The organism is Actinocrinis puniceicyclus (genome assembly GCF_018283645.1).
GTDB lineage: Bacteria > Actinomycetota > Actinomycetes > Streptomycetales > Catenulisporaceae > Actinocrinis > Actinocrinis puniceicyclus.
In genome coordinates this window covers 1-57,671 of record NZ_JAGSXH010000018.1, presented here as the reverse complement: position 1 = coordinate 57,671, position 57,671 = coordinate 1, and the positions used below count along the sequence as shown (strand labels likewise).

The 57,671-nt window shown below is 71.2% G+C and carries 29 protein-coding genes (1 of these 29 running past the window's edge); 14 read left to right on the top strand and 15 right to left on the bottom strand.

Annotated features, from left to right (window positions below; translation table 11 throughout):
- A protein-coding gene (locus KGA66_RS07960; protein WP_211466227.1) for an AAA family ATPase crosses the window boundary here: on the top strand, nt 1-1,274 show its 3' portion. 241 nt of this gene lie to the left of the window's left edge; only the last 1,274 of its 1,515 coding nucleotides appear in the window; its start codon lies off the left edge, out of view; it ends in the stop codon at nt 1,272-1,274.
- A 148-nt stretch (nt 1,275-1,422) separates the two neighbouring features.
- Here KGA66_RS07960 and mce read toward each other — a convergent pair whose 3' ends face one another.
- Nucleotides 1,423-1,902 (bottom strand): methylmalonyl-CoA epimerase, encoded by a 480-nt coding sequence (gene mce / locus KGA66_RS07955; RefSeq protein ID WP_211466225.1) that lies wholly within the window; start codon nt 1,900-1,902, stop codon nt 1,423-1,425.
- 622 nt (nt 1,903-2,524) lie between these two features.
- Between mce and KGA66_RS07950 the strand changes: the two genes are divergently transcribed.
- The 9 genes from KGA66_RS07950 to KGA66_RS07910 all read left to right on the top strand — a co-directional run bounded on the left by KGA66_RS07950 (nt 2,525) and on the right by KGA66_RS07910 (nt 37,434).
- Nucleotides 2,525-4,657 carry an AMP-binding protein gene (locus KGA66_RS07950; protein ID WP_211466222.1) on the top strand — a complete coding sequence of 711 codons (2,133 nt, stop codon included), beginning with the start codon at nt 2,525-2,527 and terminating at the stop codon, nt 4,655-4,657.
- Nucleotides 4,654-11,286 carry a type I polyketide synthase gene (locus KGA66_RS31480; protein WP_211466220.1) on the top strand — a complete coding sequence of 2,211 codons (6,633 nt, stop codon included), beginning with the start codon at nt 4,654-4,656 and terminating at the stop codon, nt 11,284-11,286. Before KGA66_RS07950 ends, KGA66_RS31480 begins: the two co-directional genes overlap by 4 nt.
- Nucleotides 11,283-16,232: a type I polyketide synthase gene (locus KGA66_RS07940; RefSeq protein ID WP_211466218.1), complete on the top strand. Its 4,950-nt coding sequence runs from the start codon at nt 11,283-11,285 to the stop codon at nt 16,230-16,232. Before KGA66_RS31480 ends, KGA66_RS07940 begins: the two co-directional genes overlap by 4 nt.
- A gap of 1 nt (nt 16,233) precedes the next feature.
- Nucleotides 16,234-19,563 carry a non-ribosomal peptide synthetase gene (locus KGA66_RS07935; protein ID WP_211466216.1) on the top strand — a complete coding sequence of 1,110 codons (3,330 nt, stop codon included), beginning with the start codon at nt 16,234-16,236 and terminating at the stop codon, nt 19,561-19,563.
- Nucleotides 19,560-25,343, top strand: coding sequence for a type I polyketide synthase (locus tag KGA66_RS31475; RefSeq protein ID WP_211466214.1), 5,784 nt, complete (start codon nt 19,560-19,562; stop codon nt 25,341-25,343). Before KGA66_RS07935 ends, KGA66_RS31475 begins: the two co-directional genes overlap by 4 nt.
- Entirely contained in the window at nt 25,340-33,112 is a 7,773-nt protein-coding gene (locus KGA66_RS07925; RefSeq protein WP_211466212.1) for a non-ribosomal peptide synthetase, read from the top strand. Before KGA66_RS31475 ends, KGA66_RS07925 begins: the two co-directional genes overlap by 4 nt.
- A gap of 63 nt (nt 33,113-33,175) precedes the next feature.
- Nucleotides 33,176-33,946, top strand: a complete 771-nt coding sequence (locus KGA66_RS07920; protein ID WP_211466210.1) for a thioesterase II family protein — start codon at nt 33,176-33,178, stop codon at nt 33,944-33,946.
- Complete coding sequence (locus KGA66_RS07915) at nt 33,943-36,261, top strand: MMPL family transporter (protein WP_211466208.1); 2,319 nt, start codon at nt 33,943-33,945, stop codon at nt 36,259-36,261. The genes KGA66_RS07920 and KGA66_RS07915 overlap by 4 nt, the downstream gene beginning before the upstream one ends.
- Before the next feature lie 195 nt (nt 36,262-36,456).
- A complete protein-coding gene (locus KGA66_RS07910) occupies nt 36,457-37,434 on the top strand; it encodes a helix-turn-helix domain-containing protein (RefSeq protein WP_211466206.1) in 978 nt (325 codons plus the stop codon).
- Between the two features lie 19 nt (nt 37,435-37,453).
- On the opposite strand, the gene KGA66_RS07905 is transcribed toward KGA66_RS07910, so the two are convergent.
- On the bottom strand, nt 37,454-37,612 hold the full coding sequence (locus KGA66_RS07905) for a hypothetical protein (RefSeq protein ID WP_211466204.1): 159 nt from the start codon (nt 37,610-37,612) through the stop codon (nt 37,454-37,456).
- A 156-nt stretch (nt 37,613-37,768) separates the two neighbouring features.
- Here KGA66_RS07905 and KGA66_RS07900 point away from each other — a divergent pair, with 156 nt between their 5' ends.
- The 3 genes from KGA66_RS07900 to KGA66_RS07890 all read left to right on the top strand — a co-directional run bounded on the left by KGA66_RS07900 (nt 37,769) and on the right by KGA66_RS07890 (nt 40,436).
- The gene (locus tag KGA66_RS07900; RefSeq protein ID WP_211466202.1) at nt 37,769-38,608 is read left to right on the top strand and encodes an aminoglycoside phosphotransferase family protein; all 840 of its coding nucleotides are present in this window, start codon (nt 37,769-37,771) and stop codon (nt 38,606-38,608) included.
- 461 nt (nt 38,609-39,069) lie between these two features.
- The gene (locus KGA66_RS07895; protein ID WP_211466200.1) at nt 39,070-39,921 is read left to right on the top strand and encodes a hypothetical protein; all 852 of its coding nucleotides are present in this window, start codon (nt 39,070-39,072) and stop codon (nt 39,919-39,921) included.
- A 44-nt stretch (nt 39,922-39,965) separates the two neighbouring features.
- Nucleotides 39,966-40,436, top strand: a complete 471-nt coding sequence (locus KGA66_RS07890; protein ID WP_211466198.1) for a peptidase inhibitor family I36 protein — start codon at nt 39,966-39,968, stop codon at nt 40,434-40,436.
- 277 nt (nt 40,437-40,713) lie between these two features.
- Here KGA66_RS07890 and KGA66_RS07885 read toward each other — a convergent pair whose 3' ends face one another.
- Genes KGA66_RS07885 through KGA66_RS07875 form a run of 3 tightly spaced genes read right to left on the bottom strand, consistent with a single transcriptional unit; the run spans nt 40,714 to nt 43,940 of the window.
- On the bottom strand, nt 40,714-41,610 hold the full coding sequence (locus tag KGA66_RS07885; protein WP_211466196.1) for a carbohydrate ABC transporter permease: 897 nt from the start codon (nt 41,608-41,610) through the stop codon (nt 40,714-40,716).
- A complete protein-coding gene (locus tag KGA66_RS07880; RefSeq protein ID WP_211466194.1) occupies nt 41,610-42,632 on the bottom strand; it encodes a carbohydrate ABC transporter permease in 1,023 nt (340 codons plus the stop codon). Before KGA66_RS07880 ends, KGA66_RS07885 begins: the two co-directional genes overlap by 1 nt.
- 12 nt (nt 42,633-42,644) lie before the next feature.
- Nucleotides 42,645-43,940 (bottom strand): extracellular solute-binding protein, encoded by a 1,296-nt coding sequence (locus KGA66_RS07875; protein WP_211466192.1) that lies wholly within the window; start codon nt 43,938-43,940, stop codon nt 42,645-42,647.
- Between the two features lie 341 nt (nt 43,941-44,281).
- Between KGA66_RS07875 and KGA66_RS07870 the strand changes: the two genes are divergently transcribed.
- A complete protein-coding gene (locus tag KGA66_RS07870) occupies nt 44,282-44,800 on the top strand; it encodes a hypothetical protein (protein ID WP_211466190.1) in 519 nt (172 codons plus the stop codon).
- A gap of 42 nt (nt 44,801-44,842) precedes the next feature.
- On the opposite strand, the gene KGA66_RS07865 is transcribed toward KGA66_RS07870, so the two are convergent.
- The 10 genes from KGA66_RS07865 to KGA66_RS07820 form a co-directional block, all read right to left on the bottom strand.
- Nucleotides 44,843-46,162: an MFS transporter gene (locus KGA66_RS07865; protein ID WP_211466188.1), complete on the bottom strand. Its 1,320-nt coding sequence runs from the start codon at nt 46,160-46,162 to the stop codon at nt 44,843-44,845.
- Nucleotides 46,163-46,389: 227 nt separating this feature from the next.
- A complete protein-coding gene (locus KGA66_RS07860; RefSeq protein WP_211466186.1) occupies nt 46,390-47,706 on the bottom strand; it encodes a glutathionylspermidine synthase family protein in 1,317 nt (438 codons plus the stop codon).
- 338 nt (nt 47,707-48,044) lie between these two features.
- Nucleotides 48,045-48,206: a hypothetical protein gene (locus KGA66_RS07855; RefSeq protein WP_211466184.1), complete on the bottom strand. Its 162-nt coding sequence runs from the start codon at nt 48,204-48,206 to the stop codon at nt 48,045-48,047.
- 60 nt (nt 48,207-48,266) lie between these two features.
- Nucleotides 48,267-50,102, bottom strand: coding sequence for a carbamoyltransferase family protein (locus tag KGA66_RS07850; RefSeq protein WP_211466182.1), 1,836 nt, complete (start codon nt 50,100-50,102; stop codon nt 48,267-48,269).
- Between the two features lie 174 nt (nt 50,103-50,276).
- A complete protein-coding gene (locus tag KGA66_RS31470) occupies nt 50,277-52,427 on the bottom strand; it encodes an iron-containing redox enzyme family protein (protein WP_211466180.1) in 2,151 nt (716 codons plus the stop codon).
- 202 nt (nt 52,428-52,629) lie between these two features.
- A complete protein-coding gene (locus KGA66_RS07840; RefSeq protein WP_211466178.1) occupies nt 52,630-53,673 on the bottom strand; it encodes a GDSL-type esterase/lipase family protein in 1,044 nt (347 codons plus the stop codon).
- On the bottom strand, nt 53,670-54,899 hold the full coding sequence (locus KGA66_RS07835; RefSeq protein ID WP_211466176.1) for an ATP-grasp domain-containing protein: 1,230 nt from the start codon (nt 54,897-54,899) through the stop codon (nt 53,670-53,672). The genes KGA66_RS07840 and KGA66_RS07835 overlap by 4 nt, the downstream gene beginning before the upstream one ends.
- On the bottom strand, nt 54,896-55,186 hold the full coding sequence (locus tag KGA66_RS07830) for a hypothetical protein (protein ID WP_211466174.1): 291 nt from the start codon (nt 55,184-55,186) through the stop codon (nt 54,896-54,898). Before KGA66_RS07830 ends, KGA66_RS07835 begins: the two co-directional genes overlap by 4 nt.
- A gap of 9 nt (nt 55,187-55,195) precedes the next feature.
- Nucleotides 55,196-56,452: an ATP-grasp domain-containing protein gene (locus KGA66_RS07825; protein ID WP_211466172.1), complete on the bottom strand. Its 1,257-nt coding sequence runs from the start codon at nt 56,450-56,452 to the stop codon at nt 55,196-55,198.
- Nucleotides 56,453-56,513: 61 nt separating this feature from the next.
- On the bottom strand, nt 56,514-57,479 hold the full coding sequence (locus KGA66_RS07820) for a TauD/TfdA family dioxygenase (protein ID WP_211466170.1): 966 nt from the start codon (nt 57,477-57,479) through the stop codon (nt 56,514-56,516).
- Nucleotides 57,480-57,671 lie beyond the last annotated feature (192 nt).

The window sequence follows — 57,671 nt, the reverse complement described above, 5'->3', positions numbered from 1 at the left end:
GCGTGTCGGCCGGCGCGTTCGGCTTCGACGGGTGGGAGTCGGCGCTGGGCACGGCGGCGGAACTCATGGCCGCGCGCGCCGTGAATGCGTCGGCGGATGTCGCGCCACCCCTGCTGGTGATCGACGAGTTCCCGTATCTCGCGCACGAGAGCCCCGGGCTGGCATCGATCGTCCAGGGCCTCTACGACCGGATCGGTCCGGGGGCGGGCGGCGCGGCGCCTCTCCGACTCGTCCTGTGCGGCTCCGCGATCTCGGTGATGTCGGGGCTGCTCTCGGGAACGAAGGCGCTGCGCGGCCGGGGCGCGCTCGAGCTGCGGATCAATCCGTTCGGATACCGGGATGCCCGTGCCTACTGGGGAATCAATGACCTGTGGGCGGCCTTCCGGCACAACGCGCTCATCGGCGGCACACCGGGGTACCGGGAGTTGACGCCCGACCCCCGCTTTCCCGAAACCCCGGAGGATGCCGGGGCGTGGCTTGCGCGCAACGTGCTGCGCCCGAGTGTGCCTTTGTTCAGCGAGGCCGAACGGGTGGTGCATGAGGATCCGCGCATTCGTGACTCGGCCGCGTACGGCTCGATCTTGGCGGCGGTGGCGGCCGGGGAAAGTTCGCCGGCGAAGATCGGCGGCCTGCTCGGTCGGCCGGCCACCTCGCTCAACCACCAGCTGGGCATGCTCGAAGCGGCCGGGTTCATCGAGCGGCGTCAGGATCTGCTGCTCGAGCGGCGGCCGGTGATCACCATCACGGATCCGATCGTGCGTCTGCACCATCTGGTCATCGAGCCGTACCTCGGCGACCTGGAAGCCGGGCGGGCCCAGCGCGTATGGGCCGAGGTCAGGCACACGCTCGAGTCGAAGATCCTCGGTCCGCACTTCGAGGCGCTCTCGACCGAGTGGACGGCCCGCCACGCTCAGGACGAGGCGGGACTCGAGCTGGGGGCGGTCGGACAATCCGTCATCGCCTGCCGTGAGCACAGGACAAGCCACGAGATCGACGTGCTGGCCCTCGCACGCGGGGCCAGACCCCGCACCGCCGGTTCGCCGATCACCTTCATCGCCGAGGCCAAGTCCCGGGACCGCCGCCCCGGGTTGGCCGAGCTTCGCCGTCTCGAACACCTGCGCGACCTGCTGACCGCCGCGGGCCACGACGCGACCGGCGCGACGCTCGGACTGTTCAGCGTCAGCGGCTTCTCGCCGGAGCTCGTCGCCGAGGCCGCCCGGCCCGGGAGCCGGGTCATGCTTGCCGGGCTCGGGGAGATCTACGCGCGCGCGTAGATCGGCGGCGAGACGCTAAGGCGCAATGCAGCCGCTCCACCGGGTGCAGCCGCTCGACCCCCGACCAAGCCGCCGCAATTCGGCACGAAGTCCGGTACTGACAGCACTGACTCACGAACACGCCATGGCAAGGTCGGCGACGGCACCGTCAGTGCACTGCGAAGTCCGCCGAGGGTTGCTCGACCAGTTCCACGAGCACCCCGCCGGCGTCCTGGGGGAAGATGAAGTTGATCCTGGAACCGGCGGTGCCGCGCCGCGGTGTCTTGTGGATCAGCCGCACCCCGCGCGAACGCAACTTCTCGCAGGCGACGTCGAGATCCGCGACCCGGTACGCGATCTGCTGCAGCCCGGGGCCCTGACGGTCCAGGAAACGGGCGATCGTCGAGTGCGGGGACAGCGGCGCCAGCAGTTGCAGCCGGCCGGCCACCGGGTCGGGTCCGACCGACATCGTGGCCTCGCGCACACCCTCGTCCGCGTTCTCCTCGATCCGGATGCAGCGCATCCCGAACACTCGCTGATAAAAGTCGACGGCCTGGTCGAGGTCCGCGACCGCGACGCCGACGTGATCGATCCCGCGCAGGCCGATGTCCTCCAGATGCGCGGCGGGTGGGACGGGGTGCTCAGACATCCTCGCGGCTTCGCTCCCTGATCAGGGTTCGGCAACAGTTGTCCGGTGCGACGGCGGTTCGCCCGGGCACGGCTCGGGTGACGTCTCGGTCGCGGGATCCCGATTCTGCGCGCGAGGGCCCCAGGCCTTCGATAGCGGCTTGCCGCCGGCTCGTCCCCGCGGCGCGCCCGCAAGCATCAAACCTGAGATTTACGCTACCCGTTCATCCCTCGTTCTCAAACACATAACGTATACGTATTCTGATGAATTATTGGAACGCTCGAAAGGTTAACGACCGCGCCGCGCCCGGTCAAGAGCGGCTTCGAGCTGGCTGTTTGTCCGGTCGCAAGGCTCGCGCCGCGACGCGGTCGCGTTCCGCAGGGCAACGATTGCGCCAGGAGAGACGTAGACAGGCCCCTGACGCCGGTGATACAAGTCTTTCGGACGTCCTCGATCGATCGCTCTACCGCCGCACGGCCACATGGCTGCACGACCAGGCACGATCCGCAATCCACTCCCACGAATTCACGGCGAGCCGGTGCTCCGGCCGCCTCGTCCTGGGCGAAATCCGATCGACGCAACCGCCGAGCGGGTCGACGTGCCCTGACGCACCGATAGGCCCGACCTGCCGGAAGGAATCCGCGTGAGCGCTCCCCCACCGCAACTTCACAGAACCCTGGACGTCGCGCCGAGCGGAGCCGGTGTGGCCGGCGGCGCCACACGACGGGCGGACTGCGGCGGGCGGCACGACACACTCGTGGACCGCTTCCGTGAGGTCCTGCTGCAGCGGCCCGAGGAATGCGTCTACCGCTTTCTGCCCGACGGCGACGGACAACCGATCGCGCTGGCCAACGCGGCCCTGGACCTGCGCGCCCGCGCCATCGCCGCCGCCGCGCGCGAACGCGTCGGCGCCGGTGCACGAGTTCTGATCGTCTGCCCGCCCGGACTGGACTACGTGGCGTCCTTCTTCGCCTGCCTTTACGCAGGGCTGATCGCAGTGCCCGTGTATCCTCCGGACCCCTCGCTGCTGAAGCGCACGCTGCCACGGTTGATCGCCGTCATCGACGACGCGACACCCGCCCTGATCCTGGCGCCGCGGTCGATCGCCGCACAGGCCGCCGACTTCGCCACGCACGCCCCGACCCTCGAACGGATCACCTGGCTGGCCGTCGACGACATCGACGACGACGCCGCGGACAGCTGGCGGCAACCCGGTGTCACAGGCGAGGACATCGCCTTCCTTCAGTACACCTCGGGCTCCACCAGCGCGCCCAAGGGCGTGATGGTCAGCCACGGCAACCTCCTGCACAACCTCGCGGCGATCAACCGCCGGGCGTTCGACTTGGATCCGGCCGACCCGGGCGACGCGCACATGGTCACCTGGCTGCCGCCCTACCACGACATGGGCCTGATCGGCGGGCTGCTGGCCCCGGCCCACGACGGCTACCCGGTGACGTTCATGTCGCCCTTCTCGTTCCTCAAGCACCCGCTGCGCTGGCTGCGGGCCGTCTGCGAGCACAAGGCCACGTTCAGCGGCGGCCCGAACTTCGCCTACGAGCTGTGCGCCACGAGGATCAGCGAACGGGAGCGGGACGAACTCGACCTGAGCTCCTGGCGGGTGGCGTTCAGCGGGGCCGAACCGGTCCGCATGCACAGCATCGAGCGCTTCTCGCAGATGTTCACGGCGGCCGGATTCCGCCGCCGCGCGTTCTACCCCTGCTACGGGCTGGCCGAGGGCACCCTGGCCGTCACGCTCGGCGCCCCGGGATCCGGGCCGATCCCGCGGCGTCTCGAACCCGCGGCGCTCGGCCGGCACGTTGCCGTCGACGCGCCGGAAGGCCAGGACTCGCGCACCGTCGTGGGCTGCGGCCACGCGCTTGACGGCCAGAAGGTCCTCATCGTGGACCCCGTCACGCAAGTTGCCGCGCCCGAACGGCGGATCGGTGAGATCTGGGCGGCCGGGCCCAGCGTCGCGCAGGGGTACTGGCAGCGCCCCGAGCAGAGCGCCGAGGTCTTCGGCGCCTTCCTCGCGGACAGCGGCGCGGGACCGTTCCTGCGCACCGGCGACCTCGGTTTCCTCGACGGCGCCGAACTGTTCGTCACCGGTCGCCGCAAGGAACTGGTCATCATCGCCGGCAGCAACCACTATCCGCACGACATCGAGCAGTCGGTCGAGCGAGCCGACCCGGCGCTGCGCCCCAACTGCGGGGTGGCCGGCTCACGCGAAATCGACGGCGAGGAGCGGCTCCTCGTCGTGTACGAGGTCGGCGGCAGGCCGAGCGACCTGGCGCACATCATCGCGGCGATCCGCGCACGCATCGCGCAGGAACACGGACTGCAAGCCTACGAGGTGGCCTTGGTCAAGCGCGGCGTCGTGCCGAAGACCTCCAGCGGCAAGCTCCAGCGCGGTGCCTGCCTCGACGCGCTGCTCGACGGCAGCCTGCCCTGCCTGGCCAAGTGGAGCGCCCGCACCCCGACCGCCCAGGCGGACGACGAATCCCCGCCAGTGGTCACCGCCGCGCAGATCGAACAGCGGCTGTGCCGGGATCTGGCCGAGCGGCTGGGGCTGGCGCAGAACAAGGTCGACCCCGCCCGTCCCGTCGCCGAGTACGGGCTGGGCTCGGTGGACATGGTGGGCATCGTCGGCGACCTCGAAGAGTGGCTCGGGCGCAAGCTGCCGGCGACCCTGCTGTGGGAACAGCCGACGATCGAGGCCCTGGCCGAATACCTGGCCGCACCCTCGCCGTCTGCCGCGGCGCGGCAGACCCGGCCGTGAACCCGCCGGGCGCGGCGGCGCAGCCGGTCGCCGTCGTCGGCATCGGATGCCGCTTCCCGGGCGGCGCGCACGGCCCGCAGTCGTTCTGGAGGCTGTTGTGCGAGGGCCGCGACGCCGTGACGCAGGTGCCCGCCGACCGGTGGCGGCTCGAAGACGTCGCCGGCCTCGATGCCGCCCGCGGCCAGAGCGTCAGCCGTTGGGGCGGCTTCCTCAGCGGCGTCGACGCGTTCGACCCGCAGTTCTTCGGCATCTCACCACACGAGGCCGCGCGGATGGACCCGCAGCAGCGGGTGCTCACGGAGGTCGCGTGGGAGGCGCTTGAGGACGCCGGGCTGGTGGCGCAGCGGCTCTCCGGATCGATGACAGGGGTCTTCGTCGGTATCGCGAACAGCGATTACGCGCACCAGCAGGTCCAGGACCTCGGCCGGATCGACGCGTACACGGGCACGGGCAACGCCTTCAGCATCGCGGCCAACCGGCTGTCCTACCTGTTCGACCTGCGGGGGCCGAGCATGGCGATCGACACCGCCTGTTCCTCCTCGCTGGTCGCCGTGCATCAGGCCTGTGCGAGCCTGGCTCAGGGCGAGTGCTCGCTCGCGCTCGCCGCCGGCGTCAACCTGATCCTCTCCCCCGCGCTCGCGGTCAACTTCACCCGGGCCGGAGCGATGGCGGCCGACGGCAGGTGCAAGGCATTCGACGCGCGCGCCGACGGCTACGTACGGTCTGAAGGCGTCGGCGTGGTCGTTCTCAAGCCCCTGAGCCAGGCGTTGGAGGACCGCGACCGCATCTACGGCCTCATACTCGGCAGCGCCGTCAACCAGGACGGGCGCAGCAACGGCCTCATGGCCCCGAATCCACACGCTCAACAGGCCGTGCTGCGCGCCGCTTACTCCCGGGCTGGCGTGCGGCCGGACCAGGTGCAGTACGTCGAGGCGCACGGGACCGGCACCCTGCTCGGCGATCCCATCGAAGCCAAGGCGCTGGCCGCCGTCGTCTCGGCCGGCAAGGATGAATCAGACCCCTGTTTGATCGGCTCGGTGAAGACCAATCTCGGGCACATGGAGGCGGCGGCCGGGATCGGCGGGCTGATCAAGACCCTGCTGATGGTGCGACACCGGCAGGTGCCGCCGAGCCTGCACTACGAGCAGCCCAACCCGCACATCCCCTTCGATTCGCTCGGGCTGCGCGTGGTCGAGAGCCTGCGGCCGTGGCCCGGCGGAGCGTCGGGCGCGCTGGCCGGGGTGAGCTCTTTCGGCTTCGGCGGGACCAACGCGCACGTGGTGGTCGGGGAGGCACCGCTGCCCGCGGTGGCCGGGCAACCCGCCGGCGCGGCCGCGCACGTGTTCGCCCTGTCGGCTCGAAGCGGCGAGGCGCTGCGGGAACTGGCCGCGAAATACCTGGAGCACTTCGCCGAGCCGGACGAGAGCGCCGCGCACGCGGTCTCCTTCGCCACGACGGTGCGCCGGACGCACCACGAGCACCGCCTCGCCTGCGTCGGCTCGTCCACACGGCAGTTCGCCGAAGCGCTGCGGGCGTTCGAACAGGGCGAGCAGCACCCCGGGCTGAGCTGGGGCGAGCGGCAGGTGGGCCGGCGGCCGAAGGCCGCGTTCCTGTTCTCCGGGCAGGGCCCGAGGTGGTGGCCGCTCGGCGCGGACCTGTTCGACCGCGAGCCCGTCTTCCGCGAGGTCATCGACCACTGCGACGCGGTGCTGCGGCGGTACGACGACTGGTCGCTGATCGACGGCCTGCGCGCCGAGCCGGGCGCCTGCGCCCTGGCCGACCCGGGCGTCGGACAGCCGGCGCTGTGCGCGGTGCAGATGGCGCTGGCCGCGCTGTGGCGCTCGTGGGGCGTGGAACCGGAAACGGTCGCGGGTCACAGCGTTGGCGAGGTCGCGGCGGCGCAGGTGGCTGGGGCGTTGAGCCTGGAAAGCGCCCTGCGCGTGGCGCTGCACCGCGGCCGGGTCATCCGGGCGGCGGACGGTACGGGCCGGATGGCCGTGGTCGCGCTTTCCTTCGAGGAGGCGCGCGGCCTTCTGGAGCGAGGCAACGGCGCGCCGGTGTGGGTCGCGGCGGAAAACGGCCCGAACACCAGTGTGCTCACCGGCGAGGCGGCCGCGATCGAAGCGCTTGCCCGCGACCTGACGGCCGAGGGTGTCTTCTGCCGCGTCCTGGAATCGGTGCGGTTCGCCTCGCACAGCCCGCTGATGGAAGCGCCCGCGGACCGGTTGGGCGCCCTGCTGGCCGACCTGCGCCCGGATCCCGCGCGGCTGCCCATGCACTCGACCGTGACCGGGGCTCCCATCGCGGACACCCCACTGGACGGAAACTACTGGGCCGCGAACCTGCGCCGGCCGGTGCTCTTCGACCGAGTGGTCGCGGGCCTGGTCGAGTCAGGGCACGACGTCTTCGTGGAGATCTCCCCGCACCCGATGCTCGCCGACGCGGTCGCGGAACGGATGTCGCTGCTCTCGCCGCAGCAGGCGCAGGGCGCCGTCGTGGCCTCGCTCCACCGCGACCAGCCCGGACGGGCGTCGGTTCTCGCGCAACTCGGCCGGTTGTACAGCGCCGGCTACCCGGTGGACTGGGGCGCGGTGCGCGGCAGGACCGGCCCGATGGTGCAGCTGCCGAGCTATCCCTGGCAGCGGCGGCGTTACTGGCGCGACGACGAGTTCCCCGGCCGCCGTCGGGCAGCACACTCGGGCCACCCCATCCTCGAGACGTTCATGCAGTCCGCCACGCAGCCGAGTGCCTACCACTGGTGCGCACAGGTGGATCTCGAACAGTTCCCTTATCTGCGCGACCACGCGGTCGGCGGTACCGCGGTCCTGCCGGCGAGCCTGCTGCTGGACACGGCGCTGGCGGGCGCCCGGCAGATTCTCGGGGACAAGCAGGCGAGCGTGCACGACGTCTGCTTCACCGGCCTGACCGTGGTCCCGGAAAACGCCTCCCAAGCGACCATCCAGCTCGTGCTGCTGCCCGACGGCACCGACGGCGCCTCGTTCCGGTTCTACAATCGCCCGGCGGGACAGGGCGGCCCGGGCGGCGGCTGGAGCGAGGTGGCCCACGGAGTCATCCGTACCCTGAACCAGCCGGCAGCGCAGGACCAGGACCTCGGCGGGCTGCTGGCCAAGGCGCGGGAGCGCTGCGCGCGGCCGGCCGACAGCGCCGAGCACTACGCGGCGCTCTCCCGTGCCGGCCTGGAATACGGGCCCGCGTTCCAGGGTGTGCGCGCGCTGTGGCGCGGTGCGCACGAGGCCGTCGGGCAACTGCACGATCTGCCCGACCTGACCGCCGACACCGACGCGTACCTCGTGCACCCCGTCCTGCTGGACAGCTGCCTCCAGGTTCTCGCGGCGACGATCGATCCTGCGCAGCACGAAGCGGCCGGCTACCTGCCCGTGGATGTCGGCCGTTTCACGCTGTGGCAGGAGCGCGCCGTCCCGCGATGGGCGCACGCCGTGATCGGCGGCCCGAGTGCGGACGGCAGGCAGCTCACCGGTGGCCGGATCATCCTGTTCGACGAGGCCGGGCGGCCCGTGGGCGAGATCGACGGCATCACGGTGCGGCGCCTTGACAATGCCGGCACACGCGGCGCGGCCGAGGATTCCCTGCTCACGCTGCGCTGGCGAGAGCTGCCGCAGAGCGCGCCGGCCGCCGCACAGCAGCCGGCGGTCGGCGGCGAAGCCGGGTGGTGGCTCCTTCTGGCCGACCGGCGCGGCATGTGCAGCGATCTCAAGGGCCTGATCGAGGCGCGCGGCCAGGGCTGCGTGACCGTCGGCGCCGGAGCGGGTTACCGCAGGCTGGGCGAGGACCGGTACGAAGTCGATCCCGCTCGTCCCGAGGATTTCAAGGCTCTTATCGACCAGCTCGTGCGCGAACGCCCGTCCCGGTGTGCAGGCGTGGTGCACGCCTGGAGTGTAGACGCGTCCGTGGACGAGGACGACGCCACCGGCTCGCTACAGGAGTCGCAGGACCTCGGGCCCGTCTCCGCGCTGCATCTCGTGCAGGCGCTGGCGCACGACGCTCGGGAGGGCCTTCCACGGCTGTTCCTTGTCACCCGTGGGGCGCAGAGCCTGGCCGACGAAGCACCTGCCCCCGCCCAGTGCGCGCTGTGGGGCCTGGCGCGGGTGATCGGGCTGGAACACGCGGAGCTGCGCCCCAGGGCGGTCGACCTCGACCCCCGCAGTGCGGATCCGGCGCGCGACCTTCTCGACGAACTGCTGGCAGCCGACGAAGGTGACCAGGTCGCGCTGCGCGGCGGCGGCAGGTTCGCGCCCCGTCTCGAACCGTGGAGCACCGGGGACGGCGGGGCCGAATCGGACAGCGCGTGGCGCGAGCGGCCGTACGATCCGCGGCGCGACGCCAACCACCGCGTCCTTGCCACCCGTCCGGGCATCCTGGAGAGCCTGGCCCCGACGCCATGGCACCGCCTCGCCCCCGGCCCGGGGCAGGTCGAGATAGAAGTCGCCGCAGCCGGGCTCAACTTCAACGACGTCCTCAAGGCTCTGGGGAACTGTCCCGGAGTCCCGCCGGGATCCGTGCCGCTCGGCGGCGAGTGCGCCGGACGGGTCATCGCGGTGGGTGACGGCGTCACCCGCTTGCGGCCCGGGGATGCGGTCATGGCCGTAGCGCCCTCGAGCATGGCGGCCTACACGACGACCTCGGCGGACCTGGTCGCCCCCAGACCCGCGGGCCTGACCGACGAGCAGGCGGCGGCCGTCCCCGTCGCGTTCCTGACCGCCGTGTACGGCCTCGAATATCTGGCTCGGCTGCGCCGCGGAGAGACGTTGCTGGTGCATTCGGCGGCCGGCGGCGTCGGCCTGGCGGCGCTGCAGGTCGCCCGGCGCAACGGCGCCCGGGTCTTCGCCACGGCGGGCAGCGAGCAGAAGCGGGAACTGCTGCGCGAGATGGGTGCCGAGCACGTGATGGACTCGCGCTCGCTCGGCTTCGCCGCGGAGGTCACGCGGATCACCGGCGGGCGGGGCGTCGACGTGGTGCTCAACAGCCTCGCCGGGGAGGCGCTGACCCGCAGCCTGGCGCTGCTCGCTCCGAACGGGCGGTTCGTCGAGATCGGCAAGCAGGACGTCTACGCGGGCAACCCCGTCGGCCTCGGCCTGCTGAAGCACAACCGGTCGTTGTTCGCCGTCGACCTGGAGAGGTCGTTCGCCGAGCAGCCCGAGCTGATCGCCGAACTGTTCGAGCAGGTGCTGCGCGGTTTCGCCGGCGGCGACTTCACCCCACCGGTGGTGACGGCGTTCGACTACGGCGACGCGGAGGCCGCATTCACCCATATGGCCCAGGCCCGGCACATTGGCAAGATCGTGCTGCGGCCGCATCCTCCGCGCGCGCTGCACGTGCGGCCTGACAGCGCGCCCGTACGCAGCGACGCGACCTACCTGATCACCGGTGGTCTGGGCGCATTGGGCCTGCGGACCGCGCGCTACCTGGTCGACCAGGGCGCCCGCCATCTCGTGCTCACGGGTCGGCACGCGCCTTCGCCCGACGCGGCCGAAGCGGTGGAGAGCTTGCAGACGGAGGCGCGCGTCGTCGTCGAATGCGCCGACGTTTCGCTTCCCGACGCGGTCGAAGCCCTGCTGGCGAAGATCGAAGACTCGATGCCGCCGCTCGCCGGCGTGGTGCACGCGGCGGGCGTACTAGACGACGGCCTCCTGACCCAGCTCGACCGCGAGCGGTTCCGCACGGTGGCCGCGCCCAAGGCCGAGGGAGCCTGGAACCTGCACCGCGGCACCGTGCACCTCGATCTCGACTTCTTCGTGCTCTACTCCTCGGCGGCGGCGCTGCTCGGGTCGCCGGGTCAGGGCAATTACGCCGCTGCCAACGCATTCCTCGACGGGCTGGCGATGTACCGCCGCGCACGCGGGCTGCCGGCACTGAGCATCGCCTGGGGGCCGTGGGCGCAGGCCGGGCTCGCGGCACGCCCGGATCGCGGCGGCGCCCTTTCGGCGCGCGGCATCCTCAGCCTCGACCCGCGCGACGGAATCGCGGCGCTGGACCGGCTGCTGCGCAGCTGCGTGGCCCACGCGTGCGTGCTGCCCTTGGACCGCGCGAAACTGCGCGAGGCCGCCGACCACGCACTTGCGCCGGAACTGCTGGCGGGCCTGCTGGAACAACCGGGCAATCCAGCGGCGACGCCGGCGCAGAGCTCGCAGATCCACCGCAGCCTGCTCGCCGTCGAACCCGGCCGGCGGCGGCGCGACATCCTCACCCGGCACTGCCGGGAGCAGGCCGGTCGCGTACTCAAACTCGACCCCTCCGCGCTGGACCCGGCGGTGCCGCTGACAGAACTCGGCTTCGACTCGCTGATGTCGCTGGAGTTGCGCAAGCGGCTGGAATCCACGCTGGAGACAACGCTTCCGGCCACCGTCACCTGGCGCTTTCCGACGATCGACGCCCTGGTGCCGTTCCTGGCCGAGCGCATGCAGATCGCGCTGGAGGCCGAGGCGGAAACGGCCCCGCGACGGCCGCAGCCGCTCCCCGAACCGGACCCGCGGCCCGGGGACGCACTCGACGCCCTGCCGGACGGGGACATCGAAGCCCTGCCCGAGGGGGACATCGAGGCACTGCTGCTGGAAAAGATCACGCAGATCGACGAAGGGCGCTGGACATGACCTCGGCGGACGAGACGCACACGACCCCCACGCTGCGGCGCGCCTACCTGACGATCGATCGGATGCAGCGGCGGCTGGAGGAATACGCCCGGGCCGCGAGCGAGCCGGTCGCCGTCGTGGGTCTCGGCTGCCGCCTGCCGGGCGGCGTCGTGGACGGCGACTCGTACTGGCGGCTGCTGAGCACCGGCACGGACGCGATCACCGAGATCCCGGCCGACCGCTGGGACGCGGCAGCCCTGCACAGCCCGCAGCCCGCGCCGGGGAAGATGAGCACCCGCTGGGGTGGATTCCTCGACGGGCTGGACCGTTTCGACCACGAGTTCTTCGGCATCTCCCGGCGCGAGGCGCTGACGATGGACCCGCAGCAGCGCCTCGCGCTCGAGGTGGCCTGGGAGGCGCTGGAGAACGCCGGCTGGGCGCCGACCTCGCTGGCCGGCAGCCGCACCGGGGTGTTCATGGGTGTTTCGAGCTTCGACTACGCCACGGAGCACCTGCGCCATCCGCTCGACCTGACCGCGCACGCGAGCACCGGCTCGGCGCACAGCGTCGTGCCGGGCCGCATCTCCTACACCCTCGACCTGCACGGGCCGAGCTTGGCGATCGACACCGCGTGTTCCTCGGCGCTGGTCGCCGTGCTCCAGGCGTGCCAGAGCCTGCGGTCCGGCGAGTGCGAGGCCGCGCTCGCCGGCGGGGTCAACGTCGTGCTCTCCCCGCTGCCGAGCATCTCGTTCTCCCAGTTCGGCCGCATGGTGTCCACGGACGGGCGATGTAAGGCCTTCGACGCCTCCGCGAACGGCTACGTGCGCAGCGAGGGCTGCGGGATCGTCGCACTGAAGCTGCTGTCGCACGCGGTGCGCGACGAGGACCCGATCGTGGCCGTGGTGCGCGGCGGGGCCGTCAACCAGGACGGGCGCAGCGCCGGGGTGACCGCGCCCAACGGCAGCGCGCAGCGGGACGTGCTGCGGCGCGCTCTCAAGGCCTCCGGGCTCGAAGCGCACGACGTCGGCTACATCGAGGCACACGGCACCGGCACGCGCCTCGGCGATCCGATCGAGGTGGAGGCGCTCGCCGAGATATACGGTCGCCCGCAGGGCCCCGCGGTCTACCTCGGGTCGTCGAAGACGAACATCGGCCACCCGGAAGCGGCGGCGGGCATCGCCGGCCTGATCAAGGCTCTGCTGTGCGTGCAACGCGACGCCATCGCGCCGAACGTCCACTTCGAGCGGCTCAACCCGGACATCTCGTTCGCCGGGACGACGTTCGCCGTGCCGACGCGGCTGACGCCGTGGCCGCAGGGCGGTCGCGGCCGGGTCGCCGCGGTCAGCGCCTTCGGGTTCAGCGGCACCAATGCGCATCTGCTGGTCGAACAGGCACCCGCGCGCGAGCCCGCACCGTCGGACTCGCGCCGGCCGCGCTCGGTGCTGGCCCTTTCGGCCAAGAGCGACACCGCGCTGGCCGGGCTCGCGCGCCGCTACGCCGAGCGGATGGCCGCCGAGGACGAGGCGGATGTGGCCGACCTGTGCTTCTCGGCCAACACCGGCCGCAGCGCCTTCCGCCATCGGCTCGCCGTGGTCGGCGGCACGCGCGGCGAGTTGACGGACCGCCTCGCCCGGTTCGCCCGCGACGCGGCGGCGCCGGACGGCTCCGGCCAGGACGCGCCGGTCGACGGGCTGGTGACGGGGCAGGCGCGCGGCGGCGAGGTCGTCTTCCTGTTCACCGGTCAGGGTCCGCAGCGCCCTGGCATGGCACGCGCCCTGTACGAGGGCCAGCCGGTCTTCCGCGAGACGCTCGAGCACTGCGACCGGATCCTGCGGCCGATGCTGGAGAAGCCGTTGCTGGACGTGCTCTACCCTGCGGACCCGCGGTGCGAGCGGGTCAACGAGACCGGCTACGCCCAGCCGGCGTTGTTCGCGGTCGAATACGCCCTGGCGCAGATGTGGCGTTCCTGGGGCGTGGAACCGGTGGCGGTGCTCGGCCACAGCTTCGGGGAATACGTGGCCGCCTGTTTCGCGGGCGCGATGAGTCTGGAGGACGGCCTCGCACTGACCGTCGCCCGCTCGCGGCTCATGCAGACGCTGGCCGACACCGGTGCGATGGCGACGGTCTTCGCTCCTGAGGCCGCGGTCGCCGAGCAGATCGCGGGCGAGCCGGACGCGGTCAGCGTCGCCGCCGTCAACGGCCCCGCGAACACCACCATCTCCGGCGAGCGCCGCGCCGTGGCCGCGGCGTGCGCGCGGTTCGAGGCCGGCGGCGTGAAGACCAAGCTGTTGCGGATCACCACTTCGTCGCACTCCCCGCTGGTCGAGCCGATCCTCGCGCCGCTGCGCCAAGCCGCGCAGGCTGTGGCCTTCACCCCGCCGCGCGTCCCGCTCGTCTCCAACGTCACCGGGGATATGTGGGCGTGGGACCAGGCGCCGGACGCGGATTACTGGTGCCGGCACGCCCGGCAGCCGGTGCGCTTCGCGGCGGGCGTGTCCACGCTGCTGGACCTGGGGTACGACACCCTGCTGGAGGTCGGCCCGGCACCCACGCTCGTCGGCCTCGTCAGCGACGCGCTTCCCGCGGGCAGCCCGACGCTGCTGCTGCCGAGCCTGCGGCCGAAGCACGACGACTGGGACGTGTTGCTGACCTCGCTCGCGCAGTTGTACGTGCACGGCGCGCAGGTCGACTGGAAGGAGTTCGACCGGGGGTACCGGCGCCGCCGGGTCGCGGTCCCCACCTACGCGTTCGACCCGACAGCCTGCTGGCAGGAGCGCCGGGACCACGCCGCCGAGCGGGCGGACGACGAGCCCGGCGCGAGCGGTCCGGAGGATACCGGACACGGGCAAGGCGGCCAGTTCGACGACGGCGACCTGATGTACGAGCTCGCATGGCAACGAGTTGACGTATCGGAGGTGGCCGGGGCGAGCGAAGACGCGCCCGCACCGGAAACCGTTGCGCACACGTGGCTCGTGCTCGCCGACGGTACCGGCATCGGCGACGAGTTGGTCACTGCCCTGCGGCGCCGGGGGTCGCGATGCGTGCGCGTCGGCGCAGGCGCCTCCTACGTCCACGACTCCGATCACGACGTCGTTCTGCGCGCCGCGGATCCCGGTGATCTCCCGCGCCTCCTGAGCGAGCTGGACCTCGACGACGACGAGGAACTGCGGGTTGTCCACCTGTGGAGCCTGGACACGCAGGAGGACGAGAACACCTCCGTCGAGCGGCTGCTCGCCGACCAACAGCACGCGTGCATGAGCGCGGTGAGAGCCGTGCAAGCGCTCGCCGGACCCACGGCGGAACGGCGCAGCACTCGACTGTGGCTCGTCACCCGGGGCGCCGTCCAGCCCGCAGCCGTCCAGCCCGAAGCCGTTTCGACCGCAGCCGTTCCAACCGCAGCCGTTTCGACCGCACAGGCCGCGCCCGTGAGCGTCGGCCCCGCGACCCTCTGGGGCCTGGGCCGCTCGCTCCAGCAGGAACATCGGGGGATCTGGGGCGGGCTGATCGACCTCGATCCCGAGGGCGACGCCTGCGCCGCCGCCGGTCACCTGCTCGCCGCGCTCGACGGCGCGGGGGGCGAGGATCAACTGGCGGTGCGCGCCGGACGGCGTTACGCGGCGCGGCTGGTGCGCTGGCAGCCCGCCCGGTCCACGGTCCGGCGCGCCGTATGGCGCAAGGACGCCAGCTATCTGATCACGGGCGGCCTGGGCGGCGTAGGCCTGGCCGTCGCCCGCTCCCTTGTGCGCGCCGGGGCGCGGCACCTCGTGCTGGCCGGGCGCACTCCCCTGCCGCCGCGCAGCACCTGGGCCACGCTGGCCGCGGACGATCCGGCGGGCAGTCGAGTGGCGGCGGTGCGGGACCTGGAGGGCCTGGGCGCGAACGTCCTCGTCGAGAGCCTCGACGTCGCGGACGAGGAGGCGGTGCGCGCGTTTCTCGAGCGTTTCGCCGCCGAGGCCCGCCCACCGATCCGCGGCGTGGTGCACGCCGCCGGAGTCGGCGACGTCACCGCGCTGCTCGACCTGGAACCGGACGAACTGGAGCGGCACCTGCGGCCCAAGGCGGCGGGCGCCTGGGCACTGCACAGAGCCTTTAATGACTACAGCGCCTTCAGTGACAACAGCGCCTCGGCGGACGCCCCACTGGACTTCTTCGTGCTGTTCTCCTCCGCCAGTTCCGTGCTCAGCTCGCCGTTCGCGGCCGGCTACGCCGCGGCCAACGCCTTCCTCGACAATCTGGCGCGGCTGCGCCGCGCGCAGGGGAAACCGGGCCTGAGCATCAACTGGGGCATCTGGTCGCAGACAGGCATGGCGACGCACCGGGCGCGGGCCACACCCGGTCTCAGCGACGGCATGGCGAGCCTCTCCCCCGCCCAGGCCCTGCGCGTTCTGCATCGGCTGCTGCCGCAGGACGCGCCGCAACTCGCGGTCGTGCCGGTCGACTGGGCCGCGTGGGGCGGCAGATACCGGGAACTGTCGGGCTCCCGCGTCCTGTCGGCGCTGCTCGACACGCGCGTGCAGGCGCCCGGGGCGCGCGTCGCCGTTCGTCGCAGCCCACTGCCGAGCCGGGAAGAACTGCTCGGCCTGCCCGCGGCGGAACGCACCGCCTGCCTGACCGACAGGCTGCTGCAGTCCGTCGCCGCGACGCTGCGCGCGAGCAGCGTGGGACCGGAGCAGTCGCTTTTCGATCTGGGGCTGGACTCGCTGATGGCCGTGGAGCTCAGGAACGACATCGAGGCACACTTCGGGGTGACGCTGCCGATCGCGGTCTTCCTCGAAGGCGCGTCGGTGCGCAGCCTGGCGGGCCGGATCCTCGGGCAGCTCGAAACGATGGAGGGCTGCGGTCCGGCACGGGAACCGCAGCCGATCGAACGCGTCGAGCGTTTCGGGGACGTCGCGGCACGGCTGCTGGAGCAGTTGGAGCGGATGCCCGAGCAGCACGCTCCCGCGGCGGCGGGCCCGGAGGTCTGAGGTGTCGCAGCTCGAAGACCGGCTCGCGGCGCTGTCCCCCGAGAAACGGGTGCTGTTCGAAAAGCTCCTGCAGGAGGCCGGCGCCGCGCAGACGGCGTTCCCGCTCTCGGTGATGCAGCAGGGGATCTGGTTCTACGAACAGCTGCGGCCCGGCAACCCCGCTTACGTCGTGCCCGCCGCCGTGCGCCTGCGCGGGCAGCCCGACGCCGCGCTGCTGCGCCGCTGCGTCAACGAGGTCGTGCGCCGGCACGAGTCGCTGCGCACGACCTTCCGGATCCGTGACGGCAGCCCGCAGCAGCTCGTGGCGCGCGAGCTCGTGCTCGACCTGCCCGAGACCGACCTGCGCGGCGCGGACGGGCGGGCGTTCGCCGGTGACCTGGACGAGGCGATCGCCGCGCACGTAGGCGGCCCGTTCGACCTCGCCCGCGGGCCGCTGCTGCGCCTGGCCCTGCTGCGGACCGCGGCCGACGAGTACGTCCTGGCCGTCGCGATGCACCACCTGGTCTCCGACGGCTGGTCCGTCGGGGTACTGCTTTCCGAACTGTCGGCGCTCTACGCGGCCTACGCCGCCGGGCGCCCGTCCCCGCTGCCGGAGCCGAAGATCCAGTACGGCGACTTCGCAGCCTGGCAGCAGCGGGAACTGCGCGCGGAGAACCTGCGGGAGCACCTGGAATACTGGCGCACACACCTGGCCGGTGCGCCCGACGCCCTCGCGCTGCCGACCGACCGTCCGCGGCCCGCCGTGCAGGGCCTGCGCGGCGCCGCGCAGCACGTGGACCTCGCGGCGCCGCTCATGCGCGAGCTGACCGAACTGGGCCGGCGCCACGGCGCCACGGCGTACATGGTGCTGCTCGCCGTCTTCCAGGTCCTGCTGCACCGCTGCTGCGGTCAGGACGACGTGGTCGTGGGCGTGCCGACGGCGAACCGGGATCGCGCCGAGCTGGAGCCGCTGATCGGATTCTTCGTCAACACCCTGCCGGTTCGTACGCGCCTGGACGCGGACCCCGATTTCGCGACGGTGCTGCGGCAGGTGCGCGACGCCTGCCTCGGCCTCTACGCGCACCAGCAGGCGCCGTTCGAGCGGATCGTCGAGGAGCTCAACCCTCCGCGCGACCTGAGCAGGCCGCGCGTCTTCCAGGCCTGCTTCTCCTACCAGGCCGACCCGGTCACCGCGTCCAGCATGGCAGGCATCGAACTCGAGCGCCTGCAGGTACAGAACCACGGGTCGCGTTTCGATCTCGAGTTGCAGTCCTTCGACGCCGACGGCGCGCTGTCCGGCTGGTTCGAGTACGACCGCGACCTGTTCGACGCGCCGACGATCGAGCGCATGGCGCGGCGTTTCCAGCGGCTCGCGCAGTGCGTCGCCGACCGGCCGGACCTGCCGGTCAGCCGCCTCGATCTGCTCGAAGAGCCGGAACGGGCACGCATCGACGCCGCCGGGCGCGGCCCGCTGCGCCAGTGGCCCGACGCGGGCTGGGTCCACGAGTGCTTCGAGCAGTGGGCGCGGCGCACGCCGCAGGCCGAGGCGGTGCGCTTCGAGGGAAGCGCCGTCAGCTACGGCCGGCTCAATGAGCGGGCCAATCGGCTCGCCCACCGGCTGCGGCGCCTGGGCGTGAACCGGGACACGGTCGTGGGCGTCTGCATGCACCGGTCCACCCAGATGGTGGTCAGCCTGCTGGCCGTCCTCAAAGCCGGTGGCGCGTACCTGCCGCTGGATCCCGACCTGCCGCGGGCCCGCCTGCAGCACATGCTCGCCGAGGCGAAGGTTCCGGTGCTGCTGACGCAGCGCGCGGTCCTCGACGCACCGCCCGCCGAGCACTGCGCGGCGCTGTGCGTCGAAGAACTCGAAGCCGAGCTGTCGGGTGAACCTGTCGCCGACCCGGGTGTGCCCGTGGACGGCGAGGACCTCGCCTACGTGATCTACACCTCCGGATCCACCGGCGCACCCAAAGGGGTGATGAACGTCCACGCCGCCATCCGTAACCGCCTGCTCTGGATGCAGGACGCGTACCGGCTGGGGCCGGGAGACCGGGTGCTGCAGAAGACGCCGTACTCCTTCGACGTGTCGGTCTGGGAGTTCTTCTGGCCGCTGATGACCGGCGCGACCCTCGTCGTGGCGCGCCCGGACGGGCACAGGGATCCCCGCTACCTGGCACAGACGATTCGCGCGGAGGGCATCACCACCGTCCACTTCGTCCCATCCATGCTCCAGGCGTTCCTGAGCGCCCCGGACGTCGAGCAGTGCACGAACCTGCGGCGGGTGATCTGCAGCGGCGAGGCGCTGCCCCGCGAACTTCAGGAACTGTTCTTCAGCCGCTGTGACGCCGAGTTGCACAACCTCTACGGTCCGACGGAGGCGGCGATCGACGTCACCGCCTGGGCCTGCCGGCGCGACGGCGACCCGCGTCCGGTGCCGATCGGCCACCCCATCGCAAACACCCTGATCCGGGTGCTGGACCGCCGTCTGCAGCCCGTCCCGATCGGCGTGCCCGGTGAACTGCACATCGGCGGACGCAACCTCGCCCGCGGTTACCTCGGCAAACCGGGGCTGACCGCGGAACGCTTCATCGCGGATCCCCTGGACCGCAGTCCGGGCGCGCGACTGTACAAGACCGGTGATCTGGCCCGCTTGCGCGAAGACGGCGCGCTCGAATACCTCGGCCGGCTCGACCACCAGGTCAAGCTGCGCGGTTTCCGCATCGAGCCGGGCGAGATCGAATCGGTGCTGCGACAGCACCCGCGGGTGCGCGAGGCCCTCGTCATGCCGCACGGGGCGTCCCCGCAGCAGCGCCTCGTGGCGTACCTGACCGCGGACGACCAACCGGTGATCAGCGAGCTGATCGGATTCGCGAAGCAGCGGCTGCCGCACTACATGGTGCCCTCGTCGTTCGTCGTACTGCCGCGGTTCCCGCTGACTCCGAGCGGCAAGGTCGACCGCCGTGCGCTTCCGGAGCCCGACACGGCGCGGCCCGAACTGGCGACCCGGTACGCGGCCCCGCGCGACGGGTTGGAGCGGCGGATCGCCGCCATGTGGTGCGATCTGCTCGGCGTCGAGCGGACCGGACGGGACGACAACTTCTTCGACCTCGGAGGGCAGTCGCTGCTGATGGCGCAGGTCCACACGCGGCTGGAGGCGATGGGGTACCGGGTTTCGCTCGTCGAGCTGTTCCAGTACCCGACGATCGCCTCTCTCGCCGCGCACCTCAGCCCCGACGCGACCGCGCCCGCGCCACCCGCCGCGGGTTCGGAACGCGCCGAGAGCCGCCGGCGCTCCACCCCGCAGCGCGACCAGGCGGCCGCCCGACGCATGAATTCACGAAACGGTAGGTGACCGACGTGTCCGACGCCACCGCGATCCCGAGCCACGTGGCGATCACCGGGATGGCCGGCCGCTTCCCCGAGGCGCCCGACATCGCAGCCTTCTGGGAGAACCTCCGGAACGGCCGCGAGGCGGTCTCCTTCCTCACCGAGGCACAGCTGCTGGAATCCGGGGTGGACCCGCGGCAGCTGGCCCGCGAGGACTACGTCAAGGCCAAGGGCGTGCTGCGGGACGCAGACCTCTTCGACGCGCGGTTCTTCGGCTACAGCCCGCGCGAGGCGCAGATGCTCGATCCGCAGCACCGGCTGTTCCTCGAGTGCGTCTGGGAGGCGCTGGAATCAGCCGGCTGCGACCCGGCGGCGTTCGACGGGCGCATCGGCGTGTTCGCCGGGTCGAGCCTGAACTCGTATCTCCTGTTCAACGTGATGGCCAGCCGCCGGGACGTCGCGTCGCACGGCGAGTACCAGACGCTTCTCGCGAACGACAAGGACTTCCTCGCCACGCGGGCGTCCTACAAGCTCGGTCTGACCGGCCCCGCGATGACGGTGCAGACGGCCTGCTCCACGTCGCTGACCGCCGTGCACCTGGCCTGCCAGAGCCTGCTCAACGGCGAGTGCGACATCGCGCTCGCCGGGGGCGTGTCGGTCAGCGTTCCACTGCGCGGCGGATACGTGTACGAGCAGGGCGGCATCCTGTCGCGGGACGGCCGTTGCCGGGCGTTCGACGCCGAGGCCGACGGCACCGTGGCAGGCAACGGAATCGGCGTGGTGGTGCTGCGGCGCCTGGCCGACGCGCTCGAGCACGGCGACCGGGTCGAGGCGGTGATCCGCGGCACGGCGATCAACAACGACGGAGCGCTCAAGGCCGGCTACACCGCGCCGAGCGTCGCGGGCCAGGCGGAGGTCATCACCGAGGCGCTGGCGGTGGCCGAGGTCGACCCGCGTACGATCGGCTACGTCGAGGCGCACGGGACCGCAACACCGCTCGGCGACCCGATCGAGATCGCGGCGCTCACCCGCGCGTTCCGCGAGCACACGGACGCCACCGGGTTCTGCGCCATCGGCTCGGTCAAGAGCAGCGTCGGCCACCTGGACGCCGCCGCGGGCGTCACATCCCTGATAAAGACCGTCCTGGCGCTCAAGCACCGGGTCATCCCCGCGTCGCTGCACTTCCACAGCGCGAACCCGCGGCTGGACCTGGAGAACAGCCCGTTCTTCGTCAGCAGCGAGCTACGCGCATGGCCCGGCGACCGCGCGCCGCGCCGCGCGGGGGTCAGTTCCTTCGGAATCGGCGGCACCAACGTGCACGTCGTGCTCGAAGAGGCGCCCGATCAGGCGCGCGCAGCGCACTGCCGGCGGCCCGCGCAACTGCTCGCCCTCTCCGGCCGCACGGCCGCCGCGCTGGCGGACAACGCGCGGCGGCTGGCCGACCATCTCGAACAGAATCCTGATACGGACCTCGCAGAGCTCTCCTTCACCCTCGGCCGCAGGAGGGCCTTCGAGCAGCGCGGTGCGGTGGTGTGCAGTGACCCGAAGGCGGCCGTACGCGCGCTGCGCGCCGTCGGTCCGGATCAGGCCGTGCGCGCCGCCGAGCAGCCGGCCCCGGTGGCTCTGCTCTTCCCCGGCCAGGGCGCGCAGTACGCCGGCATGGCGCGCGACCTGTACGAACACGAACCCGCCTTCAACAGTGCGTTCGACGCGTGCGCCGATCTGCTCGCACCGCACCTGGGCGAGGACCTGCGCACGCTGCTGTTCGCCCGCGTGGAGCGGGACGCCGAGGAGGCGGCGCGCGAGCTTCAGCAGACCTCGGTGACCCAGCCGGCACTCTTCGCGGTCGAATACGCACTCGCACAGCTGTGGCGCGAGTGGGGCGTAGCGCCGCGAGCCATGGCCGGCCACAGCATCGGCGAATTCGCCGCGGCCTGTCTGTCAGGGGTCTTCAGCCTGGCCGACGCCGCCCGCCTCGTCGCCGTCCGGGGCAGGATCCTGCAGGAGGCACCGCCCGGCGGGATGCTCGCGGTGTTCCTGCCCCAGGAGCAGTGCGAGGCCTGGCTCACCGGCGAGCTGTGCCTCGCGGCGGTCAACTCCTCCGCGCTGACGGCCGTCTCCGGTCCGCTGCCCGCGATCGAGGAGCTGCAGCGGCGGATGACCGCGGCCGGGATCACCACGCGCGCGCTGCGCACGTCGCACGCCTTCCACTCGGCGAGCGTGCAGCAGGCGGTGGAACCGTTCACCGCCGAGGTGCGCAAGGTCGATCTGAACCCTCCCGCCGTCCCGTTCTGCTCCAACCTGACCGGCACGTGGATCACCGACGAGCAGGCCACCGACCCCGGCTACTGGGGCGCACAGTTGCGCGCGACCGTGCGGTTCCGCGACTGTCTCGGAGAACTGCTCGCCGACCCGGACCTCGTGCTGCTCGAATGCGGACCCGGCAACACCCTCGGCGGATTCGCCCGCGGCCACGATGGCTGGCGTGAGCACCGGACGCTGGCCGGCTCGCTGCGGCACCCGAAGGAGAAGCGGGACGATCGCGAGCACATGCTCACGGCGCTCGCCTCGCTCTGGAACGCGGGCGTCCCGGTCGACCTGTCCGCTTTGCACGCGGGCGAGCAGCACCGGGTGCTGCCGCTTCCGGCCTACGCCTTCCAGCGGCAGCGCTATTGGCTGCAACCGGATCCCGCACCCGGTCACGAGGAGGGGCGCCCGGCCGAAGCGGCCGTCCCGATGGAGGACTGGTTCTACACCCCCGGCTGGCGGCGCCTGCCCCCGCTCGGCGAGCCCGCCCCCGACGCCGCACCGGCCGTATGGGTGCTGCTCGGCGACGACCTGCCGCTGAGCAGCGCACTGGCGAGCCGTCTGCAGGACGACGGCGCCGGCGTGGTGCTTGTCCTCGCCGGTGAACCGGGAGCACAGGACGACGGCCGGCGCCGGGTGGATCCGGCGGACCGGGAACACGTGGCAGCCCTGTTCGAGTCGGTGCGCGCCGAGCGGCCGGCGGCAGTGCGCGTCGTGCACCTCTGGAGCCTGGGCGACGCCCCGGACGGGCAGCTGGACGCCGAACGGATCGCCGCGTCGCGCCGGTTCGGTTTCGACAGCCTGCTCGCCCTCGCTCAGGGCATCGCGAGCGCCGGCCTGGAGTGTCCGGTGTCGATCGACGTGCTCTGCGAGGGCGTGCACGCCGTGACGGGCGGGGAGCGGCTGCGGCCGGAGAACTGCCTGCTTCTCGGCGCCAGCACGGTCATCCCGCAGGAGATCACCGGGGTCGCCTGCCGCACGCTGGATGTGACCGGGCTGGACCCGCGCGACCCGGCCGACGACGCGGTCAGCCGGGTGCACGCCGTGCTTCGGCGCACGACGCAGCAGCGGGACCTCGCGCTGCGGGGCCGGCACTGGTGGACTCGCGAGTTCGACGCCGCGCGGATCGGACCGGCCCCCGCCGGTCCGGCCCGGTCCGAGCCTGCACTGTCCGAGCCTGCACTGTCCGAGCCGGCACCGTCCAAGCCCGGACTGTCCAAGCTCGCGGCGGGAGGGGCGGGCCGGCTGCGCGACTCAGGCGTCTACCTCGTCACCGGCGGGCTCGGCGGTGTCGGTCTGGCGCTGGCACGCCAGATCGCGCGCAGCGTCGACGGCCCCGCGCTGGGCCTTCTGCACCGCTCGCCTTTCCCCGCCGAAGCGCACTGGTCCGCGTGGCTGGAGGACCATGGCGCGCACGAGCGCACCAGCCGCGTGATCGGCCAGCTACGCGCATTGCAGGACAGCGGGGCCCGGGTGCTCCTGCTCCAGGCGGACGTGACGGACGCCGGGCAGACCGGCCGGGCGGTTGAGCTGCTGCGCGAGCGCTTCAGGCGTCTCGACGGGGTCATCCACGCCGCCGGGGTCGCCTCGCGGGGGCTGATCGAGGGCAAGACCCGGCAGGACGCGGACGCGGTGCTCGCGCCGAAGACACAGGGCACCCTGGTGCTCGACGGCGCGTGCCGCTTCGAGGATCTCGACTTCGTCCTGCTGTGTTCCTCGCTCACCTCGGTGCTCGGCGGCCCGGGGCAGAGCGACTACTGCGCGGCGAACGCCTTCCTCGACGGATTCGCCCAGTGGAAGCGCCAGACCACGGGCGCCGCGGTGTCCTCCGTCGCCTGGGACACCTGGCGCGGCGTCGGCATGGCGGCCGGGCTCGCGGCGCGATTGGGCGGCGGGGCGCAGCCGACCGGGCAGCCGCTGCTGCATCAGCTCGTGCGCGCGACGGACACAGCACGCACATATGCCACGACCCTGACGACCGCCGAGAGCTGGATAGTCGACGAGCACCGCATCATGGGGCACGGTCTCGTACCGGGCACCGCGTATCTGGAGCTGGTGCGCGCCGCCGTCGCGGACCAGGCCGCGGGCCGCGCCATCGAGTTGCGCGACGTGGTGTTCTCGATGCCGCTCATCGTGCCGGACGGACAGTCCCGCCGGCTGTTCACGACCGTGGAGTCGCATGAGGACCGGGTGCGCTTCACCGTGCAGAGCCCGGCCCCGGGGGCACCCGGATCGTGGCTGGAGCACGCCGGCGGCTGGGTGAGCTTCCCCGAGCGGACGCCGGAAACGCCTCGCGATCTGGACGAGGTACTGCGCGAATGCGCCGTCACCGAGGTCCTGGAAGACGAGGAGGACATCAAGCACCGCTTCAAACTCGATCTCGTCGAAAAGGGCGGGCGCATCGAGTTCGCGTTCGGGCCGCGGTGGCGCTGCCTGCGCCGGATCCAGGCCGGCGAGCGCAGGCTCCTGGTGACCCTGGAGCTTGACGCGCAGTTCGCCGGCGACCTCGACGCGTACCCGCTGCACCCGGCGCTGCTCGACGTGGCGGGGGCGAGCGCCCGCCTGCACGCCGAGGACATCTACTACCTGCCGCTGACCTATCGCAGCCTTCGCATCATGGGGGCCCTGACACGCACCGTGCACTGCCGTGTCGAGCTCAAGGAGCCGGCCAACGGTTCCGGGGAGATGCTGACCTGCGACATCGACATGCTCGACCCGCACGGCAGGCCGCTGGTGCGCGTCGAGGGCTTCTCGATCAAGCGGATCAACGACATCGACGCCCTGCTCGACCAGATCGACCAGGCCGTGGCGCCCACCGGTCCCGCGGCGCACGAGGATGACGCGGCGCACGAGGATCAGGCCGCGCCCGGGGCGCTCGCGCTGCTCGCCGAGGGCATCAGCGAACAGGACGCCCTGGCCGTCTTCTCCCGGCTGCTGGCCGCGCCGCAACTGCCCGAACAGATCGTCGTCGCGCACCGCGACCTGGCCGGGCTGCGCCGGCTCGCCGGTTCGCTGAACCCGCAGTCACTTGCGCGCGAAGCCGGGAGCCTGGCGCCGGCACCCGGCCGGCATCCGCGCCCGGCGTTGGAGACCCCTTACACGGCGCCCGCCACCGAGCAGGAGTGCGCCCTCGCCGCCATCTGGCAGGAGGTCCTCGGCGTGGAGCAGGTCGGGGTCGACGACGACTTCTTCGAACTCGGCGGCCACTCGCTGGCGGCCGTGCAGATCGGCTCGCGCATCCAGGCCCGGTTCGGCACCGCCCTGGACCTCAGCCGCTTCTTCGAGCGCCCCACCGTGGCCGCGGCCGCGGCGCTCCTCGCCGCCTCGCAGACCGCCGCGACGCACGAGAGCATCCGTCCGGTGCGCCGGGACGAGTCCGACGCCGCGCAGCCGGACATCGACGACCTGTCCGATGACGAGGTGGAGTCGATGCTGCGCGACCTGCTCGTCGCCGAGGGCGACCGGCCGGACGACGACCGAGAGGGGAGCCCGGCATGACGTCGATCGATCTGGCGGCGCTTACGCCCGCGCAGAAACGCGCACTGCTCGCGCGGCGCCTCGAGCAGAAGAAACAGCAGGCGCGCACCTTTCCCGCCTCGTTCCCCCAGCAGCGGCTGTGGTTCCTGGAGCAGCTGACTCCCGGCAACGCGGCGTACAACATCCCCGGGGCGATGCGCGTCCACGGCGAGCTGGACCTCGAACTCTGGCGGCGCTGCTGCCAGGAGATCGCGCGGCGCCACGAGTCCCTGCGCACGACCTTCGACGAGATCGACGGGCAGCCCGTGCAGGTGATCGCCGCGCAGGGCGAACCGGAGTTCGGCGTCGTCGACGTGGAACACCTGCGGGGAGCGCAGGGCGAGGAGGCGATCCGCGAGCTGGCGCGCGAGGAGTTCACCCGCCCGTTCGACCTGCGTAAGGGCCCGCTGCTGCGCATCAAGTTCCTGCGCCTGGGCCCGCGTGAGCACGTGCTGCTGCTGACCATGCACCACATCGTCGGCGACCTGTGGTCGACCGCCGTGGCTTTCCGCGAGTTGGCCGGGCTCTACGGCGCGATGCGCTCGGGCGCGCGGCCCGATCTGCCGACGCTGCCGATCCAGTACGCGGACTACGCCGCCTGGCAACACGAGCGGCTGGCGGGCGAGGCGCTCGCCGCCGATCTCGCCTACTGGAAGGACGCCCTCGACGGCGCTGCGCCGACGCTGGATCTGCCCACCGACCATCCACGTCCCGCCGTCCTCGGAACGCGCGGCGGTACCCGCCCTTTCCGGCTGTCCGCGCAGGCGGCCGACCGGCTGCGCGCACTGTGCCGGCAGGAAGGCGTCACACCTTTCATGGCGCTGCTGGCGGCCTTTCAGGTCATGCTGCGGCGCTACAGCGGGCAGGACGACCTCGTCGTGGGCGTCCCCGTGGCCAACCGCGGCCGTCCCGAGGTCGAACCGCTGATCGGCCTGTTCGTCAACATGCTGCCGCTGCGCACCGACCTGTCCGGCGATCCGAGCTTCCGGGACCTGCTCGGGCGCGTGCGGCAGGTGTGCCTCGGGGCTTTCGCCCACCAGGAACTGCCTTTCGAGCGTCTGGTCGAGCAGCTGCGACCCCCGCGGGACCTCTCCCGCGCCCCGATCTTCCAGGTCTGCTTCATCTACCAGAACATCCCCGTCCCGCGGCTCGACGCCGCCGGGCTGCGCCTGGAGCCGCTGGAGATAGACAGCGGTACCGCCCGCTTCGACCTGACGCTGGAGGTCTTCGAACAGAGCGAAGGACTCAGCGGCTGCTTCGAGTTCAACAGCGACCTGTTCGACGGGGCGAGCGCCGAAGGCATGGCGGAGCACCTCGCGGTGCTGGTGCAGAACCTGACGGCCGAACCGGACCGTCCGGTGGCGCACGTCCCCATGCTCGGCGCCGCGGAAGAGGAGCGGCTGCTGCGGCAGTGGAACGACACCGCGTGCGCGTGGCCCGAAGCCCTGCCCGCGCACCGGCGTTTCGCGCAACAGGCGCGACGGCAGCCGGACGCGCCGGCCGTGCAGTACGAGGACCAGCTGCTGACCTACGGGGAACTCGACCGGCGCGCCAACCGGCTCGCACACCGGCTGACCCGACTCGGCGTCACGCGTGATGCCCTCGTGGGCATCTGCATGGAACGCTGCCCGGACATGGTCGTCGCGATGCTCGCCGTCCTCAAAGCCGGCGGCGCTTACATCCCGATCGACCCGGGCTTCCCGCCGGAGCGCATCTCCTTCATGTTGGAAGACTCCCGCCTGCGGGTGCTCCTCACGCAGCGAGAGGTACTGGGCCGGATCACGGCGCACGGGGCCGAGCCCGTGTGCGTGGACGCGATCCGCGACGAGCTGGAAGCAGAACCCTGTGACGATCCGGGCGTGAGCGTCCACCCCGAGGATCTGGCGTACGTCATCTACACCTCCGGCTCGACCGGGCGCCCGAAGGGCGTGCAGATCCCCCACCGGGCGCTGAGCAACTTCCTGCTCGCGATGAGGCAGCGGCCCGGGATCGGACCCTCGGACGTGCTGCTCGCCGTCACCACGTTCTCCTTCGACATCTGCATGCTCGAACTCCTGCTGCCGCTCGCCGAGGGAGCGCGGGTGGTGCTCGCGAGCCGGCAGGTCGCGACCGACGGCAAGCTCCTGGCCGAGGCGCTGGCCGGCGGCGAGGTGACGATGCTGCAGGCCACCCCCTCGACCTGGCGGATGCTGCTGGACTTCGGGTGGAGCGGCGGGGCCGGGCTGCGGGCGCTGGCCGGCGGCGAGGCGCTGCCCCGCGAACTGGCCGATCGCCTGCTCGACACCGGCGCGACGCTGTGGAACATGTACGGACCCACCGAGACCACCATCTGGTCGTCGGCCTGCCGCGTCGCACGCGGCCCGGTGTCGATCGGCGAACCGATCGCCAACACGCAGCTGCACGTTCTCGACGCGAACGGGCGGCTGGTGCCGACGGGCGTGCCGGGTGAGCTGTACATCGGCGGCGACGGGCTGGCCCGCGGATACCTGGGACGGCCGCAGCTGACCGCCGAGCGTTTCGTCACCAGCTCCCTGGCGCCCGGCGGCGTCCGGCTTTACCGCACCGGCGACCTGGTGCGCCGCCGCCACGACGGAAGCATCGAATACCTCGGGCGGCTGGACCGCCAGACCAAACTGCGCGGCCACCGGATCGAGCTGGGCGAGATCGAGAGCGTGCTGGCGCGGCAGGCGGCGGTCCGGGACTGCGCGGTGATCGTGCGCGAGGACGTCCCGGGGGACCAGCGCCTCGTGGCCTACGTCGTGACCGCGGGCGAGGAGTGGGACACGGGCCCGCAGGCGCTGCCCGCCACGCTTCGCAAGGCGCTCGGCCGCAAACTGCCGGAATACATGGTTCCGTCGGTGTTCGTGTTCCTCGGCGCTCTTCCCCTCACGCCGAACGGCAAGACCGACCACAAGGCGCTGCCCGCGCCCGAGCTCGACCGTGATGCGCTGGCCGCAGCCTACGTCGCACCACGCGATGCCACGGAGCAGACGCTGTGCGACCTGTTCGCCCGCGTGCTGGGCGTACCGGTCGTCGGGGCGCAGGATGACTTCTTCGACCTCGGCGGACACTCCCTGCTCGCCACACGCCTGATCGCGCAGGCGCGCACCGCCTTCGGCGTCGAGATGCGTGTGCGGACCCTGTTCGAGGAGCCGACGCCCGCGGGCCTGGCCCGGCGGCTGCGCCAGGCGGACGGCGCGCGCCCGGCCCTGCTGCCGGCCTCCCGGCCGTCGCGGCTGCCGCTGTCCTTCGCCCAACGGCGCCTGTGGTTCCTGCATCGCCTCGAAGGGCCCTCGGCGACCTACAACATCCCGCTGGCCATCCGGTTGTCGGGACGGTTGGACGTCGAGGCGCTGCGCGAGGCGCTGGCCGATGTCGTCGAGCGCCACGAGGCGCTGCGCACCACGTTCCCGGAAACCGACGGCGTGCCCTACCAGCGGATTCTCGACCCGTCGGACGCAGGGATCGAACTGGCGGTCACCGCGATCGGCCAGGACGAGCTCGCGCGGGCGGTGGCCGAGGAGGCCCGGCACGCCTTCGACCTCTCGGCCCGCGTGCCGCTGCACGGGCGGCTTTTCGCCCTCGCCCCGGACGATCACGTCCTGGTGCTGGTGATGCACCACATCGCCGCGGACGGCTGGTCCCTGGCCCCGCTGGCCCGCGACCTGGTCGCCGCGTATCGCGCCCGCAGGTCCGGCCGCCGCCCGGACTGGCAACCGCTGCGGGTTCAGTACGCCGACTACACCCTCTGGCAGGAGGCACTGCTCGGTGATCCGCAGGATCCCGAGAGCCTCTGGTCCCGGCAGCTCGCGTACTGGCGCGCGGCCCTCGACGGAATGCCGGAACGGATCGCGCTGCCCGTCGATCGGCCGCACCCCGCCCAAGCCTCCCATCGCGGCGAGACCGTGACCTTCCGCTGGGACGCCGGCCTGCACCGCCGCCTGGCCGATCTGGCGCGCTCCAGCAATGCAAGCATGTTCATGCTTGTCCACGCCGCGCTCGCCGCACTGCTGCACCGCCTCGGCGCGGGCGACGACATCCCGATCGGCGCCGCCACGGCCGGTCGCGCCGACGAGGCCACGGAAGACCTGGTCGGGCTTTTCGTCAACACCCTGGTCCTGCGGGTGGACACCTCCGGCGCGCCCAGCTTCCGCACGCTGCTCGACCAGGTGCGCGAACGCAGCCTCGATGCCTACGCCCAGCAGGACCTGCCCCTCGATGCGCTGGTGGAGGCGCTCAAGCCGACTCGTTCGCTCTCGCACCACCCGCTGTTCCAAGTCGTCCTCTCGTGGCAGAACACTCCCGAAGCGACGCTGGCACTTCCGGACCTGCATGCCAGGGTTCTGCCGACGGCCACAGGCACCGCGCGCATGGACCTGGCGCTGGCCGTCACGCAGCTGCGCGACGCGGCCGCCGGACCGGCCGGCATCGAAGGGATCGCCGAATACAACACCGACGTGTTCACCCGCGCTACGGTCAGCAGCATCGTCGACCGCCTCGAGCGGGTGCTGCGCGCGGCCGCCGAGGACCCTGACATACCGATCGATCGCATCGACCTGCTCAGCGCGCAGGAGCGCCACTGGCTGGTCACCGGCTGCAACGAAACCGCCCGCGCGCTGCCCGAAGCGAGCCTGCCGCAGCTCTTCGAAGCGCAGGCCGGGCGCACGCCGGAGCGGATCGCGGTGGTCAGCGGCGATGACGAACTGAGCTACGCCGGGCTGGAGGCGGCCGCCAACCGGCTGGCACGGCGCCTTCAGACGCTGGGGGTGAGCGCCGAGAGCGCCGTCGCGGTCCTGATGCAGCGCAGCACCGACCTGCTGGTCGCGATCCTCGCCATCGCCAAGGCGGGCGGTGTGTACGTGCCCCTCGACCCGCGGTATCCCGCGTCGCGCATGGAGCTGATCGTCCGCGAGACCGGCGCGACGGTCCTGTTGACGGACCACGAGACGCCGTGCCCGGTCGACGTGCCCCACGTGGTCGCCGTCGACCACCGCGAGCCGCCCGGTGACGACGGCGAAGGGGTCACGCCGGCTCCGATCGGCCCGGACGACCTCGCCTATGTGATGTACACCTCGGGTTCCACGGGCAGGCCGAAAGGCGTGGCGGTCACGCACCGCAACGTCGCAGGGCTCGCACTCGACCGGCGCTGGAGCGAGGGCGACCACAAACGGGTACTGATGCATTCGCCCGCCGCCTTCGACGCCTCCACCTATGAGATCTGGGTGCCGCTGCTCTCCGGCGGGACGGTCGTGCCGGCCCCGCCCGGCAACCTCGACGCGCAAGCGCTCGAACTGGTGGTGCGCCGCCACGGCGTCACCGCGGTGTTCCTGACCACCGCCCTGTTCAATCTCATCGTCGAACAGCGCCCCACGGCGCTGTCCGGGCTCAAGGAGGTGTGGACCGGCGGTGAGGCCGTCTCCCCCGCGGCTTTCTCCCGCGCGCTGCGGGAGTGCCCCGGCACCGCCTTCACGCACGTCTACGGCCCGACCGAGACGACGACCTTCGCGCTGTGCCATCGGGCCGCCCTTCCCGTCGGCAGCACCGTGCCGATCGGCCGGCCGATGGACAACACGCGCGCCTACGTCCTCGACGGCGGCTTGCAGCCCGTCCCCGTGTCAGTGCCCGGTGAGCTGTACATCGCGGGGGACGGCGTGGCGCGCGGCTACCTCGACCGCCCGCAGCTGACCGAGGAGCGCTTCCTGCCCGATCCCTTCGGGCCCGCCGGCAGTCGCATGTACCGCACGGGCGACATCGTGCGCCGCGGCGCGGACGGCGCGGTGGAGTTCCTCGGCCGGGCCGACGAGCAGGTCAAGATCCGCGGATTCCGCATCGAGCTCGGCGAGATCGAAACGGCCCTGCTCACCCACCCGGCGGTGGCGCAGGCCGCCGTCGCGGTGCGGGAGGAGCAACCCGGCGACAAGCGCCTCGTGGGTTACCTCGTGCCGGCCGGGGGCGAGGGACCGCAGCCGGCGGACCTGCGGGCGCACCTGGCCGAACAGCTTCCCCAGTACATGCTCCCCGGTGTGTTCGTCGTCATGGACGAACTGCCGCTCACCGCGAACGGCAAGGTCGACCGGCGCGCCCTGCCCGCCCCGGACTACGAGACCTCCGCCGGTGACGGCGAGCCGCGCACCCCCTCGGAGCAGATGCTGTGCGAGGCGTTCGCCCACATCCTGGGCACCGGCCGGGTGGGAATCCACGACAACTTCTTCGAGCTCGGCGGCCACTCCCTGCTGGCCACCCGGCTCATCTCCCACATCGCCTCGGTCCACGGCGTCAAGCTCCCGCTGCACGACCTGTTCGAGCACCCGACCGTGGCGGATCTCGCAGTGCGGGTCGCAGGGCCCGGCGCCTTCGCGGCGAGCGAGGCCGAGCCCATCCCCCGGGCGCCGCGGGACGCGGCGATCCCGCTGTCGTTCTCGCAGGAATGGCTCTGCGCTCACGCCGACGCCGACCCACAGGACACGAACAACAATGTTCTGACAGCAGTGGTGCTCAAGGGACGACTGGACGCGAAAGCTCTGCGTGAGAGCCTCGACGGGATCGCCGATCGCCACGAGGCGCTCAGAGCGCGCGTCGTGCGGACCGGCGGCGGATGGGAACAGCGGGTCGAGGCGACCGGCTCGTGGCCGCTGCGCACCGTCGACCTGAGCCACCTCGGCGAAGCCGAACGCGCCGCGCAGCTCAGAACCTTGATAGCAGAGGACGAGCGGCGGCCGTTCCGGATCGACCGGGAGCCGCTGGTGCGCGCCACGCTCGTCGTCCTCGCCCCGGACGAGAGCGTGCTGGCTCTGGTGATGCACCACCTGGTCACGGACAACTGGTCCTACGGCGTTCTGGTCGCGGAGCTCGGCGAGTTCTACGAGTCCCGCGCCGTCGGGCGCGAGCCGCAGCTGCCTCCCCTGACCGTGCACTACCCGGACTACGCCGCCTGGCAGCGCCGCCGGATCGCTCAGGGCGCGCTCGACGAGCAGATGGACTACTGGCGGCGGCGTCTGGAAGCCCTGCCGCCGCGGCCGGTCCTGCGCGCGCCCGCGCATCAGAGCACAGACACCGTCACCGGATTCACGCAGGGCTTCGCCGTCGACGAGGAAACCACCAAGGCCCTCGCGAAAATAGCCCAGGAGGGCGGCGCCACGCTGTTCATGGTGCTCACGGCGGCGTACCACGTCCTGCTGTCGGCCTACGGCGGCGGGAGCCAGATCGCCACCACCTTTCCGGCGGCGGGCCGCGACCACCCCGGAACCGCCCCGCTCATCGGCTTCTTCGTCAACCATCTGATAGCGCGCTCGGATCTGGCCGGCAATCCCTCCTTCCGCGAACTGGTCGCGCACATGCGTGAGGAGACTCTCGGCGCCTACGCGCATCAGGCGGCGCCCCTCTGGTCACTGGCGAGCGTGGCCGAGGGCGGCGGCGGCCCGATGCGGATCCAGTTCAACCTGCTCAACGCCACCGTCCCGCAGCTGGAACTGCACGGGTTGCGGGTGAGCTCCCTGCAGGACACCGGAGGCGACGACTACGTCTTCTCGGAAGTCGTGATCAACATGCGGCCCGCCGCGGTGGACCTCTCGCTCATCATGCGAGAGCACGAGGGCCGGCTGCGCGGCATCTGGCTCTACTCCCCCGAGCGGCTCGATCCGCGCGCACTGGCCGCGATGCTGCGCCATTGGCCGGCCCTCGTGCGCATGGTGGCGGCGCGGCCCGACCGCGGCGTGCTCGACTTGGCCGGCGACCTGATAGAAGGTCTCTGATCCACTGCGCGCCGCACGCGCGGACCCACCGCCACGACCGCTTATCCGAGACGAGGCACCCGCATGTACGATCCCTGGCTGCCGGGCGGGCGGCCCGACCCGCACGCCGAGTTCCGGCTGTTCTGCATCCCGCACCTCGGCGGCAACTCGGCGCTTTACCTCCGCTGGCGGCAGTACGCCGGGCCGGCGGTGCACGTGTGCCCGGTCGAACTTCCCGGCCGCGGGCGGCGCCTGGCCGATCCGCCGTTCACCCGCATGCCGGCGCTGGTCGCGGCGCTCGCCGACGCGCTCGACGCCCAGCTCGACCGGCCGTTCGCGCTGTTCGGCCACAGCCTCGGCGGCCTGATCGCCTTCGAACTGGCCAGAACGCTGCGCGAGCGCGGCCGTCCGCAGCCGGCCCGCCTGTTCATCGCGGCCATGGCGGCGCCCGGATCGGTGGTGCCACGCCCGTTCGTGCACGACACCCCGGACGAGGAGGTGATCGAGGAACTCAGGGCCCTGGGCGGAACCCCGCCCGAGTTGCTCGCCAACGAGGAACTCATGGAGCTGATGCTCCCGACGCTGCGCGCCGACTTCACCGTCCTGGAAACCTACCGGTGCCTCGACGGCCCCGCCCTGGATACGCCCATCTCAGCGTTCGGCGGCACCGAGGACACCGCGGCCACCGCCCCGGCGCTGCGTGCCTGGAGCCGCTACACGACGAAGACGGTGCGCCTGCGGATGTTCCGCGGCGGCCACTTCTTTCCGGCCGTCGAGGCCGCCGGACTCATGCAGGAGATCCGCCGGGATCTGCCCGCGTCCGCGGCCGGCCGAGTCGCCGGGGCCAGCCGATGACCGTCGTTCCCGCGCCCGCCGCGCCGGGCACGCAAAGCGCCGGCACCGGCAGGCTGTACCGCCTCGGGGTCTGGAGCGCGCTGCACGCGTGGCAGGTTCTCGCCTTCTGGCTCGTCCTGCTCGCCGCCGCGGCCGTCTCGGCCGGCTACTTCTCCTCGCACCTGACCGGCAACGACAACACCGTCACCGGTTCGGACTCGCAGGCCGCGGCGCGGCTGCTGGCCACTCGGCTTCCCCGGTCGGCGAACGAGACAGATCTAGTCGTAGTGCATTCCCGGTCGGTGGCAGTACAGGACGAGCCGTTCCGGCAGGCCGTGCAGGTGGCCGTCCTGCGCTTCGCGCACGCTTCCGGCGTGTCGGGCGTTTCGAGTCCCTATGACGCGCCCGCCCAACTGATCGCTCCCGACGGCCACACCGCGCTCATCGCGCTGAGTATGCAGGGCAGCCCCACGCAGCTTCAGCGGGATGCCGCGCCGCTACGGGATCTCGCGGGCAACCTGACCACCGGCCAGGTGCAGCTCTACGTCACCGGAAGTTCCCCGTTGGCGGCGGCGGAGGTCGACCGGGGGGACGCGGACCTCGCGCGCGCCGAGCGTATCGGCTTCCCCCTGGCAGCGGTGGTGCTCCTGCTCGCCTTCGGCACACCGATCGCGGCGGCGATCCCGCTGCTGCTCGGCGCGGCGGCGGCGCTCGGCGCCTTCGGCGCCCTCGGCGTAGCGTCCACCGTGACCTCTTTCGACGTCTTCGCGCGCACCGCGGTGAGCATGCTCGCGATCGCGCTCGGCATCGATTACTCGCTGTTCGCCGTCACCCGCTTCCGCGAGGAACTCGCCGACGTGCCCACCGCCGCGTCCTCCCGTCCGGCCCGGGCCGTCGCCGTCGGGCGCACGATGGCCACGGCAGGGCACGCGGTGCTGTTCTCCGGCGCCACCGTCGCCGTGTCGCTCTCCGGCCTGTGGCTGGTGCGATCGCCCAAGATCCATTCCATGGCTCTGGGCCTGGCCACCACCGTGGGGGTCATGCTCGCGGTCTGCCTTACCCTGCTGCCGGCCCTGCTCGGGCTCTTCGGCCGGCGGATCAACCGACCGGTTCTCGCCCTGCTCGGCTCGCGCCAGCACGTGCCGGATCCGGAGCATTCGGTGTGGGCGAGGCTCGCGGCGGCCGTGATGCGCCGGCCCGTCGCCGTCGCCGGTTCGGTCGTCCTCGTGATCGTCGCGCTCGCTGTGCCCGCGTTCGGTCTGCGCTACGGAGTCGATCTGGGTGCCGGGGCCGTGGCGGATTCGCCCGCGGGGAAGGGGTACACGCTCGTCTCGCGCGAGTTCGCGCCGGGCATCACGGCTCCGGTGACTGTCGTCGCCTCGGCCCGCGCTCCCTTGACCGGGGCGCAGTTGGACGCCGTTGCCCGGTTCACGGCCGAGGCGGCTGCGCGCCCGAATGTGGCCGGGGCATCGTCCGTCACCACGGTGCTCGACAAGCTGTACGGCGCGCACGCAGCCGATGATCTCGTGCGCGCGGCCGCGGGCGCGCCCGCGGCGGTGGCCGGGCTCGTGTCGGGCGACCGCACGGTCGCCGTCATCACGGTGCGCCCGCGCTATGCGCCGGACTCCGCGCAAACGGCCGATCTCGTGCGCGACCTGCGCGCAGCGGCCCGCGCGAACCTCGCCGGGGCGGGCCTGACCGCGAACGTCGGAGGCACCGCGGCGCAGATCGTCGACATCAGCGACGAGAGCTCACGCGCGCTGCCGCTGGTGATCGCCGCGGTCCTGGCCACGTCTTGGGTGATGCTCCTGCTCGCTTTCCGGTCGCTGATCCTGCCGTTCAAAGCGGTGCTGATGAACCTGCTGACCTGCGCGGGTGCGTTCGGCGCCGCGGTGCTGGTCTTCCAGGACGGGCACGGTGCCGCTCTGGTCGGGGCCAGTCGGACGGGCTTCGTCCAGGTGATGCTGCCGTTGTTCTCCTTCGCCCTGGTCTTCGGGCTGTCGATGGACTACGAGATCTTCATGATCTCGCGGATGCGCGAGGAGTGGCGGCACTGCGGCGACAACCGCCGGGCGGTGCGTCTCGGGCTGGCCCGCAGCGCCCGGGTCATCACCGCCGCGGCGGCCATCATGGTCGTCGTCTTCGCGTCCTTCATGTTCACCGGCGTCCTGGAGATCAAGCAGTTGGGTTTCATGCTGGCGCTCGCGGTGTTGATCGATGCCAGCATTGTGCGGCTCCTGCTGGTCCCGGCGCTCATGCGGCTGATGGGCCGTTGGAACTGGTGGCTGCCTGCGCGACTCGACCGGACCCTGCCGGGCTCGTACGCCGAACGGTAGTGTCCCGCCGCGCTGCCGCGCCGCAGATCCGTCACATGGCCCTGCTCGACCTGGCTGCGCACGTCCAGTCATCCACAGGATTTCCCCCTATGGCTTCGGACCACCGGAGATTCGTCTCGGCATGAAAGCGCGACAGCCCCGATAAATCTCAGTATTCTGTGATAGGGGGATGGAGCTGCACTGGGGGTGCAACTGATGATCCATACGCTGTTGCGCGGCGAGGATGTTGCGGTCGAGGATCGATTTGACCAGTGGTGTGAGATCGTCGCGCGGAACCTGCAGGACTCGGATGTGTCGACGCAGCACCCTGAAGGCTTTCGCGGTTCAGTGCGCGCCGTGGCGCTCGGCACGGTTCAGCTGGCCGAACTCGTGTACTCTCCGCTGACCAGCCGTCGGAGCGTGGCGCACGTGCGCCGCCACGATACACAGCACCTTCATATCCATCTGATCATACGAGGTACGACGGTCCTCGATCTGGGCCGGCAGCAACACACGGCGTCGGCCGGAGAAATACAGGTCAACGGCTCGTGGCACCCTTACACCGGCCACGCGCTGGTCCCGGGCGGCCTTGTGAAGCAGCTCACCCTGAGCGTCCCGCGGCCCGCGCTTCCCGTGCCCCTTCGATGGACCGACGGTTTTCTCGGGCGCTGCCCGGTCGGCGCGGGCACCAGCGCTGTTCTGGCCGGGTTGCTCAAGGACACGTTCGGTGCCCTGGATCGGGGCGCCGACCTGCACTCGCACGAAGCCGCGCAGTTGGGAAACGCGGCTTTGTGCCTCGTTTCCGCGCTCATCGCCCATCGCGCCGGCGGTCCGGCGGCGCTGCCGACGGAGACGCGCCGTCTGGCGCTGCTCCAGCGCATCCATGCGTTCATCGAGGCACACCTGGCCGACCCGGCGCTCTGCCCGCAGGCGGTGGCCGATGCTCACCATCTGTCGCTGCGCCATCTGCACCGGATCTTCCAGCAGGACGGCACCACCGTCAGCACGTGGATCAGACGGCGACGGCTGGAGCGCTGTCGACAGGATCTCACCGATCCGCGGCTGGCCGCGCGCCCTATCCACGCGGTCGCCGCCCGCTGGGGATTCGCTCACCCCGCCGACTTCACCAGGGCCTTTCACACCGCTTATGCAATGCCACCCTCCGAGTACCGCAATGCCGCGATGCGCGCCTGAGAGGGCGATAAGCAAGTTTCTATTCGGCCACGAGCAACGGCCGCTGCACGCTCGCGAGGTGTGCCTTGCGCTCGATCTCCAGGTCCTGCCCAAGCACGTCGAAGGCATCCGCGCACAGCTGAAACGCCTGGTCAGCCTCGCATTCCTCGACGAAACCGAACCCTGATTGTCCGCACAAGCCCCTCAGGCGCCGACCGCCCCCGCCGATCAGCGATCCTGACCCGAGCCAGCGATCCTTCTACCGTTCTGGTCAGTCAGATCGTATGGTGTTGGACTGTTTCAGGCGGCGGTACGCCCGCCTCCTTGCGGGGAGACTGTGCGGCACAATGACCGGATGCCTCAACCGGTCCCCGCCGACCTGCTGGAAATCGCTGAAGCGCTTTTCCCCGACGCTCCCGTCGGCTCCGCACGCCTTGCCGAGCATGGGAATATGCACCATGTCGTACTGTTTCCGGGTGTCGCCGCAGTGCGTATCAGCAAGCGCCCCAGTGCTGCTGCCGAGTTGCCGCGCCGGGTGGAGATTCTTCGAGCAGTTGCGGCGGCCGACCTGCCGTTCGACGTGCCGGAGCCGTTGACTGCGGTGGCCAGGTTCGGGGATCGCGCGGCCGTCGCGGTTTCGTGGATCGACGGCGAATCGTTGCCGGAAGGCATCGGGGACCCGGCGGCATTCGGCCTGCTCCTAGAGACGCTGCGCGAGGTTGAGATCTCGCCGGAGCTCAAAGCCGTTCTCCATACCCCGCACCGGTATGCCGATGGCTTGGGATGGGCCGAGATCCTGAACGAGATCGTTGCGCGCCTGCCGACGAGGTGGCGTGAGACGGTTCGGCAACGGCTGGACACGCTGCTGGCTCTCGAAGAGGTCCCGGCCAGGCTTGTCCATGGCGACCTCGGCGGCAGCAATGTCCACTTCGGTCGGAACGGCAAGCTGACAGGCGTCGTGGACTGGGACATGGCGATCCTGTCCGACCCGGCGATCGACGCGGCACTCGTCGCGGCCTGGCACGGCTGGGATGTCCTTCGCGCGGCGACTGACGAGGACACCTACCGACGTGCCTGGGCCTGGAACGACGCGGTCGGGGTCGGGCACCTGCATGCGGCGTTCGGCGGCACAGCCATGTCGAACGTCGACGGTTTCGTCGATTCCGTCGTCGCCTGGCTGGAAGAGCACCGCTGAGCCTCACCCGACTGCCTCGTCCGGGTCGGCCTTGTGCGGCTTGCGCTCACCCACCGCCTCGGCCCAACACGGCCAGAGCCGCCTACCACCCGAAACAGTCCAACACCATACGATCTGCCCCCCAAGAACGGTAGAGGACTCGCTTATCGCCCTCTGACATGGCGCTGTACGCCAACTGCATGGCTCTGGCTGCTAACGACGAAGCCGCGATGCGCATTCACACTCAGCTTCAAAGGCCGCGCCGGACGGGTGGACAGCCAGTCCCGCACCGGACCGGTCCGCTCCTTGAAAAGGGACGCGGCATACACGGGATCGCCCCGCGCTCTGGCCGCACATTTCAAACCCATGCCTGGCGCGACGGATGTACCGCCCGGCTAACGGATGTACCGGCGACTATCGGCAGACCGACAGGAGGTTCGACGATGCACCGGCCTCGGACAGCGCTTCACACAGTGCGGACATTGGGCTTGCTTGTCGGCGCACTGCTGCTGGCGACAGGTTGCGGCACGGCGTCCGGCACGCGCACGGCGCACCCGGAACAGCCGGCGACGCTCTCGGATTCCGATCAGTTGGCGCAAGCCCAGGACGTCATGACCGGCGAGTGCATGCGGGCGCGCGGTTTCGACTACACCGTCATGCCGAGGCCGGCTCACGGCACTGATCCTCTTGAGTTTCCATACGGGCTCGACGACGTGGCCTGGGCCCGCGCGAACGGATACGGCTTCGCGCAACGCGCGGCGCTCGGCGCCGCCCAGCACGACAACCCCAACGCCCGATATGTCCAGCGCCTGACCTCGGGCCGCCGGACCGCCTACGTGGCCGCGATGTTCGGGTCGAAGAGCAACCAGGTGTCCGTCACCGTCCCGAACGGCGACGTCGTCGTCCAGAACACCGACGGCTGCCTGGCCGCTGCCGAACGCCGGCTCTACGGCGACTTCGTGCGCTGGTTCCGGGACCAGACGATCGCAGGCAACCTGGAGCCCGCCATCGAGCCGAAGGTGTTCGCGGACCCGCGCTATCTGGCGGCACAACGAGCCTGGTCCGCATGTGTCCGCACCCGGGGATACCCCGCCGCCGGCCCCGCCGATCTCGAATCACAAGCCGCCGCGGCCGGACCCGAGGCCGCGCGGAAGATCGCCACCATCGACGCCACCTGCGACATACGCACGAAGTTGGCGGCTACCGGCCGCGCACTGGACATCGAACTGGGAGCGCCGGTGCGCGCCGAATACCGGTCCGTGATCGACGACTACGCGGCGCTGCAACGCGCCGCCCTGCCCCGCGCCGCCGCGATCGCGCGCGGCACGCCATGAACTTGGGCACACGCCCAGGACAGAGAGTAAAGGAGCCGATTCCCATGAAGATTCGAGCAATGGCCACGCTCTCCGCGGCCACAGCGGCCCTCGCCATCGGCCTCGGGTTCGCAGTCCCGACCGCCGCGAACGCGGCGACGAAGAGCGCAGCCCATACGGGCACGTACGCCGCGGCCAAGCCGGCCGTCGTCACGCCCGACTCCGGAACCTCCTGCACCAGCGGCGACCTGTGCGTGTACTACCTGCAGAACTTCGGCGGGCCGGTGTACGGCTTCCTCAGCAACGACGCGAACTGGACCAACAACTACTTCTCCAACGGCGCCACCGTGAACGACAACGACGAGTCGTGGTGGAACAACGGCACATCGTGCGCCGGGTGCAGCGCCGTCAGCGTCTACAAGAACATCAACTACGGCGGTGGCGTGGACATCTGCCTCAGACTCGGGCAGTACGTCGCCGTGAAGACGTCCGTACAGGACCAGGGAAGCTCCGACAGCTGGCACTCCTCCTGCTAGAACCGCGCAACCGTGTCCTCGCCCGGCCACGCAGTCGGGCGAGGACACGTGCGTTGAGGAACGCCGCGGCAGACCTCGACGCTCCGCTTCTCCATGTTCAGCATGAGTCCCTATCCCGTTCTCTTCGAGCGTGCCGGTCCGGCGGATGTCAGGACGTCGCTTCGGGAGGCTGTCAGCGCGCCGGCCTCGTCGAGCGCCGCCCCGGCTCCTTTCCCGGACCTGGACAGCCGCCAGGTCAGGAACGCCGCGCCCGCGGCGAAGGCCGCGGCGGCCGGCCTCACCCCTTCACGGCGCCGGTGAGACCACCGACGATCCGCTTCTCGAAGACCGAGAAGAAGATCAGCGCGGGCAGCATCGCGAGCGAGGTGAACGCGAGGACCTTCGCGGTGTCCTCGGAGTACTGCGAGGAGAACGCCTGGACGCCGAGCGGCAGGGTGAAGTTCGCCTGCGAGTCGAGGATGTACAGCGGCAGGACATAGTTGTTCCAGCTGCCGATGAACGCCAGGATGCCGACCGTCACCACTCCGGGCCCGGAGAGCGGGAGCACCATGCGGAAGAAGAAGCCGAGCCGGCTCGCGCCGTCGATCGCGGCGGCCTCCTCGATCTCCTTCGGAATGGCCCGCAGGAACGGCACCAGGATGATCACGGTCGTCGGCAGGCCGAACGCGATCTGCGGGACGATCACGCCGAACAGGCTGTCGACGAGACCGAGGTCCTTGATCATGATGTACAGCGGGGTGATCGCGATGACCAGCGGGAACATCAGGCCGGCGGCGAACAGGGAGTACATCGCGCCCTTGAGCTTGAAGTCATAGCGCGCGATGACGAAGCTCACCATCAGGCCGAGCACGACGATGCCGATGGTGCTGGCGAGCGCGACGATGGTGGAGTTGGCGAACTCACCCCAGAACGTGTTCGACGACAGCACATTGAGGTAGTTGCCGGTGACCCAGGGGCGCGGCAGGCCGGCCGGGCTCGTGGTGATCTGCGAGTTCGTGCGGAATCCGCCGACCACGATGTAGAGCACCGGTGCGATGCAGACCGCGATGAAGAGCAGCGCGACGAAGTAGGTGGCGGGATTGCCCCACTTCTTCGGCTTGTCGCGGTTGCCTCGCCCGCCGGTGGGCGCACCGGGCTCCCGGACGGAGGACCAGGAGGCGGTTGTCGCGCTCATCAGCTGACTCCTTGTGTGACGGCGCCCCGCAGGTCACGGCGCAGGACGAAGCGCTGGTAGATCACCGCGACGACGAGCGAGACCAGGAACATCACGACCGCGACGGCGCTGCCGTAGCCGTAGTTGCCCGCGTTGCGGCCCTGGCCGACCATGTAGATCGCCATGGTCGAGGTGCCCGCGGTGCCCGAGATGTACTGGCCCCAGATGATGTAGACCAGGTCGAACAGCTGCAGCGAGCCGATGATCGACAGCAGCCCCCAGATGCGGACCGTCGGCCCCAGCAGCGGCAGCGTGATGCGGCGCTGGATCTGCCAGTAGGAGGCGCCGTCGATCGCGGCGGCCTCGAAGAGTTCCTCGGGGATCGACTGCAGGCCGGCGAGCATCAGGATCACCGCGAAGCCGATGTACTTCCACGTGATGATGCCCATCAGCGTCCAGAGCGCAAGCTTCGGGTTGGCCAGCCAGTCGGCCCGCATGAAGTCCAGTCCGGTGTTGTGCAGCAGCCCGTTGAGGGCGCCGTTGCTCTGGAGCATCAGGCTCCAGCCGGTGCCGACGATGACCTCGGAGATGATGAAGGGCACGAAGATCAGGACCCGGATGACCGAGCGGCCGCGGATCTTCTGGTTGAGCAGCAGCGCGAGGACGATCGCCAGCGGTCCCTGGATCACGAGCGAGAGCACCATGATCAGGAAGTTGTGCCAGAGCACCTGCTGGAACGCGGGGTCGGTGAGGATCAGCTTGTAGTTGTTCAGGCCGACCCAGTCGGTGGGCGCCCCGTAGCCGTGCCACCGGTAGAAGCCGTAGTACGCGGCGAGCGCGACCGGGAAGATCACGAACGCTACGAACATGATGATCGGCGGTCCGGACAGGACCGCGATCTCGAGTCGCATCTTGGCACGGCCTCGGCGGCGCGCGGCCGCTCGCGTCGAAGTCGGGGACGCGGGCTCGGCCGCGTCCCCGACTGTAGGCGTGCCCTGCGACTGGCGCCCGGTGGGCGTGTCAGTACCCAGGGTGTCGCTCATGTGTCTACTTACTCAGCCTCTCGCGGCGGCGGCGTTGGTCTTCGTGACGATGTCGGCGGCGGTGCCCTGGCCGGCCATCACGCTCACCACGGCGGTGTTCATGGCGTTGCCGACGTTCTGGCCGTACTCGGTGTCAAGGAACTGCATGGCGTAGGCGGCCTTATTGAACGCCTGCAGCGCCGAGATGTTGTAGGGGGCGGTGACGACGGACTGGGCGTCCTTGTTGACCGGGATCGTGAAGAAGGCGTTGGCGTAAGCCTCCTGCTGGTCCTTGGTGACCAGGAACTCGAGGAAGCCGAAGGCCTCCTTCGGCGCGTTCTTGGACAGCGAGTATCCGGAGCTGCCGCCCATGATGGCGCTCGGGTCGCCCTGGCCGCCGGCCACGGCGGGGAAGGGGAACCAGCCCAGGTCCGGCAGCGGCTTCTGGTCCGGGGTCAGGCTGGCGATCACTCCGGGGTCCCAGTTGCCCATGAGCTCCATGGCCGCCTTGTGATTGGCGAGCAAGCCCGCCGACGACCCGGCGCCCTGCTGGGCCGAGGCCGTCAGGAACCCCTGCTGGAAGGGGCTGACCTTGAGGAACGACGTCAGGTCTTCGCCGGCCTTGGTCCAGCACGGATCGGTGAACTTGTGCGCCTTGGCGGTGCTCGCCATGGTGTCCTGACTGCACTCGCGCAGGGCGAAGTTGTAGTACCAGTGCGCGGCGGGCCAGGCGTCCTTGGCGCCGACCGCGATCGGCGCGACCTTGATCGCCTTGAGCTTCGCGACATCGGCCTCGAGCTCGTCCATCGTCGTCGGCGTCGTGGTGATGCCGGCCCGCTGGAACAGGTCCTTGCTGTAGTAGATGCCCTCGGGCTGCGAGTCGATCGGCATCGCGTAGACCTTGCCGTCGAGCGTGTTGCCCGCGATGGCCGCCGCGCCGGCGTTCGCCTTGTCCGTGTCGCTGAGGTTCAGCGCCTGGATCTGACCGGCGTCGACCATGGCCTGCATCTTGCCGCCACCGCGCTGCAGGAAGATGTCCGGCGCGGAGTTCGAGTTGAGCGCGGTCTGCAGCTTGCCGTCGAGATCCTCGTTCTGGATGGTCTGGATCTTGATCGTCACGTTCGGGTGCAGCGCGCTGTATGCCTTCGCGGCGTCCTGGAAGTACTTCGCGCCGGGCCCGGTCGTCGCGTTCTCCCACAAGGTCAACGTGACCTTGCCGCCGGACGAACCGCCGCTGCCGGCGCTGCTGCCGCCGGCGCAGCCGGTGGCGGCGAGTGCGATACCCAATCCGATCGCGGCAGCCGTCACGCTGCGCGTTTTCCTCGTCATCCTGGAAACCCCCTGATATGTCGTCATTGTCACAATCGGGCGAAAGTTTTCGCAACGTGGTGGCCTGTAGGGTGCAAACGTCTCGCACGTGCGCCGATCTGCGCGTCAAGCGCCGGGCCGGCCGTGGCGAGGCTGCGGGTCGGGCCCGTGCGCGAGGTCGTGCCGAGCACTTCAACCCCCTGCTTTCCGGCTCCGGGCATGCTCGGGTGGACCTGCCAGGTGGACGGGCCGTGACCGTACGGGGTCTCCGTTACGAGAAGCTTTGGATCGTTGCAGAGTATGCGCTCGGCGCAGGGCGGGCGTCAATGATTCATTTCCGAAAGTTATCCGACAGTTTCGAATTGATCGCGGGAGCCGGTCGTCGAAACATTTCGAAGTCGTCGCGTCGGAAAGCCGGACCGCCCACAGGGCGGCGCCCCCGTCAGGAGCCGTACACGATCACCGGAAACGACGGCATCGTCTTCACACGCTCGCTCGGCGGCGGGCGCGGTTTCGAAGCGCCGATCACGCTCGCGCCCGCGACGGCGGCGCAGGCGGCCACCCTGCCCGTGACCGCGATCGGCCCGGACGGCACACTCTGCGTTCTCTACGTGCTGCTGATCGCGTCGGCGGACGGGGCGCGCACCTGGAGCCCGCCGCTCACCCTGGCCCGGGCGCCAGCCGGGATCAGCCCGTTCACCTGCAACCCCAGGTCGCGGTCCTTCGACCCGCGCCAGGCCGTCGGCACCGGAAGCACCCGCCGGCTCGGCACCTACCAGGCGCTCACCGCGGAGCACGACGTCTTCCACCCGATGTGGACCGACACGCGCACCGGCGACACGCAGATCTTCACCGCCTCGATCACCAACGCAGCCTGCTGACGGCGCGGTTCAAGGCAGGGCACGTGCACGTATACATCCGGGTCAGGGCAGGTCCCGCATGCCGCGCAGCGGGGAGAGGAAGCAGGGAACCCAGGCGAGCGCCAAGCCGACCGCACCGACCCACAACACCGTGCGCAACCCGAGGTACTGCGCGATCAAACCGGCGATCCCGGACCCCACCGCGAGCGCACCGGTCAGCAGGAAGCGCATCGTCGCGTTCATCCGGCCGAGCAATTCGTCCGGTGTGGCGCGCTGACGGAAGCTGACCTGCAGGACGTTGTTGACGCCGACCTGGAACGTCGTGGCCAACCAGGCCAGCGCGGCCAGCCAGAGCAGCGCGCCGCGGCCGATGAACGGCAGCGCGAACACCAGGGGCGTGCTCGCCACGCCGATGATCCACATCGCCCGGCCGTTGCCGAGCCGGCGGCCGATCGCGCGCGCGCAACTGGTGCCCAGGAACACCCCGGCGCCTCCGCTGGTCAGATACAGCCCCAGCACGCCGTCCGAGAGCCCGAGCTGACGCACGAACACCACGGGCAGCATGACCACGCTGATCTGCACGGACAGATTGGTCAAGGTCGCCGACAGCGCGATGGGCCGCAGCAGCGGGTGACCGAGCACGAAGCGCAGCCCCTCGCCGATCTCCCGCCACAGCCGCGCTTCCCGGCGCGGACCGGACTGCGGTTCCGCCGACCGGATGCGCAACAGCCACAGCGCCGACCAGAGATAGCAGCCCGCGTAGATGGCGATGGCGAACGGCGCGGTGATCGCCTGGATCAGGAATCCGCCGACGCCGCGTCCGGCGACCTGGCTGACCGCGGTCAGGCTCGCGAGCCGCGCGTTGGCCGCCACCAGCCCCGGCCGGCCGACCACGAAGGGCAGGTAGCTCTGCGACGCCACCTCGAAGAACACCGTGGCGCAGCCGCTGAACAGGACCACGGTGTACAGCTGCCAGAGCGTCAGGACGTGCAGGGCCGCCGCGAGCGGCAGCGTGCCGAACAAGGCCATGCGCAGCAGGTCGGCGGTGATCTGCACGGGCCGCCGCCGCATCCGGTCCACCCAGGCTCCCGCGGGCAGCCCGATGAGCAGGTACGGCAGGGTGGCGAGGGTGGTCAGCAGGCCGACCGCGCCGGCGCCGGCGTGCAGCGCCTGGATCGCCAGCAGCGGCACCGCCAGGTAGCTGATCTGGGTGCCGAATCTGCTCGCGGCCGCGGCGATGAACATGGACCGGAAGTCCCGGTTGCCGAAGACGGAACCGTCCTCGCTCGGCTCGTGCCCCGCGGCCGGCTGCCCGCCGCCGGCCGCCGGCGTGTGTTCCCGGTCGAGCGGCGCCATCTGCGCCGTCTCCTGCGCCCCGGCCATCTGCGAGGATCCCGTCTAGAGCGTCTGGTGTCCCGCGCCGGACATCCGTCGCATGACTCTGCTCGACCTGGCTGCGCACGTCCGGTCATCCGCGCCCGGCCGGCAAGGCGCCGGAACACCCTCGCGGTGCTCAATCAACGCAGTGAGTCGTCTGTGGGCGTTTCGGCAACGCGGCCAGGCGGGATGCGGGGGCCGATTTTCATGCGACGGATATCCGGCGCGGGACACTAGTAATGGAAAACGCCGGTCACGCGGGTCGCCGCGTTGGCGCCCCTGCCGATGATACCGTGCTCCCCTGCGGGCAGCGCTCTGATATGCGAACCCGAATAGCCGTCCGGGGTGAGGAACGCGCTCCACGCGGCCACCCAGTCCTCGACGCGGCCCGTGACCGGATCGACCACCGGTTCGCGGCGCGGGACCACCCGCTCCTGCACGACGTAGCCGCGCTCACAGTTCGCGCGCAGGGCCTCGTTCCAGTCCGCGTCCGTGGTGGTCCAGCCGACCACGATGCCGTGGCCGCCGTAGTCGTTGGCCGGTTTGAGCAGAAGGCTCTCGCGCCTGTCCCGGCACTGTTCGACGAGGTCGGCGGTCAGCTTCCGGGTCCACGGCAGGACGCGGTCCACCAGGTCCGACTCCGCGGCCGTGAAGGCGCCGCGCCAGTACGGGTCGGACAGCAGGGCCAGGCAGCCCTTGCTGGAGTAGAGGAAGCTGTCCAACGTCGTCAGCAGGACGGTGCCGCCCGCCTCGTGTGCCCGGAAGATCGGCTCGACCGCCTCCTCGCCCTTCGGGTCCTGACATATCTGGTTGACGGAGAAATACCGCAGCACCACGTCGATCGGCGTGCCGTCCAGAACGAGCTTGCCGTCGAGGTACCGGGTCTGACTCACTTCGCCGAGACGGATGTCGAGTCCGCATCCCCGCAGCATCTCGATGAACGAGCGCATGAGCGGCATCAGCCGCTCCAACGCGCCGTCGGCCTCAAGCAGCGCCACGACGGGTTCGGCCCCCGCGGTGACCGGCTCGGCCGCCTCGCGCAGCGCCTTCGCGATCTGCCGGCCGGTGTGCACGTAGTCGAGGCCGTGTTCGTCGGCGAAGGCGCGGAACGGTTCGGCCGTCAGCAACGCCGCGGGCACCTGGGCCTGGTCGATCCCGCCGAGCTGGGTGCCGACGTTGAACTCCAGCAGCTTGAGCCGCTCGCCGTCGTGGTAGAGGTCCGCACGCCCGAACAGCGTCGGGCGGTCCCGTGGGATGCGCTGCATGAGCGCCGCCTGCCGCTTGCTGATGTCCAGTTCGTTGCAGTACTGGCCCATGTCGCCGTCGAAAAGCCGCCGCGGCAGGTCGGCCAGGATGTCCAGCAGCGCGCCGAGGTCCTGCGCCGACTGCCGGATCTGCCGCTGCGGGATGAAGAACGGACGCGGCATCAGCCGGTCGCCGAAGCACTCGAAGTACCGCTGCGGAAACCGCACCTGCCCGACCACGTCACGCAGCCTGCTGTGCGGAGACGAGCATTCCGCTATGTAGTCGTCGGTCACGGGGTCGGTCATGGCTGGTTATCCCCCTTGAGGACATGCATGAGAAGCCGGCGCCGTCCCGGACGGCGCGGCGGTTCCGGGACGACGAGCAGGTTCCCAGCCACGTGACGGCTGTGATCGACGGTTCCACCGGCCAGTGCGCATGCTCCGCGCCGCGCCGCCGGAACACGGCGCGGCCGACCAGAGCCCTGATTTATCTCGTCGGAGTCTTTCCGGACGCGGGCGGGTGCGGCAAGTGCCCGCCGATGGCCTGAAGTGGACGTGTCCGTTCCGGTCGGTGCCGGCGCCGCGCGCGGCCCGCTTCCGTCCGCCGCGGCGCGCGCCCTTCCGGGGACGCCGCAGCGAACGTTTCAGTGCTCTGCGGGCGCGGACTCGATCCAGTAGGTGTGCGCCCGAGCGTTCAACTTCCGCCGCATCGGGTCACGTACCAGGCGCAGCAGAAGGCCGACCGGCGTGACCACGGCGATGTAGAGAACGAACAACAACGCCTTACGCATTCGCCTGTTCCTCACGGTTCGCAGTGTCGTGTCATCTCGTGGTGCCGCCTCGTCCCCCGCGCCGGGCCTGACCGGTCAGTCCAGCGGGATGGCCTCGCGCCAGTCGCTCTCCTCCCGCCACTGCGGCTGATCCGCCTTGTCCAGCAGGAAACCGCCGACGGCGAGCACGTCGATATTCGTCCGCATGAAGCACACGTATGCCTCCTCGGGTGTGTTGACGATGGGCTCGCCGCGGACGTTGAAGGAGGTGTTGACCAGGACCGGGCAGCCGGTCGCGGCGTGGAAGGCCGCCAGCACCCGGTGGTAGTCGGGGTTGTCCTGCTCGGTGACGGTCTGGATCCGCGCCGAGTAGTCGACGTGGGTGACCGCCGGGATGGTAGAGCGCCGGAGTTTGAGCAGGTCCAGGCCCGCGGCGCCCTGCGGGCTTCGCGTCTCGACCTGCTGGGCGGCCGCGACCTGGGCCACTAGCAGCATGTACGGGCTCGGTTGGTCGAGGGCGAAGTAGTCGCCCGCGTGCTCGGCCAGCACCGAGGGCGCGAAGGGGCGGAAGGACTCACGGAACTTGATCTTGAGGTTCATCGTGCTCTGCATGCGCGGGTCGCGCGGGTCGCCGAGGATCGAGCGCGCGCCCAGCGCCCGCGGCCCGAACTCCATCCTGCCCTGGAACCAGCCCACGACCTTGCTCTCGGCCAGCCGCGCGGCGACCTGCTCGGCCAGTTCCTGCGGAGCCATGCGCCGGTAGACCGCGCCTCGCGCGTCAAGACAGCGCCCGATCTGCTCGTCGGTGTACCGCGGACCGAGCAGCGCGCCGGACATACCGTCGCGCTTGTCCGCGAGATGGGCGCGGCTCGCCCCGCTCTCGTGCGCCACCGCGAGCGCCGCGCCGAGTGCCCCGCCGGCGTCGCCCGCGGCGGGCTGGATCCACACCCCGTCGAAGTCGCCGCGCTCCACGATCTTGCCGTTGGCCACGCAGTTGAGCGCGACGCCGCCGGCGAGGCACAGCTTCGTCTCGCCGGTGCGTTCGCGGGCATTGCGGGCCAAGCGCAGCACGGCTTCCTCGGTGACCTTCTGCACCGAGGCGGCCAGGTCGAACTCCCGCTGGGTCAGCGGGCTCTCCGGTTGCCGCCGGGGGCCGCCGAACAGCTTCTCGAAGCCGCGCCCGGTCATGACCTGGCCGCGCAGATACTCGAAGTAGTCCATGTCGAGCCGGAAGGAGCCGTCCTGCTTGAGGTCGATCAGCTTCGTGCGGATCGCGTCCTCGTAGACCGGCTCGCCGTACGGCGCCAGCCCCATCACCTTGTATTCGCCCGAGTCGACCTTGAAGCCGGTGTAGTAGGTGAAGGCCGAGTACAGCATGCCGAGGGAGTGCGGGAAGCGGATCTCGGCCAGCGGTTCCAGGCCGGTGCCCCGGCCGTGCCACAGCGTCGTCGTCGCCCACTCGCCCACGCCGTCGATGCACAGCACCGCGGCGGATTCGTAGGGGCTGGGGAAGAACGCCGACGCGGCGTGCGACTCGTGGTGGCGCCGGGCGACGATCCGCGGGACCGGGCCGGCGCCGAGCGCTTCGAGCCCGCGCCGGACGGTGTCGGCGATCCGCCGCTTCCAGGACAGCCACTGCGGCAGCGTGTGTTCGAACGCTGCGAATCCGGTCGGCGCGGAGGAGGCCAGGGTCGCCAGGACGCGGCGGAATTTCAGCCGCGGGTCCTCGTAGTACGCCACGGCGGCGACCTCGCCCAGCCCGATCCCGGCCTCGCGCAGGCAGTACCGCACGGCGTTCGCCGGGAACGCCGAGTCGTGCCGCACCCGGGTGAAGCGTTCCTCCTGGGCGGCCGCGACGACGGCACCGTCGGCGACGAGCGCCGCGGCGCTATCATGGTAGAAGGCTGATATTCCGAGCACGATGTCGGGCATCGGCCGATCCCTTCGTGTGGTCCGGTCGTAGATCAGGGCCAAAGTTCCGGTTCCGTACTCGAGCGTCGCAGCGTACTCGGGCGTCGCAGTGGACAGATATCCGCGCCGCCCGGGAAGCCGGGTGGCGGATCCGCCCCCGGAACCAGTCGGGACGCCCCCTCGCCGTCGGCCTCGTCATCGCGCCGAGCCCGCCCGTGCGGCCGCGCGCTGCGCCCGGCGGGCCCGGCGGTCGGCCGGCGGATCGAGCGAGCGGAAGCCCGCCCGCACCCGGTCCCAGACCTCGGCCCGCGCCGCGGCCCCGCGGGTGAGCAGGACGGCGGACATGTGCGTGTCGACCGCGTCCGCCGCCCATGCGGAGTGCCCTGCCGCGACGTTATCGATGGTGTTGTGGATGTCCACGAAGCGGGTGCTGAATCCGTACTTCGTGAGCGCGAGGTGCGCGCGGCGGTACGAGCCGCCCACGCCGGAGAGCTCCATCGCCAGGTTCAGGCCGAGGATCTCCGGCAGGAACCGCTGCGGGAACCGCCCGATCGACAGCCAGTACACGGGTAGTTCGAACGATGATTCCCGCAGCCGCGGATCGGCCGCGAACCCGGCGGCGCCGGTGGGCGCGAGCTCGACGCCCATCTGCGCGAGCACCTGGCGGTAGATGAGCGGATGGTTGAGCTTCGGCTCGCCGTTGCCGAGCTCGTCCCAGTACGTTTCGAACAGGAAGCTGCCCAGTTCGCTGGTGGCGTGCTCGTAGTCGGTGAAGCCGTGCAGCCAGCCGCCGTCGATCAGCGTGAGCGGGGCGAGTTGCACCGTCGAGTCGATCAGGTCCTCGCGGGAGGGGATCGGTTCCTCGGCGGTGCGTTCGAAGTACTGCCCGTGCGCGTCGTGCTGTTCGAGCAGCCACGGGCGCAGACCTCCGGGCTCCCAGGCGGCGGGCAGCTTCGTCTCGCCCACGTCGAGCCCGGTGCGGGCGCGGGCGAGCCAGCCGTGTACGTAGTCGACGGCGAACCGGCGCAGCCGCGGCGTGCTGTTGCGGTTGATCAGGCCGTGATACGCCTCGCGCAGCGATACCCGAACGCGGCCGCCGTCCTGCACCTCCTCCTCGGGCGAGGGCAGGGGGATCGCCAGCGGCGTCTGCTCGGATTTCGCGCGCGCCGCGGATCGCGCGTGCGCAGCGGCCGTCCCGGGCAGGCCGTCGATCCAGCGGCGCACCACGTCGAGGTCCTCGGGCGAGAAGACCCGGAACATCGGGCCGCGCTCGCTCACCAGTGCGTTGACGAGGCTGCTGGCCTCGGCCGCGCCCGGTTTGACCAGTCTGCTCTCGGAGAGTGCGGCCAGCAGGCCCGCCGGGTCCTCACGGCTTTCCGCCAGCCAGCAGGACAGCGGCCGACCGCCCAGTTCGAAGCGCTGATGGTAGACCGAGCCCTCGCGGGCCCGGTCTCGCAGCAACTGCGCCATCTCGTAGCCGGGGTCGAGCGCCGCGTCGAGATCGGCGACCATCCGCTCCTGCCACTCCCCCAGCGCGGCCAGCGCCCAGCCCAGGCCGCGCAGGACCCGGGCGCGCGCCTGCGGCCCGCCGCGTTCGATCCGCATCTGAACACAGCGCCGGGCGGCGTCGAGTCCGCCCGGGGAGAGCTTGCGCGCGGTCGCCGGATCGAGGGCGTTCCAGTCCGCGGCGTGCGGTTGCGCGGCGCGGACCAGCGCGAGCGGCGGCAGCAGCCCCGCGGCGCGAAGACACAGGTCCGCGCCGAGGATCTCCGAGCGCAGTCGCTCGGGCCTGCGGCCGGCCGCCAGGAGCACGGCGGGCAGGCGGAAAGCCCAGCCGGGGACCCGCCGGTCCCGGGCCAGGCGGGCGGTAGGCACGGCGCTTTCCGCCAATCGCAGGGCACGTAGAACGTCCAGGTACGCGTCGCCGCGGGAGGAGCGGGGGTGGCCCACACCCACGTCGTCCGCGTAAAGCGCGAGCGCGCTGAGCACCTCGGGCTCGTCGGCGTCGGCGGGACTGCTCAGCCACTGAAGCCAAGCCCCCGACACCAGCGCGAGCGGCGCACAGCCGAGCGCCGCCCGTCTCGCCAGCACCGGGCGATCCGCGTCGGCCGCCTTCTCACCGAGTTCGACGACGCGGGCCGTGGCTGCCGCGGCCCAGCGGGCGGCCGCGCGCACACCGGCGTCGATGTCGACGGGCGCCGCGCCCGCCGCGCGGTCGAACTCGGCCCGCAGCGCCTCGGCGAACTGCGCCGCGGAGAACCCGCCCTCGGGGTCGAGGGCTGCCGCGTACAGCTCTCTGGGATCGGTATGGGTGCCTGGGGCGGTCAACGCGTCGTCGGCCCGCACCGGCGTCTCCTTCCCTCGTTTCCGCGGCCGGCAGCCGTCATCGCCGGCCGCGGCGTGGTCAGAACATGGGGTAGATGGAGGCGTCGTCCTTGGTCTTGGGCGTACGGCGCAGCAGTTTGTCGAGCAGCCTGCGCAAGATCGTGAACACGGTGTTCGTCCTTCTTCGTCGGGGTCCGGAGCCGGGCGGCCGCGCGGGCCTGGCTCAGCGAAGGTCCAGCGCCTCGGCCAGCAGCCGCGCCGCGAGGTCATGGCCCTGGTCGTTGAAATGCGCACGGTCCACGTACAGCCAGTCGCCGGGGTCGGCGGCGCGGGAGACGAGCGGATTGATGTCGAGGAACTCCACGCCGGCCTTCGAGCAGACCGCCGCGAGCGCCTCGGCGTAGCGCCGGCCCGCGTCGTGGGTCGCGATGGTGGCGTAGTTCTTGGAGAACGGGCCCGCCTTCGAGATCACCTCCAGCTCGTCGAAGAGCAGTTGCTCCTGGTCGTTGGGGCGCTCCTGCCACCAGTTGGCCAGCGGCTGGAGCACGAAGGTGATGCGGGCGGCCGGAGCGAGCAGGCGCCAGCCCTCCAGGTGCCGGCCGGTCAGGCCGGTGGCGATCTCGATCAGCTCCGGCAGCGGCGGCTTGGGCGCCGGCGCCTTCGCGGCGGCCGCGGGCTGCGCGCGCCGGTCACCGCGGCGGCCGAAGTACGACGGTTGCTTGCGCTCGGTGCGGTACTTCGCGCGCAGCGCGTCCATCTGCTCGAAATACTCGCCGCAGAAGAAGAAGGCGCCGTGCTGCCCGCGCTGCTGCGCGGGCAGTTGGGCCAGCGCGATGTCGTTCAGGCCGCTGAAGATGACGATGTGCTCGACCGGCGGCAGCAGGTCGCGGTAGAGCAGGTAAAGGATCAGCTCCTGCGCCGAGTTGTGGCTGCGCCCGGCGAAGTTGAGCCACGGCGCGGCCGGCGCGTAGCGGCTCCACAGCCGTGACGGCAGGGTCGCCGCGTCCGTCGTGGCGCCGATGCCGAATGCCGTGGAACTGCCCGCCAACAGGCGCACCGGTCCCTCGGGCAGGCGCCCGCCGGCCGAAGCGTGATCGTGCAGGCCGTGGGAGACGCGGAAACCGAGCCGATCGGTGTTGACGACGTCCGAGCGGTAGTCGGCGCGCTGGAAATACATCAGGTACGGTACCCAGTTCGTTTCCGCGCGGTCGTCGAAGTCGTCATACTGCAGCATCTGCGGGACGAGTTTCTCCCGGTGCGGGCTCATGAAGTTCCCTCCTCGGTCACGCACTCCAGCTGAAAGTGCGCGGCGGTCTTGACAATGGCGCTCTCCACGGCCGTGGTGCTCCGGCCGCGAAACCGGAACCGGGCACCGACGTGCTCGTACCCGCCGGCCTTCGGGATCAGGTAACCGACCGGCGGGACGACGGTGGCGTAGGGCGTGCTCTCCCCTTCGGGCAGAGCGACGGCCGTGACCCGGCACGGCGCGGGCACCGGCGTGGGGACGAGCAACCAGCCGCCGACGCAATCCGCCCGCGGCGCCGGGTTGTCGGCGAGCCGCGGTTGTCGGCCGAGCTGGACGGCGACCGCGGCGGACATCAGGTCGAGGCGGTGCACCTCGCGCCACAGGAACGGGATCTCCGCGCCGCCGACCCGGTATCCGACCTCGAGGAACGTGATGTTCGGCGCGCCGCCGGGTCCGGTGCCGACGAAGGCTTCGAGGTGGAAGACCCACGGTTGGTCGCTCAAGGCGCCCGCGACCGCCGCGGCGAACGCGCCGAGCGCGCCGAGCAGCACGGGATCGTCGACCTCGACGGAGCCGAGCACGTCGCCGTCGTTGAATCCGACGCAGGTGTTGATGTACCGGGATGCGCGCCAGGGGCCGAGCCCGGTGCCCGTCCACAGCCCGTCGACGTGGTAGATCGGGTCGCCGCAGTATGCCTCGGCCAGGCGCGGCTCGGGCGGCGATGCGTCGAGCAGGGCCAGATCCTCCGGCCCGTCGAGGCGCAGCACGCCGCGACTCGCGGTGCCGCGGCGCGGCTTGACCACGACCGGCCAGCCCTCGCGCCGCGCGAAGCGCCGGACCGCCTGTGCGTCCGGCGCGTCCGCGAAGGCGGGGGTGCGCACACCCGCCTCGGCCACGATGCGCGTCATCGCGAGCTTGTCGCGGAACCGCTCGACGTCCCGCGGCAGCTGGCCGGCGCAGCCGAGCCGCTCGCGCAGCTGGGCCGCGGTGTCCAGGTCGCCCTCGTTCAGGGCCAGGACGCGGTCCGGTTCGCCGAACACGCCGATCAGCGTCCGCGCCGCGGCGAGCACCGCGGGCAAGTCGTCGGTGGCGGGCACCTCGGCGACCGCGGCCGCCGTCGCCGGGACCGAGGCGCGGCCGATCGCCGTCGTGATGTACGAGACCTGCGCATCGGCGTGGTCGATGTAGTCCTCGTACAGTGCGTAGCGGTCACGCCACCGATGCAGGACCATGATGTGCCTGTTCACAATCCCATCCTCAAATCGTCGTGCAGGACCCTGACCGCGTAGGTGGCTGCGGCGACCGACGCCCGCGCGTGTCCGAGCGCCGCGCGGGCGGCCTCCAGATCTCCGTCCAGGAGGGCGGCGGCCATGTCGGTGGTGCTGCGGATCATGTGAAGCACCCCCTGCCTCATGCGCTCGTCGGTCCCGTAATCGATCGCGACGATCCGCTCGGCCTGACGCAGCAACTCCAGGGCATCGCGGCCGGTGTCGGCGCGCACGCCGCGGCCCGAGTCGGAACCGGGCACGGTCACGGACACGGCTCAGCCGGTCTCGAATACGATCGCGGCGTCGACCGCGTCCGTCTTGGCGACGGCGTCGGCGGCGTCCCGACCGGTGGCGATGGTGTAGCCGGACACGCAGTCGGCGACCGTCAGCAGCGGCGGGATCTCGTCGCCCTCGTTCTTCACGATCACGGCGGCCACCTGGCTCTCGCGGAACTCGTCGAGGTGGGGCAGGAAGACCTGAGGCGTCTCGCCGGGAGGGATCCGGCGCAGGTCCGCGGCCAGCGACGGGTCGACGGTCACCTGCTTGACGACACCGGGATCGGGGGTGAAGAAGCGCACGGCGGCGCCCGCGACGGGCTGCGGGGAGCGGGCCGGCAGCTCGTCGATGCCCAGCGGCACGGTCAGGAACATCCGGTTGAGGTCCAGCCCGAAGGCGCGGCGCACCAACTCGGGGGCGCCGCTGCCGGCCAGCCGCGCATGGGATTCGAGGACGCGCGGGCCGGCCGCGGTGAGCACGAACTCGCTGTGCGAGGGACCTTCCGTCAGGCCGACCGCGTCGAGCAGCCTCACGGTGAGGGCGAACAGTTCCTCGCGGTGCGGTGCGGCGACGCGGCTGGGCGTGCTCACCTCCCATTCGACGAAGCGCTCGTTCATCCGGTACTGCGAGTAGCCGATGGGCAGGTGGCGCCCGGCGTAACTGAACGAGTCGACGCTGACGACGGGGCCGTCGAGGAATTCCTCGGCCAGCGCGACGTCGAGTCCGGCGGCGGTCAGCGCGGCCCAGGCGTCGGCGGCCTCGTGCGGCTCGGCGACCGGGTTGATGTGCAGGCTCGCCACCCCGTCGACCGGCTTGACCACGATGCGACCGCCGACCTCGGCGAGGAAGTCGCGGATCTCGGCGACCGAGCGCACCTCGCGGTAACGCACGGGGCTCAGCTCGTTCTCGGCGAGCACTTCACGCATCAGCGCCTTGTTCTTGAGCACTCGCGCGGTGTACTCGGAGACGCCCGGAACGCCCAGCGCGTCGACGACGTGGCCGGTGGACTCGCCCGCGGGTTCGGTGGTCGTCAGGACCCTGTCGAAGGGCCGCTGCGCGTGCAGCGGGCGCAGTGCCTCCAGGATCGCCGGCCCGTCGGCGATGGGCGCGTGCACGATCTGCTCGCAGTGCACCCGGATCGCCGGGTCGTAGGCGCCCGGCTCGTGGACGAGCACGACATCGATGTCCAGCCCTCTGGCCCCCGTGATGGGAGCGGGACGGCCTCCGATGACGGCCACCCGGTGTTTGAGACCCACGGTGTGTTCCTTTCTCGTCGTCGTCAGTGCGTTCGCGGCCGCGCCGCGAGGGCCGGCGCGGTCAGCTCGCGTAGCATCGGCGCAGCCAGCGGGCGCCGGCCTGCGGCCCGGGGGTGAACGCCCGCCTGCGGTGCAGCACCCGGTAGTTGTCGAAGATCAGGAAGTCGCGCGATTCGAGGACGAACTGCCGGCCTTCCGCGGCGTCCAGGGCGTTCTGCCAGACGGCCAGCGCGGCCCGCGCCCGGTCGTTGAGACCTCGGGTGGTGCCGGCGTCGAACCGCGCCCACTCCTGCCCGCGCTCTCCGGCGCTTTCGAGCAGCGCCGTGCGGTCGAGCCGGCCACCCTCGCGCAGGGCGCCCGTGTCGTTGGAGGCCGGGGCCCCGGCGGAGAAGTGCGCGGAGCGCAGTTCGTGCAGTGTCGACTCGTCCAGGGTCGCGACGATGTCGGCGAGGGCGACCACCTCGGTGGGCACCAGCTCCTCGTTGCGCACCGCGTAGAACGTGAGGAAGCGGGGGATGTACGGCCGCGGGTCCATGCCCGCGGCGCCGAAGGGCAGGTGGGGGTTGTCGGTGTGCCACGAGAACTCCGCGTCGGCTCCCCAGGAACTGGTGATCCCGGCGGCGGCGGGGTTCGGCACGACGTTGCGCATCAAACGCCCGTCGTTCTCGTAGTCCACCGCGTAGGGCACCAGGCCGAGCAACTGCACCAGGCCGAAGTGCAGGGCGTTCACGACGCCGAGGTGGCTCTCCCTGGCGAACCCGGAGACCGGGGTGTCGGGGAAAGGCTGGCCCGGCAGGTTGCGCAAGAGCAGGCAGTGGTGGCCGGACGCGCAGAAGATCTGGATGCCGCGCAGGATCTCGCCGGGCAGGTAGCGGCTGAGCGCGTGCGCGCCGATCCCGGCGAGGATCGCCTCGTCGGCGTCCGAGTCGAGCGTGTGCTCGGCGACACGCTCGATGAGTTCCTTGCCGAGCAGGTCTCGGGTCACATCGTCGAGTCGGTAGGCGGCTAGTCGCAGAAAGCTCGTCATCGGTCCGCTCCGATCCGTAGCCGTCAGGGCATGCCCGTCGTCCGCTACCGGACGGGCAGACGCGCAGCCACCCGGCGCCGACCCGGACGACCTCGTCGCGTACTGACTCAGACTGTTGCCGAACGGGACCACTTGGTCATCTGTTGCCCGGGAGCGCAAAACGGACTGTCCGGAAGCGGTCTCGGACATAAC

Coding starts and splice junctions, on each gene's coding strand:
- KGA66_RS07925 (WP_211466212.1), top strand. CDS start 25,340: ATGACGTCGATCGATCTGGCGGCGCTTACGCCCGCGCAGAAACGCGCA.
- KGA66_RS07850 (WP_211466182.1), bottom strand. CDS start 50,102: ATGCCCGACATCGTGCTCGGAATATCAGCCTTCTACCATGATAGCGCC.
- KGA66_RS07875 (WP_211466192.1), bottom strand. CDS start 43,940: ATGACGAGGAAAACGCGCAGCGTGACGGCTGCCGCGATCGGATTGGGT.
- KGA66_RS07890 (WP_211466198.1), top strand. CDS start 39,966: ATGAAGATTCGAGCAATGGCCACGCTCTCCGCGGCCACAGCGGCCCTC.
- KGA66_RS07920 (WP_211466210.1), top strand. CDS start 33,176: ATGTACGATCCCTGGCTGCCGGGCGGGCGGCCCGACCCGCACGCCGAG.
- KGA66_RS07820 (WP_211466170.1), bottom strand. CDS start 57,479: ATGACGAGCTTTCTGCGACTAGCCGCCTACCGACTCGACGATGTGACC.
- KGA66_RS07865 (WP_211466188.1), bottom strand. CDS start 46,162: ATGGCCGGGGCGCAGGAGACGGCGCAGATGGCGCCGCTCGACCGGGAA.
- KGA66_RS07885 (WP_211466196.1), bottom strand. CDS start 41,610: ATGAGCGCGACAACCGCCTCCTGGTCCTCCGTCCGGGAGCCCGGTGCG.
- mce (WP_211466225.1), bottom strand. CDS start 1,902: ATGTCTGAGCACCCCGTCCCACCCGCCGCGCATCTGGAGGACATCGGC.
- KGA66_RS07840 (WP_211466178.1), bottom strand. CDS start 53,673: ATGAGCCCGCACCGGGAGAAACTCGTCCCGCAGATGCTGCAGTATGAC.
- KGA66_RS07915 (WP_211466208.1), top strand. CDS start 33,943: ATGACCGTCGTTCCCGCGCCCGCCGCGCCGGGCACGCAAAGCGCCGGC.
- KGA66_RS07910 (WP_211466206.1), top strand. CDS start 36,457: ATGATCCATACGCTGTTGCGCGGCGAGGATGTTGCGGTCGAGGATCGA.
- KGA66_RS07940 (WP_211466218.1), top strand. CDS start 11,283: ATGACCTCGGCGGACGAGACGCACACGACCCCCACGCTGCGGCGCGCC.
- KGA66_RS07900 (WP_211466202.1), top strand. CDS start 37,769: ATGCCTCAACCGGTCCCCGCCGACCTGCTGGAAATCGCTGAAGCGCTT.
- KGA66_RS07860 (WP_211466186.1), bottom strand. CDS start 47,706: ATGACCGACCCCGTGACCGACGACTACATAGCGGAATGCTCGTCTCCG.
- KGA66_RS07880 (WP_211466194.1), bottom strand. CDS start 42,632: ATGAGCGACACCCTGGGTACTGACACGCCCACCGGGCGCCAGTCGCAG.